This window comes from Magnetococcales bacterium (genome assembly GCA_015228935.1).
Lineage (GTDB): Bacteria > Pseudomonadota > Magnetococcia > Magnetococcales > DC0425bin3 > HA3dbin3.
The window spans coordinates 1-57671 of the sequence record JADGCO010000008.1; the positions used below are offsets into that span (position 1 = coordinate 1).

General features: G+C 55.1%; 52 protein-coding genes (1 of these 52 running past the window's edge). 31 read left to right on the plus strand and 21 right to left on the minus strand.

Annotated elements, in window-relative coordinates; all coding sequences use genetic code 11:
* The first annotated feature begins 311 nt into the window (after nucleotides 1-311).
* Nucleotides 312-1316, plus strand: coding sequence for an SPOR domain-containing protein (locus HQL65_03795; protein ID MBF0135337.1), 1005 nt, complete (start codon nucleotides 312-314; stop codon nucleotides 1314-1316).
* 151 nt (nucleotides 1317-1467) lie between these two features.
* Here HQL65_03795 and HQL65_03800 read toward each other — a convergent pair whose 3' ends face one another.
* From HQL65_03800 to HQL65_03835, 8 genes are all read right to left on the minus strand, one after another.
* Nucleotides 1468-2493: a flippase-like domain-containing protein gene (locus tag HQL65_03800; GenBank protein MBF0135338.1), complete on the minus strand. Its 1026-nt coding sequence runs from the start codon at nucleotides 2491-2493 to the stop codon at nucleotides 1468-1470.
* A gap of 24 nt (nucleotides 2494-2517) precedes the next feature.
* Nucleotides 2518-3981 (minus strand): radical SAM protein, encoded by a 1464-nt coding sequence (locus tag HQL65_03805; protein ID MBF0135339.1) that lies wholly within the window; start codon nucleotides 3979-3981, stop codon nucleotides 2518-2520.
* Between the two features lie 107 nt (nucleotides 3982-4088).
* Nucleotides 4089-4394: a type II toxin-antitoxin system RelE/ParE family toxin gene (locus HQL65_03810; protein ID MBF0135340.1), complete on the minus strand. Its 306-nt coding sequence runs from the start codon at nucleotides 4392-4394 to the stop codon at nucleotides 4089-4091.
* Nucleotides 4395-4402: 8 nt separating this feature from the next.
* Complete coding sequence (locus tag HQL65_03815; GenBank protein MBF0135341.1) at nucleotides 4403-4681, minus strand: type II toxin-antitoxin system ParD family antitoxin; 279 nt, start codon at nucleotides 4679-4681, stop codon at nucleotides 4403-4405.
* A gap of 223 nt (nucleotides 4682-4904) precedes the next feature.
* Complete coding sequence (locus tag HQL65_03820; GenBank protein MBF0135342.1) at nucleotides 4905-5240, minus strand: type II toxin-antitoxin system MqsA family antitoxin; 336 nt, start codon at nucleotides 5238-5240, stop codon at nucleotides 4905-4907.
* 142 nt (nucleotides 5241-5382) lie between these two features.
* Nucleotides 5383-5802 (minus strand): hypothetical protein, encoded by a 420-nt coding sequence (locus tag HQL65_03825; protein MBF0135343.1) that lies wholly within the window; start codon nucleotides 5800-5802, stop codon nucleotides 5383-5385.
* A 240-nt stretch (nucleotides 5803-6042) separates the two neighbouring features.
* A complete protein-coding gene (locus HQL65_03830) occupies nucleotides 6043-6486 on the minus strand; it encodes a hypothetical protein (protein MBF0135344.1) in 444 nt (147 codons plus the stop codon).
* 109 nt (nucleotides 6487-6595) lie between these two features.
* Nucleotides 6596-8428: a PilZ domain-containing protein gene (locus tag HQL65_03835; GenBank protein ID MBF0135345.1), complete on the minus strand. Its 1833-nt coding sequence runs from the start codon at nucleotides 8426-8428 to the stop codon at nucleotides 6596-6598.
* A gap of 151 nt (nucleotides 8429-8579) precedes the next feature.
* Between HQL65_03835 and HQL65_03840 the strand changes: the two genes are divergently transcribed.
* The 5 genes from HQL65_03840 to HQL65_03860 all read left to right on the plus strand — a co-directional run bounded on the left by HQL65_03840 (nucleotide 8580) and on the right by HQL65_03860 (nucleotide 13531).
* Nucleotides 8580-9644 (plus strand): DUF1924 domain-containing protein, encoded by a 1065-nt coding sequence (locus HQL65_03840; protein MBF0135346.1) that lies wholly within the window; start codon nucleotides 8580-8582, stop codon nucleotides 9642-9644.
* A gap of 78 nt (nucleotides 9645-9722) precedes the next feature.
* Nucleotides 9723-10475 carry a diheme cytochrome c gene (locus tag HQL65_03845; GenBank protein ID MBF0135347.1) on the plus strand — a complete coding sequence of 251 codons (753 nt, stop codon included), beginning with the start codon at nucleotides 9723-9725 and terminating at the stop codon, nucleotides 10473-10475.
* A 106-nt stretch (nucleotides 10476-10581) separates the two neighbouring features.
* On the plus strand, nucleotides 10582-10845 hold the full coding sequence (locus HQL65_03850) for a PepSY domain-containing protein (GenBank protein MBF0135348.1): 264 nt from the start codon (nucleotides 10582-10584) through the stop codon (nucleotides 10843-10845).
* Nucleotides 10846-10848: 3 nt separating this feature from the next.
* The gene (locus tag HQL65_03855) at nucleotides 10849-11514 is read left to right on the plus strand and encodes a response regulator transcription factor (protein MBF0135349.1); all 666 of its coding nucleotides are present in this window, start codon (nucleotides 10849-10851) and stop codon (nucleotides 11512-11514) included.
* Nucleotides 11515-11752: 238 nt separating this feature from the next.
* Nucleotides 11753-13531, plus strand: a complete 1779-nt coding sequence (locus HQL65_03860) for an ABC transporter ATP-binding protein (protein MBF0135350.1) — start codon at nucleotides 11753-11755, stop codon at nucleotides 13529-13531.
* A gap of 156 nt (nucleotides 13532-13687) precedes the next feature.
* On the opposite strand, the gene HQL65_03865 is transcribed toward HQL65_03860, so the two are convergent.
* Nucleotides 13688-14011 carry a nucleotidyltransferase domain-containing protein gene (locus tag HQL65_03865; protein ID MBF0135351.1) on the minus strand — a complete coding sequence of 108 codons (324 nt, stop codon included), beginning with the start codon at nucleotides 14009-14011 and terminating at the stop codon, nucleotides 13688-13690.
* Between the two features lie 52 nt (nucleotides 14012-14063).
* Entirely contained in the window at nucleotides 14064-14495 is a 432-nt protein-coding gene (locus HQL65_03870) for a hypothetical protein (GenBank protein ID MBF0135352.1), read from the minus strand.
* Between the two features lie 218 nt (nucleotides 14496-14713).
* Between HQL65_03870 and gmd the strand changes: the two genes are divergently transcribed.
* The 4 genes from gmd to HQL65_03890 all read left to right on the plus strand — a co-directional run bounded on the left by gmd (nucleotide 14714) and on the right by HQL65_03890 (nucleotide 20672).
* Nucleotides 14714-15748, plus strand: coding sequence for a GDP-mannose 4,6-dehydratase (gene gmd / locus HQL65_03875; GenBank protein MBF0135353.1), 1035 nt, complete (start codon nucleotides 14714-14716; stop codon nucleotides 15746-15748).
* Nucleotides 15749-15911: 163 nt separating this feature from the next.
* Entirely contained in the window at nucleotides 15912-17672 is a 1761-nt protein-coding gene (gene msbA / locus HQL65_03880) for a lipid A export permease/ATP-binding protein MsbA (protein MBF0135354.1), read from the plus strand.
* 18 nt (nucleotides 17673-17690) lie between these two features.
* Entirely contained in the window at nucleotides 17691-19523 is a 1833-nt protein-coding gene (gene typA / locus HQL65_03885; protein ID MBF0135355.1) for a translational GTPase TypA, read from the plus strand.
* Between the two features lie 168 nt (nucleotides 19524-19691).
* A complete protein-coding gene (locus tag HQL65_03890; protein MBF0135356.1) occupies nucleotides 19692-20672 on the plus strand; it encodes an Rpn family recombination-promoting nuclease/putative transposase in 981 nt (326 codons plus the stop codon).
* Between the two features lie 270 nt (nucleotides 20673-20942).
* Here the strand turns inward: HQL65_03890 and HQL65_03895 are convergent, their stop codons facing one another.
* The 5 genes from HQL65_03895 to HQL65_03915 are packed head-to-tail and all read right to left on the minus strand — an operon-like array spanning nucleotide 20943 to nucleotide 28595.
* Nucleotides 20943-21245 carry a hypothetical protein gene (locus HQL65_03895; GenBank protein ID MBF0135357.1) on the minus strand — a complete coding sequence of 101 codons (303 nt, stop codon included), beginning with the start codon at nucleotides 21243-21245 and terminating at the stop codon, nucleotides 20943-20945.
* Nucleotides 21246-21286: 41 nt separating this feature from the next.
* Nucleotides 21287-21469 (minus strand): hypothetical protein, encoded by a 183-nt coding sequence (locus tag HQL65_03900; protein MBF0135358.1) that lies wholly within the window; start codon nucleotides 21467-21469, stop codon nucleotides 21287-21289.
* 40 nt (nucleotides 21470-21509) lie between these two features.
* On the minus strand, nucleotides 21510-22586 hold the full coding sequence (locus HQL65_03905; protein MBF0135359.1) for a response regulator: 1077 nt from the start codon (nucleotides 22584-22586) through the stop codon (nucleotides 21510-21512).
* A 14-nt stretch (nucleotides 22587-22600) separates the two neighbouring features.
* Complete coding sequence (locus HQL65_03910) at nucleotides 22601-25903, minus strand: ABC transporter substrate-binding protein (GenBank protein ID MBF0135360.1); 3303 nt, start codon at nucleotides 25901-25903, stop codon at nucleotides 22601-22603.
* Nucleotides 25884-28595: a response regulator gene (locus HQL65_03915; GenBank protein MBF0135361.1), complete on the minus strand. Its 2712-nt coding sequence runs from the start codon at nucleotides 28593-28595 to the stop codon at nucleotides 25884-25886. Before HQL65_03915 ends, HQL65_03910 begins: the two co-directional genes overlap by 20 nt.
* 204 nt (nucleotides 28596-28799) lie before the next feature.
* Between HQL65_03915 and HQL65_03920 the strand changes: the two genes are divergently transcribed.
* From HQL65_03920 to rlmH, 4 genes are read left to right on the plus strand one after another with little or no spacing between them, the layout of a single operon-like run.
* Nucleotides 28800-30068 (plus strand): glutamate-5-semialdehyde dehydrogenase, encoded by a 1269-nt coding sequence (locus HQL65_03920; GenBank protein MBF0135362.1) that lies wholly within the window; start codon nucleotides 28800-28802, stop codon nucleotides 30066-30068.
* Between the two features lie 21 nt (nucleotides 30069-30089).
* Nucleotides 30090-30734: a nicotinate (nicotinamide) nucleotide adenylyltransferase gene (gene nadD, locus HQL65_03925; protein MBF0135363.1), complete on the plus strand. Its 645-nt coding sequence runs from the start codon at nucleotides 30090-30092 to the stop codon at nucleotides 30732-30734.
* A gap of 24 nt (nucleotides 30735-30758) precedes the next feature.
* Nucleotides 30759-31187, plus strand: coding sequence for a ribosome silencing factor (gene rsfS, locus HQL65_03930; GenBank protein MBF0135364.1), 429 nt, complete (start codon nucleotides 30759-30761; stop codon nucleotides 31185-31187).
* Complete coding sequence (rlmH, locus tag HQL65_03935) at nucleotides 31184-31657, plus strand: 23S rRNA (pseudouridine(1915)-N(3))-methyltransferase RlmH (GenBank protein ID MBF0135365.1); 474 nt, start codon at nucleotides 31184-31186, stop codon at nucleotides 31655-31657. Before rsfS ends, rlmH begins: the two co-directional genes overlap by 4 nt.
* Nucleotides 31658-31714: 57 nt before the next feature.
* Here the strand turns inward: rlmH and HQL65_03940 are convergent, their stop codons facing one another.
* Entirely contained in the window at nucleotides 31715-32104 is a 390-nt protein-coding gene (locus tag HQL65_03940; protein ID MBF0135366.1) for a c-type cytochrome, read from the minus strand.
* A 259-nt stretch (nucleotides 32105-32363) separates the two neighbouring features.
* Here HQL65_03940 and HQL65_03945 point away from each other — a divergent pair, with 259 nt between their 5' ends.
* The 3 genes from HQL65_03945 (at nucleotide 32364) to HQL65_03955 (ending at nucleotide 34449) form a co-directional block, all read left to right on the plus strand.
* On the plus strand, nucleotides 32364-32729 hold the full coding sequence (locus HQL65_03945; GenBank protein MBF0135367.1) for a hypothetical protein: 366 nt from the start codon (nucleotides 32364-32366) through the stop codon (nucleotides 32727-32729).
* Between the two features lie 160 nt (nucleotides 32730-32889).
* Nucleotides 32890-33465 carry an RNA polymerase sigma factor gene (locus HQL65_03950; protein MBF0135368.1) on the plus strand — a complete coding sequence of 192 codons (576 nt, stop codon included), beginning with the start codon at nucleotides 32890-32892 and terminating at the stop codon, nucleotides 33463-33465.
* A 183-nt stretch (nucleotides 33466-33648) separates the two neighbouring features.
* The gene (locus tag HQL65_03955; GenBank protein MBF0135369.1) at nucleotides 33649-34449 is read left to right on the plus strand and encodes a hypothetical protein; all 801 of its coding nucleotides are present in this window, start codon (nucleotides 33649-33651) and stop codon (nucleotides 34447-34449) included.
* Nucleotides 34450-34514: 65 nt separating this feature from the next.
* Here HQL65_03955 and HQL65_03960 read toward each other — a convergent pair whose 3' ends face one another.
* A complete protein-coding gene (locus HQL65_03960; GenBank protein ID MBF0135370.1) occupies nucleotides 34515-35075 on the minus strand; it encodes a helix-turn-helix domain-containing protein in 561 nt (186 codons plus the stop codon).
* 206 nt (nucleotides 35076-35281) lie between these two features.
* Here HQL65_03960 and HQL65_03965 point away from each other — a divergent pair, with 206 nt between their 5' ends.
* A complete protein-coding gene (locus tag HQL65_03965) occupies nucleotides 35282-35536 on the plus strand; it encodes a hypothetical protein (GenBank protein ID MBF0135371.1) in 255 nt (84 codons plus the stop codon).
* A 231-nt stretch (nucleotides 35537-35767) separates the two neighbouring features.
* On the opposite strand, the gene HQL65_03970 is transcribed toward HQL65_03965, so the two are convergent.
* The gene (locus tag HQL65_03970) at nucleotides 35768-39658 is read right to left on the minus strand and encodes a mechanosensitive ion channel (protein MBF0135372.1); all 3891 of its coding nucleotides are present in this window, start codon (nucleotides 39656-39658) and stop codon (nucleotides 35768-35770) included.
* Between the two features lie 94 nt (nucleotides 39659-39752).
* Here HQL65_03970 and HQL65_03975 point away from each other — a divergent pair, with 94 nt between their 5' ends.
* From HQL65_03975 to HQL65_04015, 9 genes are all read left to right on the plus strand, one after another.
* Nucleotides 39753-40361: a YqhA family protein gene (locus HQL65_03975; protein MBF0135373.1), complete on the plus strand. Its 609-nt coding sequence runs from the start codon at nucleotides 39753-39755 to the stop codon at nucleotides 40359-40361.
* A gap of 83 nt (nucleotides 40362-40444) precedes the next feature.
* Nucleotides 40445-41740, plus strand: coding sequence for a 23S rRNA (uracil(1939)-C(5))-methyltransferase RlmD (rlmD, locus tag HQL65_03980; protein ID MBF0135374.1), 1296 nt, complete (start codon nucleotides 40445-40447; stop codon nucleotides 41738-41740).
* Between the two features lie 115 nt (nucleotides 41741-41855).
* Nucleotides 41856-42848, plus strand: coding sequence for a DUF4351 domain-containing protein (locus HQL65_03985; protein ID MBF0135375.1), 993 nt, complete (start codon nucleotides 41856-41858; stop codon nucleotides 42846-42848).
* A 33-nt stretch (nucleotides 42849-42881) separates the two neighbouring features.
* Entirely contained in the window at nucleotides 42882-43433 is a 552-nt protein-coding gene (locus HQL65_03990; protein MBF0135376.1) for an SCP-like extracellular, read from the plus strand.
* A gap of 74 nt (nucleotides 43434-43507) precedes the next feature.
* On the plus strand, nucleotides 43508-44284 hold the full coding sequence (trpC, locus tag HQL65_03995) for an indole-3-glycerol phosphate synthase TrpC (GenBank protein MBF0135377.1): 777 nt from the start codon (nucleotides 43508-43510) through the stop codon (nucleotides 44282-44284).
* Nucleotides 44285-44288: 4 nt separating this feature from the next.
* A complete protein-coding gene (locus HQL65_04000; protein MBF0135378.1) occupies nucleotides 44289-44942 on the plus strand; it encodes a phosphoribosylanthranilate isomerase in 654 nt (217 codons plus the stop codon).
* A 12-nt stretch (nucleotides 44943-44954) separates the two neighbouring features.
* Entirely contained in the window at nucleotides 44955-45878 is a 924-nt protein-coding gene (locus tag HQL65_04005; protein ID MBF0135379.1) for an acetyl-CoA carboxylase carboxyltransferase subunit beta, read from the plus strand.
* Nucleotides 45879-47327 carry a bifunctional folylpolyglutamate synthase/dihydrofolate synthase gene (locus HQL65_04010; protein MBF0135380.1) on the plus strand — a complete coding sequence of 483 codons (1449 nt, stop codon included), beginning with the start codon at nucleotides 45879-45881 and terminating at the stop codon, nucleotides 47325-47327.
* An 84-nt stretch (nucleotides 47328-47411) separates the two neighbouring features.
* Nucleotides 47412-47795, plus strand: coding sequence for a clan AA aspartic protease (locus HQL65_04015; protein ID MBF0135381.1), 384 nt, complete (start codon nucleotides 47412-47414; stop codon nucleotides 47793-47795).
* 24 nt (nucleotides 47796-47819) lie between these two features.
* Here HQL65_04015 and HQL65_04020 read toward each other — a convergent pair whose 3' ends face one another.
* The 3 genes from HQL65_04020 to HQL65_04030 form a co-directional block, all read right to left on the minus strand.
* Nucleotides 47820-52295: a hypothetical protein gene (locus HQL65_04020; GenBank protein ID MBF0135382.1), complete on the minus strand. Its 4476-nt coding sequence runs from the start codon at nucleotides 52293-52295 to the stop codon at nucleotides 47820-47822.
* 66 nt (nucleotides 52296-52361) lie between these two features.
* Nucleotides 52362-53099, minus strand: a complete 738-nt coding sequence (gene kdsB, locus HQL65_04025; GenBank protein ID MBF0135383.1) for a 3-deoxy-manno-octulosonate cytidylyltransferase — start codon at nucleotides 53097-53099, stop codon at nucleotides 52362-52364.
* Nucleotides 53096-53992 (minus strand): DUF3108 domain-containing protein, encoded by an 897-nt coding sequence (locus HQL65_04030; GenBank protein MBF0135384.1) that lies wholly within the window; start codon nucleotides 53990-53992, stop codon nucleotides 53096-53098. The genes kdsB and HQL65_04030 overlap by 4 nt, the downstream gene beginning before the upstream one ends.
* Nucleotides 53993-54145: 153 nt before the next feature.
* Here HQL65_04030 and HQL65_04035 point away from each other — a divergent pair, with 153 nt between their 5' ends.
* The 4 genes from HQL65_04035 to rfaD all read left to right on the plus strand — a co-directional run.
* Nucleotides 54146-54709 carry an HAD-IIIA family hydrolase gene (locus HQL65_04035; GenBank protein MBF0135385.1) on the plus strand — a complete coding sequence of 188 codons (564 nt, stop codon included), beginning with the start codon at nucleotides 54146-54148 and terminating at the stop codon, nucleotides 54707-54709.
* Nucleotides 54710-54821: 112 nt separating this feature from the next.
* Nucleotides 54822-55346 carry a D-sedoheptulose 7-phosphate isomerase gene (locus HQL65_04040; GenBank protein MBF0135386.1) on the plus strand — a complete coding sequence of 175 codons (525 nt, stop codon included), beginning with the start codon at nucleotides 54822-54824 and terminating at the stop codon, nucleotides 55344-55346.
* Between the two features lie 27 nt (nucleotides 55347-55373).
* A complete protein-coding gene (rfaE1, locus tag HQL65_04045) occupies nucleotides 55374-56861 on the plus strand; it encodes a D-glycero-beta-D-manno-heptose-7-phosphate kinase (protein ID MBF0135387.1) in 1488 nt (495 codons plus the stop codon).
* A 3-nt stretch (nucleotides 56862-56864) separates the two neighbouring features.
* On the plus strand, nucleotides 56865-57671 hold the 5' portion of the coding sequence (gene rfaD, locus HQL65_04050; protein ID MBF0135388.1) for an ADP-glyceromanno-heptose 6-epimerase. 141 nt of this gene lie beyond the right edge of the window; 807 of the gene's 948 nt are visible here — the first part of the coding sequence; it begins with the start codon at nucleotides 56865-56867; its stop codon lies off the right edge, out of view.

Below are 57671 nucleotides of genomic sequence, written 5' to 3' on the forward strand. Positions count from 1 at the left end.
CAGGTCCGCATCACCATAACCATGACACGCCAAGATGGAGAACTTGTCCATCTGAGAAAAAGCAGCCGAGCAGAACCCCACCAGCAGGCCATTTACAATGCTCTCGGTCTTCCTCATCACCCTGGCAAAACGCTGAAAACATCTCCTCTCCCAAATTCAGTCAAGATGTAGTGCCATACTGAGACAAAAAACTTTAATAAACTATTGAAAGAAATCAGATTTTGCACTACATGTGACGAACATGGGTCAAGGAACTGAACAAACTGCAAAGTTCCCCAAACAGGCTCAACGGGAACAGGCTTTTTCCGCAATTGCCAGTGCGTTTCGCGCAAAAATATTCTCTGCGCCAGATCACGCACCTGGTTCTGCGTGGCATTGTGGTGGGAATTTTTCTGTCGGCCTTGTGGTTTGCCCTGGGATGGGAGAATCCGGTTTCGCAATTGAAATCCATGGCCAAGCTTCCGACAACCTTCCCTCCACCTGTCAGCAATACAACAGACCAGGAAAAGGGGCAATCTGTTCCGTCTGCAAACCTTGCCATTTTGTCGTCAAGACCGCCCGCTGCCGAAGCCCAACCGGGGCCGGTATCAGCAACCCGGGACTCCGGGCATGTCACCACCCTGGTCCCAGCCTCTCTCCCGGCTCCCAGGATCCAGCCCGAACCAACCTCGGCAACCGAAAATCCCGTCTCCAACCCCCAACCAACCCCAAGCCTCTCCGCCTCGGGTACACAGCCTGAGTCAACCTCGGCAACCGAAAATCCCGTCACCAACCCCAAACCAGCCCCAATCCTGCCCGCATCGGATACACAGCCCGAACCAACCTCGGCAACCGAAAATCCCGTCTCCAACCCCATTCCAACCTCAGGCCTCTCCGCCTCGGCTACACAGCCTGAGCCAACCTCGGCAACCGAAAATCCCGTCTCCAACCCCATTCCAACCCCAGGCCTGTCCGCCTCGGGTACACAACCAGAATCGCCGGTAACCATTGCGAATCGAAATCTTGGCGGGGCGACACAGACCATAACCAGACACATCAAGATACGCGGCATGCCCGATATTCAACCTGGACATTTTCTGGTCCTGATCGGAACCTATGCCAATCCTGAAACCCTGGAGTCCCGCCGCAAAAAAATTGTTGCCATCGGTATCCCGGTGCGCATCAGAAATGCAGAAATCCCTGGACAGACATTGACCCACCTCCAGGTAGGCCCCTTTTCAACCCGGCAGGACGCCCGGAAGGCAGCCGCGCTGATCCGGAAAAAAACCGGCCTGCCAGCCGAGGATCTCTATACCCGTTACTATCTGACCGAATAGATCCCGAGCTCCACTCCAACTGCAATGGCCGTACCGAACATGCCAACAAGATCGGGCACCACGGCATGATGGATCAAAATACACTTTTCCGTGTGCCGGACCCTGCTGATACAAAATCCCAGAGCATGTTCACTCAGGAAATCCCGTGCTTTCAGTCGTGGCCGGATTCCGGGCGCAGGCGGGAGATGGCGTTGCCCAGGCTCAGGCCGGGGAATTCCCGATTGAGGCAGTAGAATCCGGCCAACAATTCGGGCACCAGGGAGGTGATGTGATAGAGGAGACCAAATACGGCCACCCGGGCCGCCATTTCCGGTGACTCCAGGGCACCGGCGGGCAGGGTGATGCTCAGGGAGAGATAGGCGACAAATTCATAGATGCCCATGCCGCCGGGGGCCGTGGGGATGGCAATGCCGACCGCAGTCAGAAAAATCAGCACAAAAGCGGTATGCAGGGGCGGAGCCGGCTGGAAACCCATGGCATGCAGGAGGGGCATGAAGGCGGTGACCAGGCACCCCCACATGAGGAGGGTTCCCAGCAGGGCACGGCCTGAATAACGCCAGTGGCCCAGGGTCTGGAATCCCTGACTGATCCGCTCCAGCAATTCACCCACCTTGGCAGTCAGCGAACGCGGCAAGAGTGCCCCCAACAGGCGGTGCAAGAGCGAGCGGCTCCACAAAAACACCAGCAGGCCCACCACCAGGACCGCCAACATGCCACCACCCAGGATCAGGGATTTATCCAGCAGGTGGTGATGCAGACCCAGACCCAGAATGGCCACCGTCGAAATGGTCAACACCGAAAGAATGTCAAAGATGCGTTCCACCACGACGGTACCCAGAACGGTCACCCGACTGATGCCAATCTTGCGGCCCACCAGATGCGAGCGGATCAGCTCGCCCACCTTGCCGGGCAGCACCTGATCGACCAGGGTACCCAGGGAGATGCCGGAGAATACGGTCCACAAGGTGACCTCGCCGTGGACCGCCGTCAACAAGGCACGCCAGCGCCAGGCCTTGAAAAACAGGCTCAAACCCACCAGAACCGGCGTCAGCAACACCCATTCGAAGCGGGTCGATTGCAACACGCTCCAGAGCGAACCAATCTCCACATTGCGAAACACCCAGTAGAACAGCAACAGGCTGAGAACCACCGGCAAGGCCTTGCGCAACCAGGACATTCGAGTTTCCCTTTCCTGTTTCCGTTACCGAAAAAGTTTCAAAAAGCCGTTGAACTTGATCTTGAACTCATACCAGGAACGAATTCCCAACACACTGCGCACAATGTAGCTCGGGCGCATATAAAACCGTCGATAGGCCTGGCGTTGGAGGACGATCTGGCGTTGCACCGGGATATGTTCTTCCCAATGATCGACATGAAAGCCCGGTTTGGGATCCAGAACCCAGCGTTGCCAGCGGTCTCCGTCCACCAGACCTTTCTGGCGGGCCTCCTCGAAGAGGGCGGTATTGGGATAAAGGCTGAGAACGGAAACCTGGAAATAATCGGGGTTCAGGCGGTGGGCCAGGGCAAGATTGTGGCGAATATCGGCCTCGGTCCGCTCGAAAGGCAAGCCAATCATGAAATCGGCCACGGTCTTGATGCCCAGCTCGTGGCACCAGCGAAAAACCTGTTGGATCTGGGCAACGTTGGTCCCTTTTTTCAGGGCTTCCAGACCGGCGTCCGTGGAGGTTTCGACCCCGAAGGAGATCATGCGACATCCAGCCCGCCGGGCACGTTCCAGGGATTCCCGGGTGACGGTATTGACCCGCCCCCGAAAATCCCAGTGAAATTTCAGGCCCCGCCGTTCCACTTCGTCGCAAAACTCGATCACCTTGCGGGGTGATACATTGAACAGGTCATCGTAGAGGTGAATCTCTTCGTAGCCCATGCCCAGACACACTTCCACCTCGTCAATGACATTGGCCGTCGAGCGTCGGCGATAACGTTTGTAGGGCACGTCACAAAAGGTGCATTGATAGGGACACCCCCGGCTGCTGATCAGGGTGGCCAACCGGTCACTGACACCGAGAATGCTGTGATAATCGATGTGGCGGATGAAACGGCGATCCGGAAAAGGAAGGGTATCCAGGTCCTCGGTATATCCCGGCATCACGCCCAGACTTCCCAGAAAGCGTTTGTCGTGGAAAACCCGTTCGCGCCAGGGCTGGATGGACTCCCGGGTATAGACCCCCTGGATGGTGGTGATCTCTTTTCCCTCCTCCAGAGCCTTGACCAACTGCGTGAAGGCAACCTCACCCTCTCCCACGACGATGGAGTCAAACTCCGGCAATTGGGCCGCCTCGAAGGGAAAGGCAATGGGGTGATGCCCACCCAGGCAAATATGGGCCTTAGGGACCACAGAACGCACGGTACGCGCTGCCTGGATCACATCGAGCAGGGAGATGGTAAAGCTCGTGATGCCCACCACATCCGGCTGAATGGCCCGCACCACCTCTGGCAAGGTCGCCTGGGTGATGCGTTCCCCGATACAATCCTTGAAAAACAGCTCGTGGCCAGTGGAGTGTTCTTGCAGATAGGTCAGAACATAAAGCGCCCCAAGGGGTGGGAATGCGCCAAAATCATCGGCTTCAAGATACCCTTCCCCGGTTTCGTCGGGATATTCGACCACGGTGTTTTCATCGGGGGGATTGAGAATCAGGATTTTCATGGGGATTGCCGTCCTGCCGGAGTTCAGATGGCGAACATCCTAACCCAAACCCGGTTCCCTGACCAGTTTCCTGTTTCTCATGGCTGTAGCCAAAAAAATTGGCGTTCTCAATGCTGGTATTCTGTTTCAAACAAAACATCCATATTTCTTGCCCCATGTAAAATGCGAACAACCTGAACACCATCATGTGTTTCACGATAAAAAATAACGTAGTCTCCAACTGGAAAATAACGCAATCCAGGCGCGATGTCTGAACGTGATCGACCGAGACGTGGATTATCTGCCAATAGAATACATTTACTTTCGAAAGTCATGACCAGACGATCAGCCGCTTCTGGATTATCTTCGGCAACATATTGCCAGATCGACAACAGGTCATTTTCCGAAGCTTTTGTGCGAGTCAGTTTTGCCAAGATATTCCTTATTCCTGGTTGCGTTCAGCGGCAAACCGTCGCCGTGCTTCCTGCAAAAGGTCTTCCATGCCAACAAACTGACCCGGGCCGCTCTCGATACCCTCCTGCCATTGTCGGCGAATTTCTTCGAACTTCTGCTGACGAACAGACCTTTTATTCATCCACTCCTGCAAGGCTTCAAGAACAACTTCGTCGCTGGAAGCATATTCGCCATCGGCGATGGATTGGCGCACGACAGATGCCATCTCCTGGTTCAGAACAATGCTGATTGTTTCAACAGTTGTCACGATTGCACCTGAGCATGGGCCTCGGCCTCAAGATATCACTCCCCGGTTTCGTCAGGATATCCGATCACGGTGTTTCCATCGGGGGAGGTTGAGAATCAGGATTTTCATGGGGATTGCCGTCCTGCCGGAGTTCAGATGGCGAACATCCTAACCCAAACCCTGTTCCCTGACCATCCCCCGAGATCAACCCGAAAAAAGGATTATTCGTGCGCCTGAGTTAAAATCAGGCTTGCTTTTCCTGCAAAAGATTGGCGACCATTTCTGGATGGCTCTGAATTACCTGCAACAGGATTCGGGCAGGTCCTTCCGGTTTGCGTCTTCCCTGTTCCCAGTTTCTCACCGTTGCCAAAGAAAATTTGAACCGTTCGGCAAATTCCTGTTGGGTCAGGTGCAATTTTTGTCTGATGATCTGCACATTGATATCGACAACCGGAACCTTGGTAATACGAACCCGGCTTTCGTCCCCCTGGATATAGGACAAAACATCATCCAAACCAGAGAGAATCATTTTATCTTGCTCGGTAACAAAATTTTCAGGATTTTCAGATGACATAGACATGGCAGCCCCCTAAACTTAATAATTCTAAAAGCAGCATGGTTACAATACAGCAAGCTGCTTGGCTTTGTTTTTGTCTTCCAGGTTTGTCGCGTGATCTATACCACATAAATTTCTCCATTTTTCATTCAATATAGATAAAAAACTACTTTTGCATAAAATCTTTCAAAAATTCATAAACAGCCTTAGCAATAACTCCCTTCGTAATTATGCCGGCATGTTTTTTAAAAGCACCGTATAATTTTTCGATCTTTTCAAAATATTGTTTAATCCCCTCTTTCGCTTTATCACAAGATTCTACATTATTATCAGGCTTCAAAACAATTGAAAGCAAGAATATTTCGTCAAGAGTTTCTGAAACCATATAGCCAATGAGTAATGGCCGTTGTTTACCCCACTCCATTATCAGTATTCCTTTGTGTTCAGAAGATTGCCCTCGCATTGGTTCACTGCCAAGAAGCAAATACAGAGCTTCCTTTTCGTGGCCGCTCATCAGAATATCAACCTGTTTGGCGAATCCATCTGACTCGACAAACGTCACACTCTTGATTTCCTGGGTATTCATAAAGACTCCTCATTCTGTTGGATTGGAAAACATCATGCTTTTTTCTTGATTTTTCAGGTTACCAGGCAACCTGCCAAATTTTTGTACATTTTCCGGATACCATCAGGATGCAGGATAACGCCATTGGCTTACTAAGTCAATGGCGCACATGACCCAAAACAAAATAATTTCTACGCCCATAAATAAAAGACCCCATTCTCACGGGAGGATGGGGTCAGGTGGGTGGCGGCGGTGGGCGGATCAGACTTCGATGTTGACCGGTTCCACATTGGAAGCTGAGGTGGATGCTTGGCCATTGTGTTCGGAAGAGTCACCCCGTCGTCCATAGGTTGCCGAGTTGAGAAGAAACCGTTCGGTTGCCTGCCGGGTTTCCGCCATTTTTTTGCGGGATTCGGCTTCGAGTTTTTCCAGGTGCGAAGGTTCGGGTTTGGGTGCGCCGATATACTTTTCGCGACTCGATTTTTCCTCTGCCGATTGCTGCCCCTGGAGCTTTTCCCGCAAAGAGACCGTATCACCCGGAAAAGATCCCAGGGTACCTTGCGGAGCGGTCTGTTCTACATGGCGACTCTCCAATTCTTCGCCGTTGTTGGTGTTGATGTCACGGGTGGCGCGTTGCAGGGTGGCCTGTTCCTGCACGGTTCCCGCCGTCCCGAACCCGTTGACCCCTTGCATGAGCGTAAACATGGCACGCCTCCTGTTGATTGCCCCTTTCAACAGATTTATCGGCATCTGTTGGCAACGGGTTGAGAGAAAGGTCGTTTGATCCAGTACGAAGCTCTACAGGTATATCCCTCTACATTCCTGGCAGGCGATCCGATACGAGGTGCCACAAACGCTCCTGGTCCTCATTCTGGATCACGGTAATCCGGCACCAGATTGAATACCAGGTCCCTTCATCCGTATGTTCGGTCACGGCGGCCACCACACCAATACAGGCCAGCCAATGCCAGGGATCCTCGGGAATGGCGAAGCGCAAACGCAACACGTCATCGACCTCGGGTGGTGGTGCCGGAACCATGAAATGAATCACCGGCCCTTCTCCGGGTCCCATCTGGACGACCACCGGCGTCATGACATAGCCCAGCAATGTGATCATATCCTGCCGGATCACCCATTTGACCAGGGTATCCAGATTTTCTCCAAGATTTTGTATTTGTTTACGAAGATTTGACTTTTCCCTGCGCCGCTGCAAGGCCAGACAGGATGTCATCTCCTTGCGGATGCAACGCATCTGCTGTTCCACATCCCGAACCTTGGCCTGACGCCTTGCGGCCAATATTTGTTGCAAAATTTTCAGATAGCTCTGAAATACCTTGCCACAAGCGACCGTGGACTCCGCATCCTGGCCGACCAGGCTGACAACCAACACATCCAGACGGCGTATGACGGTCAGGAAAGGATCTTCCTCATCCGGGACGACGCCCCGGGCACTGACGGCATCCAGCAACAGACGCAAGGCGTTCATGAGTTGTGCCAGGCGCGCATGGGTCACACCCAACGTCTTGACATTGGACATGAAGGCCTCCCGAGCCCGCAGCCGCGAAGGCAACTGCCGGGCATCCGGAAATCTGCCCTCCTGGGCCAGACTCTCCCGAATCCACTCCAGAAGACCGGGAGAAATATTCTCCCAATAAAACGGCAACACCACTTCCACAGAGAGATCTTCCGCCGTGAACGATGCCTCGGACGGCTCCTCTTCTCCCCAGGCTGGTGTTGCCGGCAATTGGATTGAATCCTCATCGGCTTTTCCAGAATCGTGCCACCCGGTACCATGCCATTCGGGATACTCTCTTTCCTGACTGGCAATTGTCTCGTGCAACCGGGATTTTTGTTCCGGAAGAAGCTTGTTGGCCTGCATCATCCGTTGCACGACACCGGCTATTTTGCGGACCACCCGGGTGCCACCCCTTTTATTCCCGGAAAGTGACCCGGCGCGTGAGGCATGCTCTTTCTGTTCCGTATCCAGGATCACCTGGGTGTGGTCCTGGCTGATGGGGCGGGATGAACGGGTCAGATCCCCCCAGGAGATTCGTCTGGAATTTTGCGAACGGAGCCGGGCCTGTTGCGCCCGCGTGATGTAGGCGACCAGATCATCCTGATCCTGGACCGCCATCAGGATGAATTCACAAATCACCTGCCGACGGTCCTGATGCGAATGCCCCTGTTGGTGCCGGTCTGCTCCGGTCACTGCCCGCACCCGCACCACCCGTGCCATGCAGACCAGTTCCGGCAGGTTGGCCCCCATGACCGTGAACTGCAAAGCCAGAATGCTCTCATTCTGCAATTCGGTCCGACGGAGCAAAAACGACAGCCCACCCCCGCTGACATCTCCCTGCACGTCATCCGCAGATTCATAAATCACCCGGACACGTTCCCGCCCGGCATGTCCCGGAAAGGCAATCGGGTCGGGGAGACTCCTCTCCAGATCAATTTCCTGTCGGAATGGCAACACACCGGTTTTGGCAAAAAACAGGCGCGCCGCCTGTTGGGCCTGGGAATCCAGTTCCCGCCAACGCACGGAGAGCAGAGAGGAGAGGCGAAAAAAATTTCTTTGTTGGGTGACCATGGCACGGGAAATCATGACGGAGGCTCCAGAACAGTCAAACTGCGAATCCATCCGGTTCATACATTTTCCAGGCCAACGCCGAACATGGCACCCTTTTCCGGAAGAACAAAAAAAAATCTTTCGCCGGCCATTTTTTTTGATTTGTTCAGCTTGAATTCATGTTTCTCCCCTAGAGTGCCCCCAACAGCAACGCTTCTCAGGGAGAACATCCATGAATGCACACCATGCAAATGAGACCATCGGTACCTGGCAGGAGAGATTTTTTGGCCATGAAAATAACATGCGCACGGAACACGCCGCAAAACAGGATCAGGAGGCGGGCATCGTTGTGTGGGATCCTCTGGTCAGAATTTTTCACTGGGGTCTGGTGTTGATGGTGACTCTGGCCTTTTTGACGGAGGATGATTTCATGTTCCTCCATGTGTTGGCGGGATATCTGATTCTGGGCCTGGTGATATTCCGTCTCATCTGGGGTGTGATGGGTACATACCATGCCCGTTTTCAAACGTTTGTGCATGGTCCACGCCGTATTCTCGGATATCTGTCCACCATTTTGCGCGGTCAGCCGGAACACCATGTGGGACACAATCCGGCTGGTGGCGGCATGGTGGTTGCCATTCTTCTGGTCCTGCTTGTGACGGCTTTATTGGGCATGGCAACCTTTGCTGCCAAGGAGTTTCAGGGTCCTGTGTGGCTGCTGGCCGCCGGACTGGGCACGATGACCGTCAAAACCCTGGAAACTCTGCATGAACTCTTTGCCAATCTGCTGCTGATTCTGGTGGCCTTGCATGTAACCGGCGTGGTGGTGGCCATGGTGCAGCATCGGGAAAACCTGCTCAAAAGCATGTTCACCGGTCGCAAAAGGGCCGTGCCAGTACCAGCCATGATATTGATTCTTGGCCTGATGATCGGTTTCCCGACCCGGACGGTTCATGCCGCAACCCTGGATGACATCCTGGCAACCTATCGCACCCAAGGTGGTCAGGCTTTCTCGGCCCAAAAGGGCGAAGAACTCTTGAACCGGCCTGTCAAGGATCCGGAAGGGGGAGCGGATCGCACCTGCGCCACCTGCCATACCCGCAATCCAAAACAGCGCGGTCAACATCCGAAAACCGGCAAACCCATCGAGCCGCTGGCCCCTGCCGCCAATCCCGAACGACTGACCGATGCCGCCAAGGTGGAAAAATGGTTTGGCCGCAACTGCGAATGGACTCTGGGACGGGCCTGCACCCCCCAGGAAAAGGGTGACTTTCTGACCTACCTCAAGAGTTTATAAACCGAACCGAATGTTTGTTCGATCCGAAAACCATACTTCTGAACCAGTCGAAATAGTTGAAATACAGGAATAAGGAGCATGACCATGGAAAAAATGCGGCTTGCCATCGGTACCATCGTGTTGGCCGGATGTGTAGGGGGATCCCTGTTTTTTGGGTTGGAAACGGCCCTGGGCATGGAAAATCTCGACACATTCAATACGAATACCCTCCTCCAGTTGGCCAGTGCCAGGGAGGGTGGCAAGGATGAGGGCAAAGATGAGGGCAAGGATCAGGATGACAATGGGAAAGATTTCGGCTCCAGGGATGACCGGGGCCGGTCGGGTGCCAAAGGTGACCGCCAACAAGGCTCGAACCAGAACAGACCGAACAACAGGTCCGGTTCACAGCGCGGACTTGAACCGGTCACCCATGCGCAATATACAAAGGAGTGTGGATCGTGCCATTTTGCCTACCAGCCTGGATTGCTGCCGGCCCGCTCCTGGGAAAAAATGCTGGCCGGACTGGACAACCATTTTGGCGACAATGCCAGCCTGGAGGCTGCGATCCGGACTGATCTGGCCGGCTATCTGACAGCCAAGGCCGCCGACCGGTCCAACTACAGTCGGTCCATCAAGATCATGCGCTCGATCCGACCGGAAGAGACCCCCCTGCGGATCACGGAGACCCGATATTTTACCAATCAGCATCAGGAAATTCCCCGGCGTCTCTGGGCTGACAATCCGGAAGTCAAATCCCTGATCCGGTGCGAAACCTGCCACCCCGACGCGACCAAAGGTTCCTACAATGAACATGCCGTCCGCATTCCGGGCCATGGCCGTTGGCAAGATTAAGTAAATGAACACGCCGTCAGCATTCCGGACCATGGCCATTGGCAAGCTTAAGTACCGGTCATCGCTCCCCAGGGGCATGGGGTGGGTCGCTCTGACGCTCTGCTGCATGGTGTTTGCCGGCATTGTTGCCGCCGACGAGGATCATGAAACGGCCAGACGCCTCGTCCAGGCAGGGACCATCCTGCCCCTGGAAAAAATTCTTGCGCTGCACCAGAACATTCAACAAGGTCGCATCCTGGAGGTGGAATTGGAGCGGCACCACGGGAGATTCATCTACGAGGTGGAATGGGTCAATCGACAGGGAATTGTTTGGGAAACGGAGTTGGACGCCACCAACGGTGCCCTGCTCAAACAGAAAAGGGAGAATTGAAGCGTGCGTCTCCTGCTCGTGGAAGACGATGCCGAGTTGGCAGCCAGCATCCGGGCGGATTTGCAGCGGGCCGGATTTGCCGTGGATCTGGCTGGCGATGGTGTGGAAGCGGAATTTCTGGGTGACTCCGAACCCTATGACCTGGTGGTCCTGGATCTGGGACTGCCAGGTCGGCATGGTCTGGAAGTCTTGAAAAACTGGCGCAAGAACGGCAACTCCATGCCGGTGTTGATCCTGACTGCCTGGGACGCCTGGCACGAACGGGTGGACGGCTTCAAGGCCGGCGCGGATGATTATCTGGGCAAACCGTTTCATATCCAGGAACTCGTGGCACGCATCAACGCCCTGTTGCGTCGCAGTCACGCCACTCTCCAGGGAACCTTGTCCGCCGGCAACATGACCCTTGACGAAGAGACCCAGACAGTCCACCTTCCCTCGGGCGAAACCCGCTCCCTGACCGGAACCGAATTCCGCCTGTTGCGATATTTCATGCTGCACGCCGACAAGCTCCTGTCCAAAACCCGGCTGACGGAACACATCTATGAATATGATGCCGACAAGGACAGCAACGTGCTGGAAGTCTATATCAAACGGCTGCGGCGTCTCATTGGTCCGGAACGCATTGAAACCCGCCGGGGCCAGGGATATCTCTTTCGAAAAAACCCCTGAGCCGGATACATTTTTCCCTGAACTCCGAACCTTCATTTCAGTTTTTCTGCGGCTGCTTTCCAAGAAGGGTATCTATTCAGATCCCTTGCAAAAAAAGGATTTGTCATGAAAGACTTTGTTGGGGCTCCGCCCCAAACCCCGCCAGGAGGAAGGGCACAGCCCTTCCTCCTGGACCTCCATCCCAGTTTTTCAAACGTTTTTTAATGGGGGGGACTGAACAGTTTCCAAGAAGGAATCCATGAATCTGAAAATCCATGCCACGCTCATCTATTTTTTTCGGCCTTTTTTCAGGGAACTTTTGACCCTTTTGGCCATTGTCGTCACCTTCACGTTCCTGGAAATCATCTCCCTGGCCGTGGCCTTTCCCTTGTTGTCGATGCTCTTGGGGGCGGATTCCATGGGTACCGGAGGCCGGTTTTTGAAACTGGTCGCCGATTGGGTCACCCATTTCCACCCGCATGATCCCCTCGGATTCACCATCCTTTTTTTCTTTTTTGTCATGAGCCTGGCCGGACTGTTTCATTATCTCCGGGAGTATTATTCGTACACCCTGGCACAAAAAATCCGGACACATTACAGCAAAATTGTTTTTGAAAAATTCATCCGATCCGACTTTGAGTTCATGGTCGAACAAAAACAGGGAAAAATGTTGCACAATATCATGACCGCTCCGTCCATGATGTCCACCCTCTTTTTCCGTGCCCCGGTCCTGGCTGGTAATATATTGAAGCTGGCGGCTATTTTCATTGTTCTCATGACCATCTCCATCCCAGTCACCATCAGCATGGCCATCATCGGTGCGCTGTTTCAATGGGGCATCCAGGTCATTTCCCAGAAAGTCACGCTCCGCCACGCCCGGGAGATCGTCAAGGCCGAGGAAGATGCCAACATTGTGGTCAACGAAGCCCTGACCGGATTTCAGCAGGTCAAAATATTCCAGGCGGAAGCACACTGGGGAAACCGTCTGGCAAACCAGATGGAAATTTTTGAAAGATCAAACAACACAAGCCTGTTTTATCAGGAGATGGGTGCCTTTGCCGCCAAGTTTGGTGTCCTGGCCATGGGGTGCGGGGTGTTTCTGGTCATGCATGGGTGGTTTCCCCATAAAATGACGGATCTGCTGCCTGTTTTCGGTATTTTTTTTCTGGCCACGGTACGGGTTCTTCCGGCCCTGCAGATCATTGCCGTTGACTGGTTGACGATTCATGGGCGGTTGCCGTTTGCCGAGAGCGTCTACCAGGTTCTCAACGAACCATCCCGTCACACAAGCCAGGGAAATGCCCCGGTACCCACACCGGGACAAATTCGCCTGCACAACGTTTCCTACCGGTATCGTTCCCGCAAAAAACCGGCAGTCACCGACGTGAACATGGTCGTCGAACCTTTGCGCATGACAGCCCTGGTGGGTGAATCGGGGTGTGGCAAGAGTACGCTGGCCAATCTGATACTCGGTTTGCTGCATCCCACTGCCGGGGAAATTCTCGTGGATGATGTGCCCCTTGCCCGGATCGAGCCAGGTGCCTGGTTGCAGCATGTCGGTCTGGTCAGTCAGGACACTTTCCTGTTTCACGGCACGATCCGCGACAACATTCAATTCGGTTATTCCTGTTCCGATGCCCAGTTGGAGAGTGCCGCCCGGCAGGCCCATGCCCACGATTTCATCATGGGATTTCCCCAGGGATATGCCACCGTGGTGGGAGATCGGGGTGTCAAATTGTCGGGAGGCCAGAGACAGCGTCTGGCCATTGCGCGTGCCATCGTGCGGCAACCCCGCCTGCTCATCATGGATGAAGCCACCAGCGCCCTGGATGGTGTCTCCGAAACCGCTGTCTGGGAGGCCATTCGCAATCTGACCCGCCACTATACCGTGGTGGTGATTGCCCATCGTCTGGCCACCATCCGGGAGGCGGACGCCATCATTGTCCTGAAAGAGGGGCGGATTGTGGAAGCGGGCCAACACGACCAGCTCCTTGCCAGCCGGGGCGAATATGCCCGTCTGTACCAGAATCCGCAGTGATCCTACCCTCGGATCACCGTAAAAATCGGGGTCATCAATGACCGGATCAGCCAACGACCAGTTTCTCAGCCCAATCCCGCACCGCAAATACCAGTCTGGTCAATTCATCCCGACTGGGCAGAGTGGTGATTTTGTCTGAGCGATCGCAGTGCCTCGTCAACGCTGGGAGGATTCATACATCACGCGACCTTCCTTGAAGGCCCAATAGACAATGGTTCCCGGTACCTGGCTGCGCCGCCGGGCATCTTCCTCGGTACAGACGATAATATCCACACCAACGCCCACATCACCAACCGCATCCCGAAAAAGCACACGACTGTGCAGTGTATTCTCCATGGATGGTCCGATGACCATGAAATCCAGGTCGGAATCTTCCGTGGCCTTGCCAGTCGCATAAGAACCGAACAGGATCACCTTGACCGGTTTGGCAACCTCAACCAGCCGCTGTACAGCCTCGGCCAGGCTTTGTTCGCTGACCATGTTTCCACCCTTTGATACATGAAACAGAAAATATCCGTTTGTCAGCACTCGGTCAGGGTCGCGATCCCTGTCCCTGGCTGCCCGGGTTGACACAACCACTCCCCGGCACAGGCGTATTCATGCCACCGGGTTGATATTCGGGATAGAGATACCCTGGACCTCTCTGTTCCAGGTAGCGAAGTGTCAGGACATTCTGGATGGTGGCGCAGGCAATCCCTTTGACAACATTGCCTTCACGACCCGAATCGGCCTGTTCCGCAGCCGGTGTTGTGGAAAAATTCAATTGCGCTGGCCTGGGAAGCGATTGACTGAGAGTATCTTGGGAAACACTCTCTTCAGGCATTAGGCGAAAGACCGGCATCGGAACGGAACCAGGTGTTGCGGGCAGCACCTCGCCGGTCCGGATCTGGTCGGAGGAGTCCGCCCAGGCTGCCGTGGCCAATAACATGCAACCGGTCAACCCATACAATCGGGTCCTGTTCATGACATTTTGTTCCCGCTCATCGAAAGAAAGCCTCCCCACTCCGGTCGAAAGGAACTCTCTCCCTTCCAGACCCCATGGCAGGCCATTTTCGCACCATTTCCGCAAAACTCCAACCACGAAACATTGTGTGGCCAAGGATTTTGGCTTACGTTATGCGTCGCACTGGAGAAGGCGGCGATACCCCGGGATCGACGCCCGTCGCCTGAGGAGAATGGATTGTGAGCAAGGTCGCATTGATCACCGGCATTACCGGACAGGACGGAGCCTACCTGGCAAAACTCCTCCTGGAAAAAAATTATAGCGTTTTTGGTGCCTGTCGGCGCAGCTCGTCGCTCAACCTGTGGCGACTGGAAGAGCTGGGCATCAAGGACCAGGTCCACTATGTTCCGCTGGAATTGACGGAATTTACGAATATTCTGCGCGTGATCGAAAAAGTCAAACCGGACGAAATCTACAATCTCGCCGCCCAGAGCTTTGTCCACGTCTCGTTCGAACAGCCGCTCTACACCTCCATGGTCAGCGGCATGGCCGTGCTGCACTTTCTGGAAATCATCCGCGAAGTCAATCCGAAAATCCGCTTCTATCAAGCCTCGACCTCGGAATTGTACGGCAAGGTGGTGGAAATTCCACAATCCGAAACAACACCCTTCTACCCGCGCAGTCCCTATGCCGTGGCCAAGCTGTTTGCCCACTGGATGGTGGTCAATTATCGGGAGTCCTACAATCTGCACGCCTCGGCGGGAATCCTGTTCAATCATGAATCACCGCTGCGCGGCATGGAGTTTGTCACCCGTAAAATCACCGCCGGCTTGGCCCGCATCCGCCATGGCCAGCAGGATCACCTGGAACTGGGCAACCTTGATGCCCTGCGTGACTGGGGATTCGCGGGGGATTATGTGGAAGGGATGTGGCGCATGCTGCAACAGCCCCAACCCCAGGATTATGTCCTCGCCATGGGTAAAAACAATTCGGTGCGGGAATTTGTGGAGATTGCCAGTCGGGCCGCAGGATTCGATCTGGTCTGGGAAGGCTCCGAAGTCAATACCCTGGGCCGGGACAGAAAAAGTGGCCGCGTACTCGTGCGCGTCAACCCGGAATTTTATCGCCCGGCGGAAGTCGATCAGCTCTGCGGCAATCCAGAACGGGCCAGGACCCAAATGGGTTGGCACCCCCAGGTAAACCTGACCCAACTGGTGGAAATGATGGTCCGGGCTGACATCGACCGGGCTGCCCAGAGTCGCATCATGTTTTGAAAATCGTGTGACGCCGCGACTCTCTTTTTCCAGTCTTACCGGCAATCCCGGCCCAATTTTGTCATCAACACGCTCCGGGAAGGGGTTTTCCCTGTGGTTGCTGATCAACACTTGACATGGACTTTGGCTTGATCCCTACCGGATCCAAGCCGCTGACAGACACATGCAATGGACTTTGGATCAGACCCGTCTGGATCTGCTCCGGCGCTTCTGGAAACTGGTTTGGCCCTTCCGCTGGTATTTGATACCGGCCTTTTTTGCCATGGTCCTTCTGGCGGCCACCGATGGGGCCATCGCCTTTTCCGTGCAGCCCATCCTGGACCACGTATTCATCAATCAGGATGCGACCACCCTCTACACCCTGCCGTTTTTGCTGCTGGGAATCTTTGCCATCCGGGGTTTTGCCTATTTCATTCAACGCTACTGCATGGAACTCGTGGGAAATCGTGTCGTCCGGCAGCTCCAGGTGGATCTGTACCGGCACCTGCTCACCATGGACATGAGCTACCTGTTGTCACAAAGCACCGGGAGCCTTATTTCACGGGTGATCAATGACACCAACCTGCTGAAAGGAGCGGCATCGTCCACCATTGCCAATCTGCTGGGCGAGGGGTTGTCGGTCTTTTTTCTGGTGGGTGTCCTGTTTTACCGCGATGCCAAACTTGCCATGATGGCCATGATCGGCATGCCCCTGGCCGGCTATCTGATCGTGCAGTTTGGCCGGCGCATGCGCCGCCTGAGCCATTCGCGCCTGGAACTGATGGAAGGGGTGGTGGCCCATCTGGAAGAGACCATCTCCGGTCTGCGTATCGTCAAGGCGTTTTGCATGGAGCCTTTTGAACGGGCCGCCTTTCGCAAGGAAACCAAGGCGGTGTTGAAAAATCAAATGCGCTCTGCCGTGATCCAGTCCGTCTCCAATCCCTCCATGGATCTGGTGGCCGGCTTTGCCATCGGGGGCGTCGTCTTTTACGGCGGACAGTCCGTCATCGACCATACCACGACAACGGGCAACTTTTTTTCGTTCATCACTGCCCTGCTGATGGCCTATACCCCCATCAAGCGACTGTCGAACATCAACAACTCCTTGCAGGAGAGTTTTGCGGCTGTCCAGCGCATTTTTGCCTTTCTGGATATCAAACCCCGCATCGTCAATGCGCCCCAGTCGGTGCCCCTCCCGCCGATCCGGCATGCACTCCATTTTGACAATGTGACGTTTGCCTATGCTCCGGAGCTGGATCCGGTTCTGAAAGAGATCAATCTGGAAATCCGGGCCGGCGAAAGGGTGGCCCTGGTGGGAGCCAGTGGCAGTGGCAAAAGTACCCTGGTCAATCTTGTTCCCCGTTTTTTTGATGTCACCTCGGGGAGCATCCGCATTGATGGGCACGATATTCGAGGGGTTACCCTGAACTCTCTGCGGGCACAGATTTCCATGGTGACCCAGGAGATCATTCTGTTCAACGACACCATCCACCGCAACATTGCCTATGGCGACAAAAACCGCGCCGATGCCGAGGTTCATGCGGCGGCGGCGGCGGCCAATGCCCTCGAATTCATTCAAGGATTTCCCGAGGGATTCAACTCCCGCATCGGGGATCGCGGCATCATGCTGTCGGGCGGGCAGCGGCAACGGGTCTCCATTGCCCGTTCCCTGCTCAAGAATGCCCCGATCCTGATCCTGGACGAAGCCACGAGTGCCCTGGACACGGAAAGCGAACGTGCCGTCCAGGAGGCCTTGGACCTTCTCATGCAGGGTCGCACCACCCTGGTGATTGCGCACCGTCTCTCCACCATCCGCAATTGTGACCGGATCGTGGTGCTGGAGGCGGGACGCATCATCGAAATGGGCACACACGAGGAACTGCTGACCAGAAACGGCGAATATGCCCGTTTCCACCGGTTGCAGTTTGAATATGACACCCCTTGACAAATGAGATGACACCCGATGGATTCCGTAGACCATCTGCGCAATATCGCCATCATCGCCCACGTCGATCATGGCAAAACCACCCTGGTGGACAAACTCCTGCAACAATCAGGAACCCTGGAATCACGCGGTCCCGCCCGGGAACGGGTCATGGACTCCAACGATCTGGAACGGGAACGCGGGATTACCATCCTCTCCAAAAACACGGCCATTCGCTGGGGCGAATACCGGATCAACATTGTCGATACCCCGGGACATGCCGATTTTGGCGGCGAGGTGGAGCGGGTTCTCTCCATGGTGGATTCGGTGTTGTTGCTGGTGGATGCCGTTGATGGTCCCATGCCGCAGACCCGCTTCGTCACCCGCAAGGCCTTTGACATGGGTATCACGCCCATCGTGGTGATCAACAAGGTGGATCGCGACGGTGCCCGTCCAGACTGGGTGGTGGATCGCACCTTCGACCTGTTCGACCGTCTGGGAGCCACCGAACACCAGTTGGATTTTCCCATCGTCTATGCCTCGGCGCTCCAGGGATGGGCCATCCTCCATCTGGATGACCCACGCCAGGATTTAGGCCCTCTGTTCCAGACCGTCATTGACCGTGTCTCTCCCCCCAAGGTGGATCCGGAAGGGAGCTTCCAGATGCAGGTTTCGGCCATGGATTACGACAACTATGTCGGTGTGGTCGGCATTGGTCGCATTCAGAGGGGCCGGATCCGGACCAACAATCCGGTGGTCGTTGCCACCCCGGCCAATACCCGGCGTCAGGGCAGAATATTGCAGATTTTTTCCTACATGGGACTGGGACGTACCGAAGTCCCGGAGGCCTCGGCGGGTGACATCATCGGCTTTTCAGGCATTGGCGGTCTGGGCATCTCCGATACCCTCTGCCATCCGGATTGCGTGGAACCCCTGCCGCCCCTGGTCGTCGATGAACCCACCATCAGCATGACCTTCCAGGTCAATGACTCCCCCCTGGCCGGACGCGAAGGCAAATTTGTCACGAGCCGGCAACTCCGCGACCGTCTTTTCCGGGAACTGGAACACAACGTCGCCCTCAGGGTTGAAGAGACCTCGGATGCCGACAAGTTCAAGGTATTTGGTCGTGGAGAGTTGCATCTGGGCATCCTGATCGAAAACATGCGCCGGGAAGGATACGAGCTGGGGGTTTCCCGCCCCGAGGTGATCATCCGCACTGTGGATGGCAAACCCACCGAACCCTATGAACAATTGACCGTGGATGTGGAAGATCAGCATCAGGGAGCCATCATGGAAGCCCTGGGCAATCGCCGGGGTGATCTTGCCGACATGGTCCCGGATGGACGGGGCCGGGTGCGCCTGGATTACATGATTCCGGCCCGCGGCCTGATCGGATTTTTGACCGAATTCCGGACGCTGACCTCCGGCAGTGGCCTCATGTATCATGTCTTCGACCATTACGGACCCCTCATCCAGGCCACCATCGGCCAGCGCAACAATGGGGTCCTCGTGGCCAAGGAAGATGGCAAGGCCGTCGCCTACGCCCTGTTCAATCTCCAGGAGCGGGGACGCCATTTCATCTCGCCAGGTGAGATTGTCTACGAAGGGATGGTCATCGGCATTCACATCCGCCGGGGCGATCTCGTGGTCAATCCCATGAAGGGCAAGCAGTTGACCAACATGCGGGCCTCCGGCAGCGACGAAAACGTCATCCTGACCCCGCCCTTGCGCCTCAGCCTGGAAGAGGCCCTGGAATTCATCGATGACGATGAACTGGTCGAAGTGACGCCACGCAATATCCGGCTTCGCAAAAAACAGCTCAAGGAAACCGACCGCAAAAAAACCAGTCGTTCCCGTGCCCCTGCTGCCTGATTCAAATGGAGCGTGCCAAGGAAAGAACAATCCAGCCCGTTTGTTGGATGCAACGGGCGGATTCTACCAGATCCGGGGTACGGCTCAGAAAAATGCCACTTTGCACCCGGTTTCGTATTGATGGGATTGCCCTTTGCGTGTTCCCGGCAATGAGGTACGATGCCAAGCATGATCGACGACGATGATTCCATCTACCATCGCCTTTTTTCCCATCCGGAAATGGTGTCCGACCTGCTGCGGAATTTTCTGGAGCCTGACCTCCTGACGGAGCTTGACCTGTCGCACATGCGGCGGATGAACACCAAGTTTACGTCCCGGAGTGGTCAACGGCGGCGGGGAGACGTGGTATGGGAAATTCCCACCTGCGCTGGCAGCAGTGTGTTCTTGATCCTGATTTTAGAATTTCAGTCCGATATTGACGAGTGGATGGTGTTGCGTCTCGATGTCTATGTCGGATTGCTCTACCAGCAGTTGGTCGATGAGCGCAAATTGAAGCCTGCGGATGGTCTGCCGCCGGTACTTCCCATCGTTCTTTACAATGGCGAGAAACCGCGCTGGAATGCGGCCACGAGTTTGCGGGATCTGATCCGACTACCGGCAGGCTCACCGTTGTGGCAATATCAGCCCGAGATGCGGTACCATGTGATTGACGAAGGGAAATTTCCGGATCAGGATTTGAAGGGCCGTTGGTCCCTGACCGCCGTTTTTTTCCGAATACAGCATCCGGTCAGCCCTGCATCGGTCCTGGATGCCAGTCGCGACCTGGTTGTCTGGTTTGACAAACACCCAGATGGTCCACCCCTGAAGTATTTGTTCCGGGAACTGTTGGTTGTGGCCCTGGAACGGGTCAAGCAAAAAGATCCTGGCCCACCTGTTCCTGTGGAACTTGAGGAGGTTGTCATCATGCTGACAAATTATATCGATAAATGGGAAAAGGATATTGAACACCGAGTTCGTCAAGAAGTTCGTCAAGAAGAAGCGGCGGCCATCCTTGCCCGACAACTTCAGAGACGTTTTGGTCCACTACCACAAAATATTCTTGACGTGATGAAATCCGCTGACCTTGCATCTTTGGAGCAGTGGAGCGATATCATTATCGAAGCCAAATCGATTGATGATATTTTCGGTAGCGGTCACCATTTTGCATGATCTGATCGCCGACCGATCCGAATTGTTCTCTTGCATGTTTCCGGCAACAAGGTACGAGATGCCAAATATGATCGACGACGATGATTCCGTCTGCCATCGCATCTTTGGCCACGATCATCCATTCGGCTCCGCCCCCTACCCCGCCAGGACTCTGTCCTGGACCTGTCCGGTCGCCAGCCCCCTGGACCCCGTTATCAGAATGGCCGAAACATTGATCAAGGGCTGGACAGAAAATATTTCAGGTGTCCGGAAAAAAGATCGGGCATTCCATTATAGATATTGTTTGATCTGTTCGTAGTATTCCGGAAAATTATGGGAGATGAGGGTCAAATCGAAACGATTCAGGATGGCCTCCTTGGGTTCCCGCTCCAGGAGAAACCGGAACGACGCTTCGATGATTTTGACTGGTTGACACTCTGTGCCGACAATCCGGGAGATTTTGTCAAAGGTCATCTGGTCAACGGTCACGGTGTGTTCGGTGCGCACGGACTCCTCTTCCACAGCAACCCGGAAACGAAACGGACAGGAATCGGTTTGCACCTGTTGAACCACAATGCGACGGTCTGTGGCCATGTTCACCCCCAATCAATGTCAAATTTTTTTATGCGACCTGTCTACCCATGAGTCCACGATGTCGGTCCCTGGCGTTCCTCGCAAGAATCCCGATCCGTACCATCAATACCATGTCGGCTTCCGAAAATCCATTCCCGGCTGACCTCGCCGCAGAGCAAAAATATGGCTGAAAAAGTGGAATGCTTGCGCATCAGCAACAGCATACCGAGGGCAGAACTGTCCATGCTGACCACATCCTGAAAATCAATTTTGTAGAACACTCCATCATGCCTTTGGAGAAAAAGGACGGTGTGAAACTTCCATCTGTTTCGACTCCAAATGGGCGTAGGTACGATGGATTTTTACAATTTCCGGCAAAGCATCCACGAATATATGCACCAGGTTGGGATCAAAAGCGGTTCCGGCACAACGTTGAATTTCATCCACGGCTTGATCCAGGCTCCAGGCTTTTTTGTAGGGACGGGCGGAGGTCAGTGCATCAAACACATCGGCCAGGCTGCAAATACGACCCATGAGCGGAATCGCCTCACCGACCAGGCCAAAGGGATAACCTGCCCCATCCCACCGTTCATGGTGCGTCAGGGCAATCATATGGGCGGTACGCAAGAGCAAGGAAGGTTCCTGGTCGAGCAGTTCCCCCCCCAGAGTGGTGTGGGTTTTCATAATTTCAAACTCTTCGGCAGTCAACTTGCCTGGTTTCAGGAGAATTTTGTCCGGTATGCCAATCTTGCCCACATCATGCATGGGAGCCGCATTGAGCAGCAGCTCCTGATCATGAGAAGAGAGTCCCATGGCACGTCCCAGCAAGGCAGAATACTGGCTCATGCGCTGGATGTGATAACCGGTTTCATTGTCCCGATATTCAGCCGCCTGCCCCAGACGGCGGATGATCTCCATGCGGGTGCGCAGCAAATCCAACTCGCGTTCGGACAGGGCCTGAGCATTACGGGCACCCCGTAAGATATAACGTATCCGATGACCCAACAGACCCCAGTTGATGGGTTTGGTGATAAAATCCGTGGCCCCTGCATGATAGGCATACTCAATGGATGTCACATCATCCAGGGAGGTGGCCAAGACGACAGGCAGGTAGGCCATGTCATCGTGTTTGCGGATGGTCTGACACAGGCCAAAACCATCCATCACGGGCATGATCACATCGGATATCACCAGATCCGGACGCTCCATGTGCAACAACTCCCAGGCCTGTTGCCCGTTTTCGGCCTCCACGACCCGGTAGCCAAACTGTTCCAACGCCTCCCGCATCGGCAATCGTTGCAAAAATTCGTCGTCCACAATCAATACCAGGGGGGGTGTCAATATCTCAATCTCATCACGCATGGTATGGTCCAACTTCAATCCGAAGCACACAAATCACGCAAAGCCTGTTTGACTTCAACATACAGGGGACCGCTCAATCGGAAATATTCCCGCACCTTCACCAGATCGACATGCCCTGCCTCCATGGTCCGCCCCAGCTCCGCCAACCGGGCGGCACCCATGGTCAGGCTGGAAGATTTCAGGGTATGGGCAGCGATACGCACCGCATCGGAATCGTTTTTTTCCAGGGCATTGGCCAATTCTTCCAACAATTTTGGGGTTCGCACCAGGTAGTGTTCCACCATCCTGCCCAACAAGCCAGTTCCCCCTTTCCGGGCCAATTCCAGGATGCGGTCCACCGCAATCCTGTCCAGCACCGGCACGAGTGACAAAACATGTTCACTTGCAGGATTTTGCACCGGTGATGCGGGAGAAAAAGAGGCAGGAACAGGATTGTAACCCGGATCCGGAGACAAGGGGGAACTTTTTGGCGGGGTCGAAGGAAGGGCAGCCTGGACAGGATTGTGACCCGGATCCGGGGACAAGGGGGCACGCGCCGGTCTGGGCAGCCAGCGTTGCAGTATGGTTTCCATATCCGCCTGACTGAAAGGCTTTTGCAGATAGTCATCCATTCCCGCATCCCTGCATCGCTGCTGACTTTCGGGCAAAACGTGGGCAGTCAGAGCGATAACGGGCGTATGCAGACTCCCCGTCTGTTTTTCCCATGCACGCAGGCGTCTGGTCGTCTCGAATCCGTCCAGAATGGGCATTTCGCAATCCATGAAAACGGCATCGAAAGACAACACGGCATCACGAATCAGGGTCAGCGCCTGCTGGCCATGGCCGGCGACGGTTACCTGACAACCGAGCAACTTCAACGTTTCCAGTGCCACATCCTGATTGACCAGGTTGTCTTCCACCAGCAGGATATGTCCCTCGAAGCGGGTGAGATTCGATGCGTCCGGTTTCTTCTGACTCCAGGTAAAAAATTCCCGTTGATCCCCCGGTTGCTGCTTGCCAAACCGCACCGTAAACCGGAACGTCGATCCCTGCCCGGGAACACTTTCCATCCACAAATTTCCGTCCAGAAGGCGGACCAGTTTCCGGGTTATGGCCAATCCCAACCCGGTGCCGCCAAACCGGCGGGTGATGGAGGAGTCTTCCTGGGAAAATGTCTGAAACAGGTGCTGTTGATATTCGGGAGAAATACCAATGCCGGTGTCGGCTATCTGAAAACGCAACAAAACATCCACATCCCGCTCTTCCATGCTGTCTACCGCCAGGGTGACAGAGCCTTTTTCGGTAAACTTGACGGCATTACCCACCAGATTATAGAGAATTTGATTGAGACGATGAGGATCTCCCAGAAGGTGCAGAGGTATACCATCCGCCATTTTACACTGAAAATCCAGTTTGCCGAGTCTGGTCCGTGACAAAAACATGGCGCACAGGTCCTGAATCACCACATCCAGATCAAACCTCAATATATCCGGAGAAAACCGCCCATCCTGGATTTTGGAAAAATCGAGAATGTCGTTGATGATCCGGAGCAGTGTGTGTCCTGAACGGTGGATGGTTTCGGCATAATGGCGTTGCTGTTCCGTCAAGGAGGTTTTCAGGATCAGATCGGCCATGCCCAGCACCCCGTTCATGGGGGTGCGAATTTCATGGCTCATGGTGACGAGGAAATTTTCCTTGGCTCTTGCACCCGCCTCGGCGGCATGGCATGCCAGATCCAACTCCTCTGTTCTTTTGCGCACGGTCTCTTCCAGGTTGTCCCGATACTGACTTAGTTTTTCCTCAGCCAATTTGCGGGCGGAAATATCCTGATGCAGGCTGATCCATATTTCGCCATGTTCCGCATGGGTCATGGTGGAGATGGAAACATGCCCCCAAAATGGAGTACCGTCTTTTCTGACATGCAGCACATCCCCTTCCCAGACCCCTTTTTTGAATAAATGGGCCATGATTTCATCAGCAATTTGCCTGGGCGTTCTGTCGGTGGCAGCGTAGATCAGGGAAATGGGCTTGCCCATGATCTCCCCCTTCTCACAGGCAAGCATTTTTTCGAAGCCTCGATTCACAAAGACAATGATGCCATCTTCTGCCCGGACCAGACATACTCCTTCTGTCATATGTTCAATAATCCTGGCCTGCAACCTGACATCTTCTTCCCGCACGGCCCGGGCATTGATTGGCAGGTGACTGTAACGCTCGGGTATTTTTGGATCAATACTGCCAAAACTTTTCACGATGGAGAATTCACCTGCCGCATTGCAACGCGACAAAAAGGTGTTGACTTTGGCGTGATGGGTTTCCGGGTCCATGGAAACCACCCCCTGCGGACCGCTGATGGAAAGCGTCTCCAGGGCATCGACCAGCGCCTCTGGATCGAGGCTTCCGGCCTTGTTTGCCGCCTGTGCAAACGCTTTCACGCACAGGTAGGTTCCTTCGCCAAAGTTGGTGAGTATGCCATTTCCCTGCGGCCAGAGGCCGGTGATTCCCGGCATGGTTGCCAACCTGGCCAGAAATTCCTGATTTTTTTCAGTAGCCACCGTCATAAAATAGGTATTACTGGAATAGTGACCATCCCGAACATCGGATGGCAATTGACTCGCCATCATTTCGTCATAATGCCCCATCACGACGGCCATCCGGCTTTTCAGGCCCATCTCGGCAAAACGGGTCAGGAGCAACACCTGGTCAGCCCCGGCAAAATAGGGAACGAACACATCGGCTCCAGATTGTGCCACTTGTTGCAGTAATGAATCGATCTGTTCCCGGGCAACGCCGATGGAAAAGTACTCTTCGCCAACGACCTTGCCCTTGGCATGCAGCAACACCTGTTGTGCCGCACCAATCGAGCCACGCGGCCATTCATAATTATTGCCCGCAAAATACATGCATGGACCGTATTTTTCTTTCATATACGGGATCATTTTTTCAATTTGTTGATTGGGCAGAGCGGCAAAATGGAAAAAATAACGGCTGAGAATGCTTCCTTCATAAAAAGAAAAATTCAGCAGGGGTATTTTTCTGGGTTCGGCCACCCGATAGGTCACGGCAATGCGCGAGTTGGAGAGCAGATTGCCGATCAGGGCCACACAACCATGTTGGTCGAGCAATTTTTCAGCCGCCCCCACGGCACTGTGCGGCATACTGCCATCGTCCTCGATGACCAGGTGCAACGGCCTTCCCAATACACCGCCGGATTCGTTCACCTCCATGGCGGCCACCTGTCCCGCCAGGGTAATCTCCGGGCCATAAATCCGCACCACCCCCGTCAAAGGTGGCATGAGGCCCAGGCGCACAGGATGGTTAAAAATTAAATTCTTCATCACGCAAGGCCTGGGCAACCTCGGCAAAGAGAGATCTACACAACTGGAAATGTTGACGGACCATGCTCAGATTGGTGGCATTCTCCTCCATGGTCCGTGCCAGTTTGGCCAGACGTGCGGCACCCATGGTCAGGCTGGATGATTTCAGGGTATGAGCGGCAACCCGGACACCTTCAAGATTGTCCTGTGCCAAAGCCTGTTCCAGTTCAGCCAATAACTCCGGTGTCTGCACGAGAAAGTGATCAATCATTTTATCCAGAATGCCGTTGCCACCTTTACGGGATAATTCCTGGAGGCGTTTCAAGGCAACCTGGTCCAATACGGGATCAGATGGGAACAATTCTTTGTCGAAAGTGGCATGGTTCAATACGGAATCAGACGGCAATGTCTCTTCGCCAGCCGCAGCATCCGTTGCCGATACGACATCTGGCCTGTCCCGGGAAGGTTTCTGACACCGCTTCTGAGGCAACCATTGTTCCAACAAGGTTCCCAGGTCAGCCTGGCTGAACGGTTTTTGCAGATAATCATCCATCCCTGAATCACGGCATTTTTGCCGGGTTTCCTGCAACACGTGCGCCGTCAGGGCAATGACGGGAATATGCGCCTTTCCTGCCTGTATCTCCCATTGCCGAATCTGTCGGGTTGTTTCATAGCCATCCAGGATCGGCATTTCGCAATCCATGAAGATGATATCAAGGAGACCATCGCTTGCCCGTACCTCAGCCAGGGCCTGCTGGCCATTACTGGCAACCGTGACCTGGCAACCAAACAGTTTCAGGATTTCCACAGCCACTTCCTGGTTGACGAGATTGTCCTCGACCAGGAGGATTCGCGCATCAAAATGACAGTTTTCCGGTATGGTTGGTTGATGTCCAGCCTGCCATGCGGAAATTTCACTTTGATCTCCTGGCTGTTGCAGGCCAAAACGAATCGTGAACCGGAAAGTGGATCCCTGACCGGGAACACTTTCCACCGCCAACTCACCCTCCATGATGGCAATCAGCCGCAAGGTAATTGCCAATCCCAGCCCGGTTCCGCCAAACCGGCGCGAAAACGAAGGATCCTCCTGGGAAAATGCCTGGAACAGTTGGCCCTGAAATTCCGGGGAAATACCTATGCCCGTATCCGTGACCTGGAAACGCAACCGCACATCCACATCCCGCTTTTCCATGACCTCGACCAGCACGGCAACAGATCCCTTGTTGGTAAATTTGACCGCATTGCCCACGAGGTTGAGGAGGATCTGGTTCAGGCGATACGGATCCCCCAGGAGATAGTGTGGCACCCCTTCGGCAATTTGAAAACTCAGTTGCAACCCTTTGGAACTGGCTTGTTCGGCCAAAATGCTGTTGATATCCTGGAAAATCTCATTCAAATCGAACCGAACGATATCCATGATCAACCTGCCAGCCTGTATCTTGGAAAGATCCAGAATATCGTTGATGATGCGCAACAGGGTGCGCCCGGAACGGTGAATGGTTTCAATGAAATGACGCTGCCGTTTGCTCAGACGGGTGGTCAATACCAGGTCCGCCATTCCCAGGACCCCATTCATGGGCGTGCGGATTTCGTGGCTCATGGTGGCCAAAAAAGCCGTTTTGGCCTGGTTGGCAACTTCGGCAGCCTCCTTTGCCTGCTGTAATTCCAGCGTCCGACTCTGCACGGTCTGTTCGAGTTGTTCCATCATGGCTGCATGGGCAAGCAATTTTTCCCGCTGAGCATGCACCATTTGCCGCCAGAACATCCCAATGCTGGCAGAAATGATGACCACCGCAATGAGGGTCAACAGGCTGACCCAATAGATCAACTGATCAAGAGGTGCCATGATTTCATCCCGATCAATCTTGGCTATCAGAAACCAGGGAGTACCCGCAACAGGCCTGGTACTCGCAAACACGGAGACATCGCGATAATCCATACCCTCAATGATCTGCACCTTGTTACTGAGAACGGCAGATACAGCCGGTATATTGGTCTTGTCGAGAGGATAACGCAGGACAAACGCAGCATTGCGACGATGCCGCAGTTCATTGAGAAACAAAACCGTGTCATGATCACGTTTTACCAATAAAGTTTCGGCACTGGCACTAAGCGTCGGCCAGGTCTGGATCATGGAAAATAAAAAGGGGTCCGTTGGTATGGACAAAACCACGATCGCCACCCGTTGCTTTCCATCTGGCCCCATCAACGGCAAGGCATAATCCATGTCAATATTTCCAGCAGCATCCTTATACAAATCACTGCGCTCAATTCGACCATTCTTCAAACTGTCCAACGCGGTCTGTTGCGAGACAGACGTGAGATTGTCAACATGTTCCCCAATACCAATCACCTCCTGCCCGGAGGAATTCAAAACATGTGCTGAATGATAATATTTGGAGTTGGTAAACTGGGTCAATTTTTTGGCAACAACCTGCTTCGAATCCGTATTGTCGGACAATACCAAACGTCTGGCATGCAGGGAAAACTCTTCATCGGAAGCCAAAAATTCAGCATCGGTTTGGCGCTCTGCAAGCCAGTTTTCAATCTGCACGGCTTTCAGCAAGGCAATTGCACTCAAGCCGTCGAAGGCTTTTTGCCGAATTTCAGGTCCATTGATGCGCACAATGGTATAGGCAACCAGAGGCACAATCAGCAGCAGACCCAGGAATAAACCAATAAATTTGAAACGATCCTGCAATGCGATCATCATGGAGTCCCTGGGAAAATCCCAGTCTGTACTGTCAGCCATACTGCGGATTGACCATTTTTCCTTTCTGGAAAAGACGATATTATGCCCTACGGTGGCATAATCAAGTCTTGAACGCAAATTAAACTATTTTATGTATGGGTAAACCATGGATCAGGACTCCACCTCGAATCCCACCTGGGATAAAGAGAGGAGCAGAGAGGAAACATGAACGAGATCATGGAGCTTGTCGAAAAAACCTGCCAGCAGGCACGCCATGGTGCCCGGCTGTTGGTGCGGAGTTCCGGTGCGGCCCGCAATCGGGCGCTGGAAATGATGGCCGATACGCTGGTGGCCCAAAGCACGGAATTGCAGACCCGGAATCGCCTGGATCTGGACAATGCCGAAAAAAACGGCCTGAGTCCGGCCATGATCGACCGGTTGCGGCTGACCGGACCCCGCATCCGCGACATGGCGGAAGGTTTGCGGCAGGTGGCGGCCCTTCCCGATCCGGTGGGCGAAATCACCGAAATTCGCACCCGGCCCAACGGCATGCGGGTAGGACGCATGCGCATGCCCCTGGGCGTCATCGGCATCATCTATGAGTCCCGCCCCAATGTCACCGCCGATGCCGCCGGCTTGTGCGTCAAATCCGGCAATGCCGTCATTTTGCGTGGCGGCTCGGAGGCTTTCCACTCCAACCGGGCCATTGCCTCCTGCCTGGCCCAGGGCCTGGAAGGGGCCGGGCTGCCGGGCGAAGCGATCCGCTTCATCGACACCGTGGATCGTGCTGCCGTCGGTGCCCTGCTGCAAAGCGACCGGTATGTGGACGTGATCATTCCCCGAGGTGGCAAAGGGTTGATTTCACGCATCATGGCCGAGTCACGCATCCCGATCATCAAACATTTGGACGGCATTTGTCATGTCTTTGTGGACGCCTCCGCCGATCTGGCCATGGCCGAAGAGGTGGTCTTCAACAGCAAGATGCAACGCACCGGCGTCTGCAATGCCGCCGAAACCCTGTTGATTCATGCCGCCGTGGCGGAAACCTTTCTGCCTGTCATGGCCCGGCGTCTGACTGCCGCCGGTTGTGAGCTGCGCGGCTGTCCGGCAACCCAAAAAATATTGACGGGTGTGACGCCGGTCACCCCGGCCACGGCCCAGGATTGGGATACCGAACATTTGGCCGCCATTCTGTCGGTGCGGGTGGTCCCCGACCTGGATGCGGCCCTGGAACATATCGATCTGCACTCCTCCCGCCATACCGAGGTGATTCTGACCCGCGATCACCCCCGGGCCATGCGTTTTTTGCAGGAAGTGGACTCTTCAGCGGTCATGGTCAATGCCTCCAGCCGGTTCAATGACGGCTTTCAATTCGGACTCGGAGCGGAAATGGGCATCTCGACCGATAAACTGCATGTCCGGGGTCCCGTGGGTCTGGAGGGTCTGACCAGCCTGAAATATATCGTCCTGGGCGATGGTCAACTCCGTCAATAATCCTCTCGACCGGTCTGAATCATGACCTCGCGTATCGGCATTCTGGGTGGTACATTCAATCCGCCCCATTTCGGTCACCTGCGCTCGGCCCTGGAAGCCCGGGAAATTCTGGGACTGGAGCAGGTGTTGTTTCTCCCTTCCGGTCGGCACCCCTTCAAAAGGGACCCGCGCCTGGTGGCAACCCACCACCGCCTGGCCATGACCCGCCTGGCCATTGCCGCAGAACCGGAATTTGCCTTGTGTTCCCTGGAGGCCGATCAGGAACAGACCGCCTTTACCTGTGATACCCTGACCACACTCGGCCACTCCTATCCGGAGAAAGAGTTGGTGTTTTTGTTCGGTGCCGATCTGTTGGCGGAAATGCACCTCTGGAAAGGATGGCAACAGCTCATCCAGTTGGCACATTTGTGTGTCCTGGTCCGCCCCGGATTTCAGGGTGCCTTGACCCAAACCCAGGCTGGGCAGCACTTTGCATCGGCCCGGGTCCAGACCGCCGCAGACATGCGCCGGCAGGCGACCGGGCATTGCTTTCTGGTGTTGCCGGTGACCATGCTGGAGATCAGCTCGACGGATTTGCGGCAACGCCAGCAAACAGGACGTTCCCTGCGCTATCTGACCCCCCAGGCCGTGGTGGACTATATCGCCAGGCAGGGACTTTATGAATAATTTTTTGGAGGAATCGTGATCACTATGGACAGTCCGGACATGGCAGCAACCCTCGAACACCTTCTGGATGAAAAAAAAGCCCAGGAGATCACCCGGATCGATCTGCGCGGACGGTCACCGTTCACGGATTTTTTTCTCATTGCCACCGGCACTTCCGAAACCCATGTGCGCTCCATGGCCATGGAAGTGGATCGTTTTGCCAGTCAGGCCAAAATCCAGGGGTTGGGCATGGCCGGCATGGAGGCCGGACAGTGGGTTTTGATCGATCTGGGCGATGTGGTGATCCACCTGTTCCAGCGCGAAACACGGGCCTTTTACAATCTGGAAAAACTCTGGAGTCCGGAAAGCCTGGCCATCGATGACCAATTGGCCAACGCTCTTCCAGATCAGGATGGCCCCCGCAAGGCCTCTTTCCAGGAACGTTTGACCTCGTTTCAGGGTGGTGCCGCTTGAAATTTCATATCCTGGCCGTGGGTCGCGGCATGCCCGCACCGGTCCGGGATCTGGTGCTGGATTATAAAAATCGCCTGGAACGGTTTGCGCCGGTTGCATTGCATGAGGTTGCCGAAGCCAAACGCAATCCGGCCCAAAAAGGCGACCCGCAAGCCATGGCCATGGAGGCCGAACGCATCCGCCGCCTGCTGCCGAAAGCGGCGCTGATGGTGCCCCTGGACAGCCAGGGCCGCACCCTGACCTCACTGGAACTTGCGCAGACGTTGCGCCATTTACAGGAAGATGCCGTCAGGGAAATCTTTTTTTTGATCGGTGGACCCGATGGACTCGATCCGGATTTGTTGACACAAGGTTCCTGGCGGCTGTCGTTCGGTCCCATGACCTTTCCGCACATGTTGATGCGCGTTCTGCTCCTGGAACAGTTGTTCCGGGCCATGACCATTTTGCAAGGCGTTCCCTACCACCGGTAAACCGTGCGTTCGGGGGAGGTGCCCAGGACACCTCCCCCGTTCTTCCTCTGGGGAAGATTACTTCATGGTGTTGAGGTAGGCGATCACGTTATCGCGCTCAGCGGCATCTTTCAGACCGGGGAAGGTCATCTTGGTCTTGGGAACAACTTTCTTCGGATCTTCGAGGTATTTGCCAAGGGTGGCATCATCCCAGGTCAGGCCGGCTTTCACCATGTCTTCGGTGTATTTGCCGGTGTAGGAGGCACTCTTGCCAGCGCCAGCTCCGGAAATCGCAAACAGGTTGGGTCCGACTTTGGCGGGACCACCTTTTTCGGCGGTATGGCAGACGAAGCATTTGGTCTTGAACACCTGGGCTCCAGCGGCAGCATCACCGGCGGCCTGGGCGGACTGTCCGGCCATGACAAATGCAGCCGCGGCACCGAGAACCAACAAAGATTTGATTTTCATTTTAACTCCTCTGCTGAACGTGAATATAATGAAACCGTCTCTCCATCTCTGGTGGAGTTCAAACTGCCCATTGAGTGGGCAGGGGTGGGAAAAAGTTCATTCCCAACCATTCCAAAACGCTCTGCCGTCACTCCCCGGGAACAGGGCAGAAAGCAAAGACCGCATCCTCTGGTGAACCATTCTGAAACGCCTGGTACTCAAGGGTGTAGGCCGAGGCCGATCTTGAGCGGACAGGAGTCAAGCGAGGAAAATTCCGACGATGAAACCCTTGAAACCGATGCATCATACATTCATTTCATCACTTTTTCTGGCCTGCTGGATGCCGGTTCTGGCCGGGGCCTATTGCATCGAGAACACCACGTCCGTGCCCCTGCACATTCAGTCACTGGACTCAGGGGTGTTCACAGCGGACGCGGCCCCGGGAGGCCAGACATGTTGCCAGGAAGCAGAATGTATTGGCAACAAACGCCCCGACACTCTCGTCCTGATAGTAACCGGTTACGTGCCTGTCGGTCAAGTCAAGCCGGGTTGGCATGCCGAATGCCGGATCCGTCTCCAGTCCGGCAGCCGGGTTCAGGTGCGCGGCAACAAGGAACGTATTGAATGTGAACGTCAAGAACCTTGAAAATTTTCACGGTGTTTGTTAACATCGTGGCCGATACCTTTTGGGGGGGGAGCGTCTCTTCGGATTGCACGGAGAGCAACGTCACCATGGTCTGGTCAATGACGGAATATTTTGCTTCCGGATTCAAAAAGGTGCAGTGGATGACGTGTGAGGCAGGTCGGTGAACACGGATCCCGATGCAGAGCTGGTCCGACGGGCGGCAGGTGGTGATTTGCAGGCCTATACCAGTCTGGTGCAACGTTTGCAACCACGGGTGCTGCGGTTTATTTTTCGCCATATCGGCGGAACCCAGGACTCCGAGGACCTGACCCAGGAAACCTTCATCGAGGTCTTCCGGAAACTGAAGACTTTCCAGGGGAATTCAAGATTTTCCACCTGGGTCCTCGGCATTGCCCGCAACATTTCCCTCAACCACATGCATCGCTCGCCCGATTTTCGGGTCCAAACCACCACCGAAGAGGCCCTGATGGATCTTCCCTGTCTGGAGCCAGGTCCGGATGAACGTCTTGCCATGCAAACCCGTATCAAAGTCCTGCGCCAGGGATTCGATACGTACCTGACCCCGGAACTGCGCGAAGCCATGGTCATGGTCTCCCTGGAGGGTTTGAGTTACCAGGACGCGGCCGCCATCTGCAACATACCGGTCGGCACCATGAAAACCCGGGTCTTCCGGGCCAGAAAACTGCTACGGGATGGCCTGGAACAGGAAGGCAAACTCGATCTGTTTCTCTCCTGACGATCACCTGATGATCACCTGACGATTACTCCGTCGGATCATGTGCCGATTGTGCGGAAATTTTTTGGACAATTTGCACGACTTCCGAGTGAACCAAAGATGGAACATGGGTTACCAAACAGGTAGGGCAGTGCAGAACGCCCGATTTCAATACGCTGTGAATGCCGGGAGCTTTGGCAAAAGATGAAAGACCTTGATGCAATCCGGGAAATGATGAGCCGTGGTCTGGATGCCGATCTGGACCGAACGGAAATCCGTCGTCTCTTTCTCATGGTGGCCCGTGATGAAACCGTCCGCAAAGAGATGGAAGAGATGGCTGTCCTGGAAGAAGCCCTGGCAGGAATGGCCCGGGAGTCCGCCCAGCCGGTTGCGCTTCCCGATATTTCCGGACGTGTGCGTGCCGCATTGCAAGCCCCTGCGACCCGTCCCCTGTCAATCTTCCCTGCCTGGCTGGAGCCGTTGCGTTCCTTCGCCGGGACGGCCTTTTCCAGACTGAAAGAGATGAACCGGTGGCAGCTTTCCATTGGCACCGGATTGGCCGTGGCTGCCCTGGCCATGTTTGTCATCGTGCCACTCTGGAGTCGTCCGAGCCAGGGCGATGGTCCCCGACTGGTCGTCCACGATCTTCAGTTCATCGATGCCCAGCCCCGCGTTGCCTGGACCAATCAATTCATTGTCCCCCCCGGCGGCGACACGCACCTTGTCCTGAAACTGGCCGATGAAAAGCTCATCCGCATCCAGTTTCAGTCCGTCGAATCGACCACGGTGCGGGTCATCCACGATACACCGGGATCCATGCGGGGTTCGACCAGTGAGTTTACGGTTGATGGCATTGGTTATGCCACCCTGCGCCGTCCGCGGACCGGTGACGGTGTGGTGGTCCAGAATCAGGGTGCGGTCCCTCTGGTGGTCTATCTGCAAGTGACAGGTTCCGATGGAACCATTTTCAGTCACACCCCGAAGGATCGCCGTCACGCCCTCTGATTATTTCCTGTTACACCCCGCAGGATCGCCGCCACGCCCTCTGACCGTCTCCTCCCGCTTGCGGTTCAGCCGCCCTCCCCTTTGCGAAACCGCTTCAGGCGCAGCTTGACATTCGGGGCGATCTCGCCGCCTGCCAGATGCCCGGCCCCGTTCAATCGGGTCAGTTCTTCATGGACAATTTTCTGGATTTTGCGCCGCAGATCGGGTTCTGGGGAGGGAATAGGGTTTGTGTCGGCGGCAGGTTGAACCCTCTCAGAACCGGCAGGCAGGGTTGTGGGGAAATGTGCCTCGTCCCGGCATGCAGACCTGGAACGCAGCCGATAGCGGGTTGCAGATTTTCCGGAACCGGATTGTTTTTCCAGCCAACCCAGGGTGGCCAGACGGGTCGTGATCGTGGAAATCCGGCTGGTCGGCAGACCAGTGACCGTCGCGAGGGTATCGCGTGTCGGCTGGCTCGTGCCGCTTGAATCCGCAAAGGCGTAAAGGGCCAGCAACACCCGCAGATCGTTCAAATTGATCTGTCGATCCGTCAACAGCGCCAACGGAATGCACACCGGATCCTGCATTCCCTCCCGCACCACATCCGGACCGGTCCCTTGCGGGTTTTCTTCCCTGCTTGCAGTCAAATCACCCCTCCCCCGCGATCCAGAGCGGCACCTTGCCTGGCTCTCCCGGTCGCGGTCAGATCCCCTCTCGCCAACACCCTCACCACCCTTGCCACAACCCCTTTGCCAGGATGAGCCGTTTGCTGTTTACATCCAACCCATTCTCTGACATATAAACTGTTTCGGAGTGGCTGGGGCAAGGTGTTTTGCATCGAGGAGGGTCAACAATGTCTGGCAAACCCCACCAGGTCGTCCAAAAGCACCAGATACTGGTCGAGATGACCCTGGATCATCAAAGATTGTTGAAAGGGACCCTCTTCCTGGCCATGGATGAACGATTGCTCGATTTCATGAATCGTCCTGAGCGGTTCATTGTCCTTGTTGACAAGAAAAAATCAAACCTGACCACCATCGTCAACAAATCCCATGTGGTCACGATCCGGGAACTGGACCGACTGGAGGTTGATTTTCCATTTGCCTGACCGGGATTTGCGCCAAAGCCACCAACAAGAATTTTTTTAAAATTGGAAAGAAAGATTTTATTGGGGCTCCGCCCCAAACCCCGCCAAGAGGAAGGGCAGAGCCGCTTCCTCCTGGACCATCCCAGTTTTTCATTCGTTTTTCTTTAAAATTAAGAGGTTGCAAAAAATTTTTTATTGGAAATACACGGCTTATTTAAAATTCTGGTTTTTATTCAAGATTTCTGGTTCTGGTCAAGAACCCTTGCCGGGTGTTCCCGGAACCACCGGGGCCACCGGGCGCTCGACCGGTTTGATGTCGTTGGCTGCGAGAACTTTCCAGATTTCCAGCCAGAGTTGCCGGGTCAGGCGGTTGCGGGTGCTGTAATCGTGCCCAAGGCAGGAAATTTTATAATCGGCTCCCGTGTCGGAAAAACCGATGAAATCTGCCGCAGGTTTGATGCTGTTTGGAATTTTTTGCAAGGCTTCGAGCAGGAGCTTTTCGGTACTCAAGGGTTCCAGGTCTTGGGGAAGATGCAGGATTCCCCCCACCTTGAACAGATCACTGGGTGCGTGAAAATTGAGAACCTTCGACTGGGCAATGACATGGTTGGGAATGGTATAAGATCTTTCCCAACTGGGATCAAACAGGTGCGTGGAACGCCAGGTCATGTTGGTCACCTTGCCCACAATATTGTCCACCTGAATCCAGTCGCCAACCTTGAAAGGCTGTTCCAGATTGATCGCCAAACCGGAAAATATGTTGGAAATATTGATCTGAACGGCCAGACCAATGACCATGGCCAGGATACCGGATGTGGCAAGCAGACCGGTCAGGGTCTGCCCGAACACAAACGCCACAATCATGAAAAAAGCGCTCGTGTATATCAAAAAAGCAACCATGCCCCGAATCAGATTGGGAATGGGACGCCCGGCCTTTTCCTGCATCGGCACCCAAACCATGACCTGGATGAGGCGCACCAGAAAAAATGCCGTCATGTAGATGCCGGCAAATTTGAGCAATGCCCAAATGGCGGCCATCTCCTGCTCCTGCAAGCGGTCGGCCTGGATTTTGCCGATCTTGCCAAGTTGCAGCTCCCGGATTTCCGACTCCGTCAGCGTGGTCCCTTCCATGGTTTGCAACTGGTTGATCTGCTTGAGAGGCTGGCCGGTATACCGATAGAGTTCCTGCTGGGCATTCTGGCTCAGGGCCTTCAGCTTGCCGTTCTCCTCCTGATACACGGCCAGTTCGTTCTGAATGCCAAACCGACCCCGGCGATTGTCAAACAGGACGATCCGTTTTTGCGAAGCAATCAGGTTGACACTGATTTCAAACAGGGTCTCCACCCCCTGGTCAAGGAGAGACTGCCTGAGTTTGTCATCCACGGCCTGGGGCAGGGGAAGCTGAATGCCCAGATTTTTTTCCAACTGCTTTTGAATCTCGCCGGCCTTTTTGGGAGCCAACTGCATGTGCAGGGTGGCCTGCTGCACGGCCAGTTGTTGTTCCAGCTCCTGCACGGCCAGTTTCAGCAACGGCTGCAACTGAAGCAGCAGGGGATTTTCCTTTTCCGTCAAACGCAACAGACGCTCCATGTCCTCCTGCTGGGTGCCCAGGTTTTTCAACTGACCTTTCAGGTTCAACACCTTTTCGTGAAAACCCAGAAGAATTTCCGTCAGGGATTGTCCCCGTTCCGAGGCAAAGGCCCCGAACAGTTTTTCCTGCAAGGTTTCTGAATCCTTCAAATGGCGAATGGCCTCCTGGTGGAGATTTTTCTTTTCGGTTTCCGACCAGCTTTCCAGGGACTGGTTGAATTTTTCCCGATATTTTTCCCGGTCGCTGATGATCCGCAATTTCGAGCCGATGATCGACATGATGCCGGACAGTTGCTGTTGCAAATCATCCGGGGCAGGCTCGGCTTTTTCGGCTGGGGTGGCGGATTTTTCCTGGGGTTTGCCTGGGGAGTCGGTCCCGGGAGAGGGTTCCCTGGCCTGGATCCCGGCCCGGATCTGCTCGACAGCGGACTTGCGGCTGGTCACCTGGGAAAGACTCTTCTGCAATTTGGCCGGAAGGGAACGATCCATGAGCAGGGAGAGATTTTCCGGCAGCTGCTCGGGCTTGATCTCGCCCCGACCCAGGCGACGTTGAATTTCCATCGCCCCGTAAAGGGATTGCTGGGCATAGAGCAGGGCCGCATTGAGCTTGTCAATGTGGTCCGCCAGAATGACCAGCTCCTGCTGCGCCGCCTCCGCCAACTCTCCCTGGCGCTGCTTGTTGACCTCCAGATATTGAATATGACTGGCAATCAAATTGTGGTAGGTGGACAACTCCTCCGGCAGACCATGGAGCTGTTGCGTTTCCCGATCCCCCCATTTGGCCAACAATTCTGTCGGATCCATGGTGGTGGTGGCGGCTGTCGTGGTGGCCGGAAGGGCTTCTTTTTTGGCTTCGGCTGGCGCGGGCAGTTCCGCCATGCCATAGAGTTGCTCACGAATCTCCTGGCGTCTGCCCTCCATTTTTTCCCGCACCAGAACAAACAGGGGATCCTTGGTAGATTGCAGTTTGAATTGAATACCGGTAACCCTGGCCTGGGTCTGTTTCAAAACCTCCTGGCCTTCCTCGATTTTTTTTTGGGTGTCGGCCAGCGAGCGGATCGACTTTTGCACGAGATCCAAAAGAATTTTCGCATCCATCTCCTGGAAACGCTCCTCCTGACCTTTGCGCTGACTGGCCAGTTGCATGGCCTTGCCGAGATCATTTTTTTTATTCTGGATCACCTGCAAGGCTTCCCTGGATTTCTGGAGCTGTCTGGACAGTTTGGCCTGCTGCTGACGCACATTTTCCGTTGCGGTGAGGGCTTCACTCACCAGCCTGGTCATTTCCTCGGCAGACTTTCGAATTTGTTGCGTATTTTTCTGTACTTTAAAATCAGGCATTTTTTTTTGGATTTCCGGATTTTCCAGCAACCCGGCCAAGGTGGACAAACGGGAAAATTGACTGTTTAAATTCGTGTTTTGCGTCCCCAGGGCGTCGCCGATCTGCAACAGCCTGTTTTGTTGCTGTTGCTGGGCTTCCAGGAGCTGAATCTCCTCCTGATAGGCCTGGATGCGAACGTTCATCTGCTCGGCATGAGACTGCGCCCGGGCCTCATCGAACAGCAGAGAGTCCTGGCTGACATCTTCAAGCTCAGCCGGGCCTGGTTTGTCCAGTACCTCCTGTTTTTCTCGGATCTGTTCCAACAAGCGGTTGAACTGGTTTGATTTTATATAAAAAGACCCAACCTCCTGCTCGTTTTCCGCATGGAGACTCCGATAGTTCGCGACCCATTGCTCAGGAGACTGGCGCTGCAAGGTTTCCTTGTATTGGGTGGTTTTCTGGGTTTGCTGTAACTGTTTGTTGAGCAGGTCCAAATGGACTTCGGTATCGGAACGATCCTTGTTCAAAGCAGCCAGGTTGTTTCTGAGTCTGGTCTGGAAACCCTGGATCTGCTCAATCTCTTTTTGCCATGTTTGCCGTAAATTTTGATACTGTTGGCGACGTTTATGGATAAAATCGGCTTGCAGACGTTGGGAGACGGGACTTTTCGTCAGGGTTCCATCCTGGATGCGCCATTGAATTTCCAGAATCAACAGGTTAATCTGGTCCAGATTGTTTTCCCAGGAGTGGATGGCGGTCTGGATGGTTTCAATCAGTTTCAGGCGCTGGTTCCAGAGGGCCAATTCCACCTCGGCCTGGGCCAGATTGAGCCTGATGGCTTCCATGCGGCTGTTGTGCAGGGTAACCTGCTTCTGGATCTCCCCCGGGGTCGAAACGTCGCCGGAACCGGTAGGTGTCGATTCCGGAAGGGGTTTTTCCTGTTGCCTTTGCACCTTCTGGATCTGAATCTGGTTGGCGGACAGGGCGCGCTTCTGGTTCTTGATGACCGCTTCCGCCGCATCAAGCAGAGATGAGGTCTTTTCCAGCAGCACATTGTTTTCCATCTCGTGCAAGGGCGGAGCCGGAGTGTCAGCCAGGGCCGGTACCGGAGTCATGCCAGCCAGGCCCAGAATGCCCCACCATGCCAACCAGACAAACAGCAAGCAGGATTGGTTCGGGGTCTGATGCAGGCGCACACCGGGCACATTCCCTGCTGAGTATCGGCCAATCATGAAGGGGTTCCTGTTTTTTCAGTCGATTTTTTTTGGAAAATGTTCCAACACCGGGTAGAACCCATAAATACCACGGAACCATGGGAGGGACCAGATGGAAGAAAACAAGGATGGCAACAAATTTCTGGACTTTGTTGAAAGTGCGATCGAGGATGTGATCTTTCGCAGTCGCTGGCTGTTGGCACCTCTGTATCTGTGCCTGATTTTCGGACTCATGGCGCTGCTGGCGCATACGCCGCACATGTTGATGAACATTGTCCATGCGGTGATGGAAGGCAATTCCAAAAAGGTGTCAATTGACCTGTTGGAACTCGTGGACATGGTCCTCATGTCCAATCTGATCCTGATCATTCTGATGAGCGGCTACACCAATTTTGTGTCAATTCTCAACGTCGCCGAGGCGAGCGAAGATCGTCCGGTTTGGCTGGATCATGTCGATTTCGGTACGCTGAAACTCAAGCTGATCGGCTCCATCGTCGCCATTTCCGCCATTGCCCTGCTCGGGGATTTCATGGAGATTGAGAAGGTTGACAAGAATGATCTGGCCTGGAAGTTCGGACTGCACATGTTGTTCACCTTTTCCGGTCTCTTTTTTGCCGTCACGGAATGGGTGATGAAGAACGGCGAAATCATGGTTCACAAAGGCATGCCCCATGCCGGCAAGCATGATGCCAATCACAAGGCCACACCTGAAGGACATTGAACGAACCACAACGCAACCAACAACGCCACACCTGAATCTCATTGAACGAACAACAACGGACCCGTGCTGACCAGAAGCCCGGCATGGCCGAGATTGACCTCACCGTCGAACGTCTGGTTGCGGGAGGTGATGGTCTGGGTTTTCATGCCGGGCGGGCTGTTTTCATTCCCTTTACGGCTCCCGGGGATCATGTACGGGCGCGGCTGACCCGCATGGGAAAACACTTTCACCGGGCCGAGGTGGCAACCCTTCTTGCCCCCGGCCCGGAGCGGATTGCGCCGCTCTGTTCCCTGTATGGCCATTGCGGCGGCTGTCAGTTGCAACACCTGCAACCTCAGAGTTGCCAAATGGCCAAACAGGGATTTGTGGTGGATGCCCTGCACCGCATCGGCCATATCGCAGATGCCGCAGCCCTGACCAGGCCATTGCTGGCCGCCCCGGTCACAACGGGTTATCGGCGGCGGGCCAGTTTCAAGGTCCGAGAAATCCAGGGTCGCATTCTGGTGGGTTTTTTTGCCCCCGGGTCGCACCATCTGCTGGACCTTGCCCACTGTCCCGTTTTACATCCCGCCCTGGCAAGCCTGCTGCATCCATTGCGCCATCTGCTGGGCACGCTCACCATGCGGGCACGCCTGCCCCAGGTGGATGTCGTCCAGGGTGACAATGGTACCGCCCTGATCTGCCATCTATTGGACCCCCTGTCCGGAAAAGATCGGGAACGCCTGATACAATTTGCCCGCGACCTCGGTCTGCTGCAACTCTGGCTCCAGGGCGGACGCAAACACAACCTTCTCCCCCTGGTGACCGAAACGGAACCTCTGTATCACCTCGACGGGCTGGAACTCCGCTTTCGTCCCGGCGATTTTACCCAGGCCAATTTTGAACAGAATCAACACCTTGTTCGGCAGGCCATGGCATGGGCCGGTTCCGGAAGCAGAGCCGTGGACCTCTTTTGTGGGGTTGGCAACCTGACCCTGCCGCTTGGGCAACGCTTTACCGAGGTCCTGGGCCTGGAAGGGTATGGACCGGCTGTGGAACGCGGCCTGGCCAATGCCCAGGCCAATCGTCTGGGCCATATTGCCTTCAGGCAGATGGAGTTGCACGGCAAGCCCCCGTTGCCCATTCCGGAGCTGACTGAGGCGGATATCTGCCTGGTCAATCCCCCCCGGACCGGTGCTTTGTCGGTCATGAAATCCCTGGTCGCCGCCCAGGTGCCGCGCGTGGTTTACGTTGCGTGCGATCCGGCCACCTTTGCCCGCGATGCCGCCCACCTCGTGCATCATGGCTACCGTCTGGAACAGATCCAGCCCCTGGATATGCTGCCCCTGACTCACCACGTTGAAACAATCGCGCTGTTTGTCTGGGATGGCTCTTCCTGAACAATGCGGTGGTGTCCTATACTGGCAAGGGTCCTTGTGTGCCTGTTGCAACGCCATTTTGGTAATTTACGTGGCATCTTTTCCTTGAAAGTGGCTCACGAAGGAATAAAAATTTTTGGATAATCGAGCAACAAAAATTTACTGGCATCGTCTGGTCGGCGAAACGCTGAAAATACAGATGCAATCTGTCAGTATCGAAGTGCGTTCAGAAGTCGAGGTCATCTCCATTCCACCCAAAGCAGACCTGATCCTGATTCAGCGCAATGAAGGTGGGTGGACAAAAGAGCAGCGTTTGCTCCTGGCGGACGGACTGCGGGACCTCGATGCGGACCAGATTTTGATCGAATTGAAAATCACCGAAAGTCTGAATGAGGATGCACTGTCCCAAATCACGGTGTACGATACCCTGTATCTGGAAACTGCCTGTCTGCAACGCCAGCAATTGCGGAGCGTTGTCATCAGTTCCATAACGCCGCAGTCGAATTTTCTCGAACGGTTTTCCTTCCAACCTGTTGGACCTGCCGGAGTTTATGAAAGCAAACCCCTCTGGGGCGGCATGCTGCGGTTGATTCTCTTGAACGAACTGGCCAATGAACCTCAAAATGCCCCCCTGAAATGTTTTTCCAGCCGCCAGGATGAGCGAAAAAAAGCCTTCGAAACAATCAAGCACACGGGTTTGCTTAATCTCTCTGAGGCATTTGGTCGGAACATGGCCGGTTTATGGAGGTTGCTCATGAAAGGTTCACTGAATAGTCCAGAAATCGAAGAAATCACCCCCGAGTATGTTTCCAGGCTTGGGCAGGAATTGTTCGATGCTATCATCAACTCTGCACCTGATGAGAAGCTTTTTTCTTTGCCAAGATTTGAGCATCGCCTACTGCAAGAACGTCGGGATGGCGAAAAAAATGGCGAAAAAAATGGCGAAAAAAATGGCGAAAAAAATGGCAAAGCTAAAATCCTTGCGCAACTGTTGCAACGCCGTTTTGGCAATTTACCTGTTTGGGTGGATGAAAAAATCGCCCAAGCCGAGACATCGACACTGGAAGAGTGGAGTCTCCGGATTTTGGATGCCCAGTCACTGGACAGCGTGTTCGAAGACCCGCAGTGACGGTGAGTTTCACCTGATATATTTGGAGAAGTCATGACCAGGAAAAGGATCAAGATCGCCTGGCTGGGTTGGCTGGCGTTGTGGGCCTCATCCGTGCAGGCCGAGGTGGTGCAGAAAGGGGATATCTCCCCGGCGGACATGGCCAAGGCGATGGTCAAACGGCACAATCACCATCGCAGTCAGGTGGGCGTGGGTGGACTTGCCTGGTCGGCAAAACTGGCGAATCATGCCCTGGAGTGGGCCAAAATTCTGGCCGCCGATGGCTGCAAAATGCGCCATCGCACCGATGGCCTGTATGGGGAAAATATTTTCTGGCAAAGCCCCATCATGTGGTCCGATGGTCGCCGGGAAGTGGCCAAAGTCAATCCAGACACGGTGGTGGACTCCTGGGCCAGCGAACAGAAAGATTACAATTACGCCCAGAACACATGCACGCCCGGGCAGGTTTGCGGCCACTATACCCAGGTGGTATGGCGGGCAACGGAAGAGGTGGGATGTGCCATGCACATCTGCCCGGATCGCGGACAAATCTGGGTCTGCAATTATCATCCGCATGGCAACATGGTCGGGGAAAAGCCCTACTGAACTCCTGTCAGATAACCCATTGTCACGTTGAGGAAATTTCCTTGCAAGAAAAAATCCCCATTCTGGACCGCATCATGGCCCGCAAGCGGGAAGAGGTGGCGGAACGGCGGCGGCGTTCACCGGAATCCCGGCTGGTGGAACAGGCACGGACCCTGCCGCCAACCCGGGATTTTACGCAGACCTTGACCGGCAAAATCCAGAACGCGAAGCTGGCGATCATTGCCGAGGTCAAGAAAGCCTCCCCATCCAAGGGGGTGATCCATCCGGACCATCCCCCCTTCGATCCGATACGCATTGCAGCGGGTTATGCCCAACACGGTGCGACGTGCATCTCCTGTCTGACGGATCGGGATTTTTTTCAGGGGAGCGAGGAATATTTGACCCGCATCCGCGCCGAAGTGGACCTGCCCTTGTTGCGCAAGGATTTTTTGTTTGATCCCTACCAGGTGATCGAATCCCGGGCCATCGGTGCCGATGCCATCCTGCTCATCATGGCGGTCTTGTCTGTCGGGCAGGCCCGGGAGTTGGAGGCCGCCGCCCGGGAAATGCACCTGCACGTCCTGGTCGAAGTCCACGATGAAGCCGAACTCGATGCCGCCCATGAATTGCAAACCCCCCTGCTCGGCATCAACAATCGCGATCTGCGCACCTTTGTCACCTCCCTGGAGACCACTCTGCGTCTTGCGGTGCGGGCCGATGCGGGGCGTTGCATCGTCTCGGAAAGCGGCATCCGCACTCCGGCGGATATCGCGCACCTGCAGCAACACGGAATCCATGCCTTTCTGGTGGGGGAATCCCTGATGCGGGAGAGTGATCCGGGTGCCGCATTGGCACGTCTCATGGGATCCTGACGCGATGGTCAAAATCAAGATTTGTGGCATGACCCGCGTTGCGGATGCCCTGGCGGCGGTGCGTTGCGGGGCGGATGCCATTGGCCTGGTTTTCTATCCAAAATCGCCGCGTTATATCGATCCCGACCAGGCCGCCAGGCTGGTTGCCGCCTTGCCCCCTTTTGTGGCGGTGGCGGGTTTGTTCGTCAACCAGCCGCCCGAATGGATCCATGAGATCACCCGCCAGTGCCGTCTGACCGACATTCAACTGCATGGCGATGAACCCCCTGCCGCCTGCCTTGGTCTCCCTGCCCGGGTCATCAAGGCCATCCGGGTTGCCACCCCCGCCGATCTGCAAAATATTGACCAGTACCCGGTTGCCGGTATTCTCCTGGATGCCAAGGTTTCCCATGCCTATGGCGGCACCGGGCAGGCATTTGACTGGACCATGCTGGATGGTTTTCAATGCCGAACCCCCCTGATTCTGGCCGGGGGTTTGAATCCCGATAATGTGCAACAGGCCATCCGGATGGTCAAACCCTACGGGGTGGATCTTTCCAGTGGTGTGGAGGTCGCGCCGGGCATCAAGGACCATGACAAAATGTGCCGGTTCATGGATCGTGTACGCCAAACGGTTTTGTCTCCCCCCACCCCACATGCAAAACCCTCTCCTGGTTGACGGGTACGCCGCATGAACTGGTTTGAACGCATCATTCGCCCGAAAATCAAGGTCAGTGCCAAACGCACTCAGGCACCGGAAGGGTTGTGGATCAAGTGTCCTGAATGCAGCCAGACCCTTTTCCAGAAGGAGTTGGAACGCAATCTGGATGTCTGCCGGCATTGTCAATACCACTTTCGCATTTCCGGCAAGCGCCGCATCGACATCACCCTGGATCCCGACGGGCGGCAGGAACTCTTTCCGGCGCTTTATCCAGCGGATCCCCTTAAATTCAAGGATCTCAAGCGGTATCGGGATCGCATCAAGGATGCCCAGAAAAAAACGGGCGTCAATGATGCCGTGCGGGTCTATAAGGGGTATATCGAAAAGGTGCCGGTGGTCGTGGCGGCCCTGGATTTTGATTTCATGGCTGGTTCGATGGGATCCGTGGTCGGGGCCAAGATTGCCCATGCCGCCCTGGCTGCGGAACGGGCCAAATGCGGTTTTGTGGTTTTTCCGGCCTCGGGAGGTGCCCGCATGCAGGAGGGGATTCTCTCTCTCATGCAGATGGCCAAGACCACGGCGGCCATCACCCGCCTTGAAGAGGCGGCCCTGCCCTACATTGTCGTCCTGACCGATCCCACCACCGGGGGTGTCACGGCCTCTTTTGCCATGCAGGGTGACATTATCCTGGCCGAACCCAATGCCCTGATCTGTTTTGCCGGTCCACGGGTGATCGAACAAACCATTCGCGAGGCCTTGCCGGAAGGGTTTCAGCGCAGTGAATATCTGCTGGAACACGGTTTTCTGGATCGTATCTGCCAACGTCATGAAATCCGCCCCCTGCTCGCTTTGCTGCTTTCCCGTCTGACCGGGCGGAGCGTGACCCGGAATGGGGTATACTCCTTTGTGCCTGAACCGGAACAACCCTCGCTCTTTGATCCGGATGCGCCTTGAATGACGACCGCCTGGGGTCAAACCGCTCATGAACGTCTTCTTTCGCAGGCAGCACAATTTTCCGCGCAGCGCATCCGTCTGGGTCTGGGCCGGATGCGGCGTCTTATGAATGTCCTGGGCAATCCGGAAAGGGGTTTGCACGCCATTCATGTGGCCGGCACCAACGGCAAGGGATCCACGGTCGCTTTCCTGGAGGCCATTCTGCACGAGGCCGGCCATGAACCCGCTGTCTATACCTCTCCGCACCTGCAACGCTTCCATGAACGGATTCGCAGTCAGGGTCGGGACATCGATGATGCCACCCTGGAGTCCCTGCTGACGACGGTATTGCGAGCCAATGCCGGGGAACCGGCCACTTTTTTTGAGCTGACGACAGCGGTTGCCCTGCTCCATTTTTCCCACCTGCAACCTCGATCCCCTCCTCCATCCGACACGCGCTCCCGTCCGCATGCCGACAGCCAGTCCAATACCCGTTTCGACCACCACGCCCATGCCTGTGCCGATGCCCATTCCGACAATCGAGCCGGCACCCGATCCCCTGTGCATGCCCGTCCGTCCATCCCCCCCCCGGCAGTGATCCTGGAAACCGGTCTTGGTGGCCGTTTGGACGCCACCAATGTGATCCATCCCCATCTGACCTTGATCACGCCCATTGGTCTGGATCACCAGGAGTATCTGGGAGAGACCCTCAGCCGGATTGCCCGGGAAAAGGCCGGCATTTTGAAACCCGGGGTTCCGGCAGCGGCGGATCCCGGTTCGGAAACAGCCTCTGCAAGCATTGCACGCCGGGCAGAACACTTGGGCATCACCCTCTGGTTGCACCAGCGGGATTACCGGTTTACCCAGCCGGATGACTCTGGAATGTGGCGCTATCAGGACGCTTTGGGAACCCTGGACCTGCCACCCCTGCGCCTGCCGGGACACCATCAATATGGCAATGCCGCCCTGGCCCTGGCCGGTTTGCGTCTGCTCTCGACCGTGGCCTCCTGCCCCTGGTCTGTCCCGCTGGCAGCGTGCCAAAAGGGCATTTCCCAGGCTTGGCTGCCGGGACGTCTGGAACTTGTTCCGGGGACTCCGCCTGTCTGGCTGGATGGGGCACACAACTGTGCGGGAACCCGGGTGTTGGCCGCCGCCCTGGCCGATATGGAACCTCTTCCCACCCATCTGGTCTTTACGGCCTTGCAGGACAAGGACATACCCGGCATGGCCGACCTGTTGGCCCCCTGGGTGCGGCAGGTCTGGATCGCCCCTCTGTCGGAACCTCGCGCCGCCAACCCCGAAGCCATGGCCCATATCTGGCGGCAACAAGGAATTGCCACCTCCATTTGCCCGGATCCGGCAACGGCCTTGCGGTCGGCACAAAAAAGCTGCCCACACCCTGGCCGGGTCCTGGTCACCGGGTCGCTGCATCTGGTCGGCATCGTTCGTTCCCTGCTGTTTGCCAGATAATCAACAGCGTCATGGTTTATGGAATGGATGCCTCGTGGAAAAGGCGGTACACTTTGTGTTCAATTCTCACGAGGAGTCATCATCATGGGTCTGATTCACGCTGACCTGGTCTTGAAAAATCCCCTGCTGGACTCGACCATGGTCATTCGCGCCATGGTTGACAGTGGCGCTCTCCTGATGTGCATACCGCAACATGTTGCCATGCAGCTCCAACTGAAAGAGCTGGAGAAACGCGAAGTCACCCTGGCCGATGGCCATCGACATCTGGTTCCCTACGTTGGTCCGCTGGAGATTCATTTTGCCAATCGCCGCTGTTTTGCCGGCGCGTTGGTGCTGGGCCATGAACCCTTGCTGGGTGCTGTCCCCATGGAAGATATGGATATCGTGATCAATATGGCACAACAAAAACTGGTGGTGAATCCGGAGAATCCACATATCGCCATGGCACCCGTGAAAACCACTGCCTGACACGCATGATCAATTGACGAACGGTCAGATGATTTGAATCTTGTTTTGGGAAAGAATTTCCTGCATGACCACCAGGCCAAACCGGGCGGTATCGGAGTGGATGGTCAACATGACATCACTGCCGGAAACCCGCACCACGCGGCAGGAAAAGCCTGCATCCCTGGTCAAACGCACAAAGCGAAAAGTCCCCTGCATGCCCTCTCTCAGACCATCTCCGGCCCGTTCCAGTTTCATGCGGACGCCAACGACGCTGACATCTTCTGTAACACCCCGATGGGCAACCCCATCCGGCATTACAATTTCGACTTTGGTTTTCAAGACAGACCTTTCCACCTCCCGACGGGATCCGACTTCCTCTGTCTGACTCCGGAAAGGAGATTGTGGTGGTCCAGGTCTTGTGGAAAGCCTGGATGCCAAGCGACCCGGATTGGTCACGGGACTTTTTTGACCCCGAATGGCAATCGCCCAGTCACCCTTGGAACTCTTTTGGATCTCCTCCTGGGCTGGGAACAAATCGCGAATATCTTCTTTTGCGTAGATCGGCGTTTCCTGCTGGATCGCCGGACCAGCCAGGTGATCCAACTCCACAAATTGTTCCTGACGGGCCGGAGAAAAAGCCGGCTGTTCCTGACGGGACGGAATAACAGCCGTCTGTTCCTGACGAGCCGGAAAAACGGCCGGCTGTTCCTGACGGGCCGAAAAAACGGCCGGCTGTTCCTGACGGGCCGGAAAAACAGCCGGCTGTTCCTGACGGGTTGCAAGTGCAAACAGTTGATCCTGCCGGGTTGGTATGGAGGTCTGTTGTTCCTGCCAGATCGGAATAGCGGAAGTTTGCTCCTGCCGGGTTGGCAGAGGAGCCTGGTGTTCCTCCTGCCAGGTTGGCGTGGTGGTGGCCTGCTGTGATTCCTGCCGGGTCGGATCTGCGGTTGACTCCGTTACAGGTTCAAAGTACGCCGCGTTTCCCTTTGATGACAGATCATGATGACGCGCCAGTGGTTGACTCATGACCTCTTTGGCACTCAACAATTGCTCATGCAATTGTTTGGAGCGATTGCGCAACTGAGTCAGTTTGGAAATAACTTCTTCACCCTGTTCGACCACATCCTGTTGATGGTGTTCCTGGGAAGCTTCCAGAATTTTTTGAATTTCCTCTGTAACCTGTTGGTAGACCTTGTCACCGCCCAACAGCTTCCAACCCTGATAATCCATCTCGCCACTGACCAGGCCCATCTTGATGTTGGTCAGCAATCGACTGATATCGGAGCAGGTATCCTCGATTTCCTTGATAAACTGAACTTTTTGTTGATACAGGGAATCAACTTCACTGATCCGTTCTATGGCATCCTCGATTTGCAATTCAATCGTCTTGAATTGTTCCAGCAAAGAAAAATTGTGCGGGCTTTCATAATACAACAGGTTGCCCAATCCAATCCCTTTATTGTAAAGCAACATTTCATCGGCAACGTCGCTGGCATTCTTTCCAAGCCCGCGAATCATTCTTGCTTCTTCTTCGATACCCTGGAGAATATTATCATAATGAAGTATCGATAACTTCCATGTTTTGGCCCAATCCGTAGAGAATCCATCAAGCTTGTCAAATATTTCCTTTATTTTATTGATTTTTAATTTTGGGATTCTTTTCAAAATATCTTCAATATCAATTATTTTGTTTTTTTCCACAGAGGTTATTTTTACTCTTTCAAGGCGTCCTCTATTGGATACGCAAAAATTGTAAAGCCATCTTTTCCGTGACCATGGATAATCAATTTTTTCATTAATAAATGAAACCGTGAAAATCCAATATTTTGCCTGCCAAATCGGGCAATAAACATAATAGATCAAAAAGAATGCAATTTTTTTGTACAAGGTAACCCAGTAAACCGGATCTTCATCATGAGCAGAACACCCTTCGCGCATGGAGACCATGACACAGCGCCAGATTTGCAGCATACCTTTTGGGGCACAGCGGGTACAGGTTGCAGAATTTTTCGTGATCTTGCCGGTTGCAGGGGAACGGTTGCCAGTTCCAGCTTCCTGGCGTTGCCGTCTGGCTTGCGGATCCAGTTCCTTGTAGGCCTTGTCGAGGGTCAACTCAAAATCGCGTTGCATTTTGGATTTTGTTTCTTCGCGGAGCGTTCCTCCCCGGACGATGGATTTGCACAGGGGCACACCACTGGTTTGTTTCAGGCTCAGCTCGAATTTTTCCTGTCCCTGCTGCATGCCTGCCGAGATTTTGGCACCCAATTGCACGAACAGCATTTTTTCCAGCTTTCCGTCCCATTGCAGACCTGGGTACAAGACTCCCAGGAACCGGCATTCATTTCGGTTCAAGGCTTTCTGGACACGATCCAGGGCACGATCCCAGGCTTGCAGGCCATAGCAGATTTCCTTGCGCACCGTGGCCCTGAAGAGACGGACCAGCCAGATTCTCCATCTGAGCCAGGGAGTGACATGGCCTCCGGTATATTTCAACTCCCCATCCATATCGAACAGCCACATGACGAGGGCATCCCGCATCAGGATTTCGGAGGGGCGTGGCAGCCAGCTCAGGAGGGAAAACCATACCTCTTTTTTTTCAAAAAAAGTCCTGACTTTACTCACGAATTCGTCATTCCACATCGTGATGGCCGTGCTTTTATGGTCCAGAATTTTTTCATCTTTTTTGGCAATTTTAACCGTGAAACGAGTGAACAGCAGGAGTTCACCGAGATCAAGCGAAATGGAAAAGAGCAGGATGGCCATCAGAAGAAATCTGGCCATGGTTGCGCCATATTCATCGATGAGAAACCGGTTCAGGGCGGCGAGGTCTTTATGGATGGCAGCCGGAATGACCCCTTTTTTCAACGCATCGATTCCCTCGATATCCGGGGCATCGACAGCGGCTGAAATATGATACTCGACCTGTTGTGTACTGCCGTACTTATCGACTTGGCGCAAAACGGAAACATGCAATTTCAGAAGTTTGTTGAGTTCGGTAGCCACTTCATCATAGACACGCTTATTGTCTTCGAAAGATGCTGTTATTTTTTGCACCAGGGTATTGATGTCATAGTGTTCCAGGGTCATGAAACGACGCAACTCGGCCACCGAGCGTCCACTGGGTCGCATGATATGGTCCAATTTATCCAGGTCCTCACGGATTGACCTGTGAGTTGCCTCAAAATTCTGGAAATAACGGGTGGTCAACTCCCGAATTTTTTCATCGATGCTTTTGCTGAAATTCAATCCGGAGCCAAGCAGGATGGCATTGATGGCCCGCGAGGTTTCCGAATTCGTATGGACCTTGGGCAAATCGACCAGTCCTTCGGTGAAGCCGCCAAACACCACAAAATGTTTGGCCCAATAGCGGGGTCCCTTGCGGGGATCCTGGCTGGAGGCAATGCCGGAGAGTTCATCTTCGGGCAATTTTTCAAAAGTCACGACCGACTGTTTGACGGTCAGTTCCAGGGCTTTTTTCAGGCCATGCAATGTTTGTGGATGGTCTGGATTGGCGGTGTCGGGATCGCCGAGAACGAGTTCGACCCGCCCCTTGATATCCAACCACTGTTTTTGCAGCTCACCCTGCTTGGAAACCAGGGAGACAATGCCATCATAATTGGTGTAGACCGAAAAGAAAGTCAGCAACGTCGCCAGGACAATCCAGCGTGGATTGATCCCGAACGCATGGACCAGCCCTTTCCAAAACCGCCCTTTTTCGGCAAAGCCCTGGAACAGGCGACCCTTGAAGTCAAGAATGGCCAGCGAAAGAGAAATTCCGACGGCCAGGCCAACGACGTAACGGGCTGTTTCCCCGGCACCGCCTGCAAACAGGGTCCCAAAAATTTTATGGGATATGGGAAGCTGAAGCAGTTCGTTGATGCCACGAAACGTGGTGACTGTTGACAGAATGAAAAGCAATACAGAAATGAATGGTTTCAGGCCAATGATCAACCACCGCAAAGAATCGGCCATATTCCGGATGAACGACCGTTTTCCACTTGAACCCCACCAGATTTCCCGGATGGGAGGAACCGCTTGCAGGTTCATGCGTTCCCGTTCGGCCAGCGCTTCGGCCACGGCCACCTTCAAGGCACCCCGGGCAGCTTCCATATTGAGCTGGAAAATCATCCGGGTCAGTTTGAGAAACGGATTATCCTCAAGGGCCTCTTCGTCCCACTGCCGGATGGCTCCCTGGAAAGCGATAAACCGGTCGAGAATGGGGGTTTTGACCTCACTGACCTGAGAGGGATCGACGGCCTCGGCCTGTCGTCTCTCCTCGACCAGGTTTTTTTGCAGCAGGGAGATGGCCCGCAGGGTATCCGACCATTTATCCTGGGCGCGGGAAAAAAATTCCTGATAACTCTCTTGGAAAAGAACCTGGTCTCGATTGTAAATCGGCAGAAGGCAGACTTGTGATCCCGGTTCGGTCTCTTGCGTAAACAGATTGATGACCGTCTGGCCATAAACTGCCAAAGGACGCAGGTCCGGTCTTTCTTTGACTTCGCTCTCAAGTAGATCCATTGTGCCAAAATCCCGGGGAATCCGGAAAGTGAAGAATATTAAGAATGTTATTGTTGTCCTGGATCGTCATACGTGACCGGCTGCGAATAATTTTCTGACCTTGTCGAGGTCAGTAGCCGTATCCACCCCAGTGGCAGAAAAAGTCGTCACCACAACGCGCAATGGAAAACCGTTTTCCAGGGCGCGTAATTGTTCGAGTTTTTCCATTTGTTCCAGCGGAGTGGGATTCATCCTGGCAAAGTGCTGCAAAAAATCGGCACGGTAAACGTATAAGCCTATATGACGCAGCACACCCGATGCAACACCTTTTTGGTCCCTGGCAAAAGGAATGGGGGCACGGGAAAAATAGAGCGCAAATCCTTCCCGGTTACAGACCACCTTGACCACATCAGCCGAAAAAAAATCGATCGGATCGGTCAGGGGATGGGCCAGGGTCCCCATGGGGATTGTCGAATCGGTACGCATCGGTTCCAGAAGCTGGTCCAGCATGTGGGGATGGAGCAGGGGTTCATCACCCTGGACGTTGACGATCAGGTCTGCCTCCAGAGTTCTGGCGGCTTCGGCCACCCGGTCCGTTCCTGACGGATGGTCGGGGGAGGTCATGATCACATCGCCACCGAAGGCCAGCACGGCCTGTTGAATACGTTCATCGTCGGTGGCCACCAGAACCCGGTCCAATCTGGCCTGGGCCGCACGTTCATAGACATGCTGGATCATGGGTTTGCCGGCAATGTCCGCCAGCGGCTTGCCGGGCAGGCGCGTGGAGGCGTAACGCGCTGGAATGATGGCCACGATCCTGGTCATGGTGTCCCCCCGGGTCGGGCATTTTCCGGCACGGCAGGTTGATCATGCAAGGCCTGGGAATGTCCCCGACCATCCACAAAACCAATCAACTCCGCCGTCACCTGGCCAATACGAACCTTGGTTGCAACCCGCAGCGGCAAACGCCGTTCATCATGGGTGACCCAGATGGTCAAATCACCCTGCTGCCGAAACAGTTCCGATGCCTGCAACAAGGGATGGATCGGAAATACCTGAAACCAGCCGAGTGGCGTGAAAAGATCTTCCGCCGGACCTGTCGTCACTTCAGCCATGTACCAACGGTCGCTGTCCAGGACCGGCAGGTGGATCTTGCCGGCACCCGGTTTCAAATCCGTCTGACTCCGCAGTTGGTAGAAAACGGTCATGGGATCGCTGATGTTATCGGAAATATTGTCCAGAATTTTGGGTGGATCGTCGTTTTTACGCAAGACGACCTGATCCTTGTCGCGCTGAAAATCGTAATCGACACGTCGTTGCCGGCGTCCCTGATTTTGCAGCTTGAGATAATTCAGGGTGGTCAACCCCCAGGCATTGCGAACCCCTCTGGCAGTGATGACATCATTGACCCCATAGATCCAATCGACAGGCCCGATGGAAACCAGATTGGCCTTGATGGTATACTGAAAATCTCCCTTGGCAGGATCACCAGTGGTATCGTAGGCCAGGGAAGCCCGGCCAGCCGGGACCCCTTTCCAATGCACGTTGAAATCCAGCCGTTCGCCGGTCACGGCCCCCGTGGATGCCGGTTCTGCGCGGGCAATGCCAGGATCCCGGATCAATGACTGTGTCCAGACCAGAAGCTGAATCAGGCAAACGCGCACCAGGAATAACCTTGGCCCGGATGGTTTGTTTGCTGCCGTCGTTGCCATGTGCATGGTAAAAACCGTTTTCCTGCATGCAGGGGGATTGTCCGCACGATCACCAGATCGTAGTATTAACCCTGTTTACGCATCGGAAAGCAAGGAGCCGCTCTTCGTCATCAACTGCTCATGAGGATCTCAAAGAGGATTGGAAAGGGAACTGGCGGGATGCAACGTAATTCGCGCATACTTCTTCTGGATCGGGATGGGGTGCTGAACCAGGATCGGCCCGACTACATTCAAACCGTGGCCCAGATGCAGGTTTTGCCGGGTATTCCCCAGGCCATGCGCCGCCTGCGGGATGCCGGAGTCTCCTGTCTGGTGATCACCAACCAGGCCTGTGTCGGCAAAGGCCTGGTCACCCCGGAAACCTTGCAGGCAATTCATGCCCGCCTGGCTGCGGAGATTTCTGCGGTCGGTGGTGACATTGCGCAATATTATTTTTGCACCCATCGCAATGAAGACCGGTGCGGTTGCCGCAAGCCCGCTCCAGGAATGATCCTCCAGGCACAGAAGGAGTGGGGCTTCGATCCCGCCCGAACCTGGATGGTGGGCGATGCCGAACGCGATATCCAGGCCGCAGAAGCCGCCGGTTGCCGTCCGGCAGTGGTCCGAACCGGCAAGGGGGAAATGACGGCCCTGAAACGTCCCGATGTACCGGCCTTTGCCGACTTGTCGGCCTTTGTTGACATGTTTCTTGCGTCCGACGTGTTCATGGAAGATGCCAAATGAATGAACACCATCGTGCCCTCGATGGCCGTCTGGTTCTGGTGCGACATGTGTTCACGGAGGGAGGGGAAGTGACTTGATCGATTTCAATCATGCCTTTGACGACCATCTGGCCATGGTTCACGCCGTGCGCGGGCTGATACCCGATCTGACCCGGGCCGCCGCCGAAATGACCCGCGCCATTCGCAGTGGCGGCAAGATACTCTGGATGGGCAACGGCGGCAGCGCCGCCGACAGTCAGCATCTGGCCGCCGAACTGGTCGGTCGTTTCAGTCGCGAACGACGCGCCCTGGCCGCCCTGGCCCTGACCACGGATACCTCGATTCTCACCGCCCTGGGCAATGATTATGGCTTCGACACCATTTTTGCCCGGCAGGTGGAAGCCCTGTTGCGCCCGGAAGATGTCGTGGTGGGCATCTCCACCTCCGGCAACAGCCCCAATGTCCTGGCTGGCATGCAGACCGCCCGGCGTCTGGGTGGTTTTACCATCGGCTTTTCCGGTCACGCCGGGGGCCTCCTGCGGGAAGCGGTCGATCTCTGCCTGACCGTTCCCTCCCAGGTCACCGCCCGCATCCAGGAAGGCCATATCTTGATCGGCCATCTCCTGTGCGATTGGGTGGAAGCCTCGATCATGGAGTAAGCGGCCTTGTTCCAGAATCGCGACCAGATTTTGCACACCCTGACCACGGGTTTTGGTCAACTCCCCATTCTTGTGGTGGGTGACCTGATGCTGGACCGCTACCTCTGGGGCCAGGTCCAGCGCATCTCGCCCGAAGCACCCGTGCCGGTGGTCCGCCTGACCCGCGAAAGCGAAGGGGCCGGCGGTGCCGCCAATGTCGCCATGAATCTCGCCCGTCTGGGCGTCCGCCCCCGCATGGCCGGCCTCGTGGGCCACGACAAAAACGGTCTGCGGGTCCGCCAAACCCTGGAACAGGCCGGCGTCGATTCCTCCCTGATTCAGGTCGTGGAAGGGTGGCCGACCATCACCAAAACCCGCATCCTCGGTGGCCACCAGCAGATGCTGCGCCTGGACCGGGAAGAACCCCTCACCGCCGCCGAACCGGTCCAGGAGCAATTGCTGTCCGCCATCCGGCAGCAACTGACAGGCGATTCCCCTCCGGCGGCGATCATTCTTTCGGATTATGCCAAGGGCCTGCTGACGGAACCCTTCTGTCGGGCGATCATCGACCAGGCCAAAGCGAGGGGCATTCCCATCCTGGTGGATCCCAAGGGGGTGGCCTACGCCAAGTATGCGGGGGTCACGGCGCTCTCCCCCAACCGCTCCGAACTGGGTGCCGCCGTGGGGCTGGATACCAGCAACCTCGAACCCCTTCTGGCAGCCGGGGAACAACTCCGGCAGCGTCTGGCGGTTGATTTTCTGGCCGTCACCCTGAGCGAAAGCGGTATTGCCCTGCTCGAACCGGGTCTGCCCCCGCGACGCATCCCCGCCACGGCCCGGGAAGTATTCGATGTCTCCGGGGCTGGCGATACGGTCATTGCCACCCTGACCGCTGGTTTGGCGTCTGGACTCTCTCGGCTGGATGCCCTGCATCTGGCCAATCTGGCGGCGGGTATTGTCGTCGGCAAGGTGGGCACCACCCCCATCACCCTTGAAGAGTTGCGCGCCATCGTCGCCGATGGCCACGGCAGGGAACAGGCCGAAAAACTCCTCTCCCTGGAACAGGCCGTAAAGCTGGCCGCCGTTTGGCGCTCCCGGGGAGAGCGCCTCGTTTTTACGAACGGATGTTTCGATCTGCTCCATGCCGGGCATGTCACCTACCTGGAACGGGCACGGCAACTCGGCAATCATCTCATCATCGGACTCAATACGGATCGCTCCGTGCGCGCCCTGAAAGGCCCGCAACGCCCCCTGATCCATGAACAAGACCGGGCACGGGTTCTGGCAGCCCTGGCCTCTGTCGATGCCGTGGTGCTTTTCGACGCCGAGACCCCCCTCCATCTGATCCAGGCCTTGCAACCGGATTTCCTGGCCAAGGGGGCTGATTACACCGAAGAGACCGTCGTTGGTGCCCGTGAAGTCCGTGCCTGGGGGGGCCGTGTGGCCCTGGTGCCCCTCGTCGAAGGGGTCAGCACGAGTCGCATCGTGGCCGGAATTCGTACCGGCGCAGAAAATACCGCTGCATCAGGAGGCTAGTCCATGTATATCGTCACCGGCGGGGCCGGTTTCATCGGTGCCAACATTGTCGAAGGGTTGAACCTCCGGGGAGAAAACGACATCCTGGTCGTGGACAACCTGGAAAAGAGTACCAAATTTCGCAACCTGGTCGATCTGGAATTTTCCGATTTCCTGGACAAGCGCGATTTTCGGGATGCCATCGAAAAAGGCCGTTTCGATCATGCCCGTATCCGGGGAATCTTCCATCAGGGAGCCTGCTCCGATACCATGGAGTATGATGGCCGGTACATGATGGACAACAATTTTTCCTATTCCAAGCTCCTGTTTCACTTTGCCGTGGAGCGGGAAATTCCTTTTGTCTACGCCTCCAGTGCCGCCACCTATGGCAACGGCATCCGCTTTACCGAGGAACGGTCCAGCGAAGAACCCCTGAACATCTATGGTTATTCCAAGCTGCTGTTCGACCGCTATGTCGAACGGCATCTGGCCGACGTGGAGAGTACCGTGGCCGGGTTGCGTTATTTCAATGTCTACGGTCCCCGCGAAGAACACAAGGGGCGCATGGCCTCCATGGTCTACCAAAGTTATCGGCAGCTCCGCGACGATGGCGTCACCTGGCTGTTTCAGGGCACCGGCGGTTATGGCGATGGCGAACAGCGGCGTGATTTCGTCTATGTGCGCGATATCGTCGATGTCAATCTCTTTCTGGCCGATGGGGTCCCGGTACAGGGGGTCTTCAACGTCGGCACCGGCAAGAGCCGCAGTTTCAACGAAATCGTCCATACCCTGATCGTCCTCATGGGACGGGGTGAACTCAAATACAAACCC

Coding starts and splice junctions, on each gene's coding strand:
- HQL65_03800 (MBF0135338.1), bottom strand. CDS start 2,493: ATGTCCTGGTTGCGCAAGGCCTTGCCGGTGGTTCTCAGCCTGTTGCTG.
- HQL65_03805 (MBF0135339.1), bottom strand. CDS start 3,981: ATGAAAATCCTGATTCTCAATCCCCCCGATGAAAACACCGTGGTCGAA.
- HQL65_03820 (MBF0135342.1), bottom strand. CDS start 5,240: ATGTCTATGTCATCTGAAAATCCTGAAAATTTTGTTACCGAGCAAGAT.
- HQL65_03825 (MBF0135343.1), bottom strand. CDS start 5,802: ATGAATACCCAGGAAATCAAGAGTGTGACGTTTGTCGAGTCAGATGGA.
- HQL65_03830 (MBF0135344.1), bottom strand. CDS start 6,486: ATGTTTACGCTCATGCAAGGGGTCAACGGGTTCGGGACGGCGGGAACC.
- HQL65_03835 (MBF0135345.1), bottom strand. CDS start 8,428: ATGAACCGGATGGATTCGCAGTTTGACTGTTCTGGAGCCTCCGTCATG.
- HQL65_03840 (MBF0135346.1), top strand. CDS start 8,580: ATGAATGCACACCATGCAAATGAGACCATCGGTACCTGGCAGGAGAGA.
- HQL65_03845 (MBF0135347.1), top strand. CDS start 9,723: ATGACCATGGAAAAAATGCGGCTTGCCATCGGTACCATCGTGTTGGCC.
- HQL65_03850 (MBF0135348.1), top strand. CDS start 10,582: ATGGTGTTTGCCGGCATTGTTGCCGCCGACGAGGATCATGAAACGGCC.
- HQL65_03860 (MBF0135350.1), top strand. CDS start 11,753: ATGAATCTGAAAATCCATGCCACGCTCATCTATTTTTTTCGGCCTTTT.
- HQL65_03865 (MBF0135351.1), bottom strand. CDS start 14,011: ATGGTCAGCGAACAAAGCCTGGCCGAGGCTGTACAGCGGCTGGTTGAG.
- HQL65_03870 (MBF0135352.1), bottom strand. CDS start 14,495: ATGAACAGGACCCGATTGTATGGGTTGACCGGTTGCATGTTATTGGCC.
- msbA (MBF0135354.1), top strand. CDS start 15,912: ATGCAATGGACTTTGGATCAGACCCGTCTGGATCTGCTCCGGCGCTTC.
- typA (MBF0135355.1), top strand. CDS start 17,691: ATGGATTCCGTAGACCATCTGCGCAATATCGCCATCATCGCCCACGTC.
- HQL65_03890 (MBF0135356.1), top strand. CDS start 19,692: ATGATCGACGACGATGATTCCATCTACCATCGCCTTTTTTCCCATCCG.
- HQL65_03895 (MBF0135357.1), bottom strand. CDS start 21,245: ATGGCCACAGACCGTCGCATTGTGGTTCAACAGGTGCAAACCGATTCC.
- HQL65_03900 (MBF0135358.1), bottom strand. CDS start 21,469: ATGGACAGTTCTGCCCTCGGTATGCTGTTGCTGATGCGCAAGCATTCC.
- HQL65_03905 (MBF0135359.1), bottom strand. CDS start 22,586: ATGCGTGATGAGATTGAGATATTGACACCCCCCCTGGTATTGATTGTG.
- HQL65_03910 (MBF0135360.1), bottom strand. CDS start 25,903: ATGAAGAATTTAATTTTTAACCATCCTGTGCGCCTGGGCCTCATGCCA.
- HQL65_03915 (MBF0135361.1), bottom strand. CDS start 28,595: ATGATGATCGCATTGCAGGATCGTTTCAAATTTATTGGTTTATTCCTG.
- HQL65_03920 (MBF0135362.1), top strand. CDS start 28,800: ATGAACGAGATCATGGAGCTTGTCGAAAAAACCTGCCAGCAGGCACGC.
- nadD (MBF0135363.1), top strand. CDS start 30,090: ATGACCTCGCGTATCGGCATTCTGGGTGGTACATTCAATCCGCCCCAT.
- rsfS (MBF0135364.1), top strand. CDS start 30,759: ATGGACAGTCCGGACATGGCAGCAACCCTCGAACACCTTCTGGATGAA.
- HQL65_03940 (MBF0135366.1), bottom strand. CDS start 32,104: ATGAAAATCAAATCTTTGTTGGTTCTCGGTGCCGCGGCTGCATTTGTC.
- HQL65_03945 (MBF0135367.1), top strand. CDS start 32,364: ATGAAACCCTTGAAACCGATGCATCATACATTCATTTCATCACTTTTT.
- HQL65_03955 (MBF0135369.1), top strand. CDS start 33,649: ATGAAAGACCTTGATGCAATCCGGGAAATGATGAGCCGTGGTCTGGAT.
- HQL65_03965 (MBF0135371.1), top strand. CDS start 35,282: ATGTCTGGCAAACCCCACCAGGTCGTCCAAAAGCACCAGATACTGGTC.
- HQL65_03970 (MBF0135372.1), bottom strand. CDS start 39,658: ATGATTGGCCGATACTCAGCAGGGAATGTGCCCGGTGTGCGCCTGCAT.
- HQL65_03975 (MBF0135373.1), top strand. CDS start 39,753: ATGGAAGAAAACAAGGATGGCAACAAATTTCTGGACTTTGTTGAAAGT.
- rlmD (MBF0135374.1), top strand. CDS start 40,445: ATGGCCGAGATTGACCTCACCGTCGAACGTCTGGTTGCGGGAGGTGAT.
- HQL65_03990 (MBF0135376.1), top strand. CDS start 42,882: ATGACCAGGAAAAGGATCAAGATCGCCTGGCTGGGTTGGCTGGCGTTG.
- trpC (MBF0135377.1), top strand. CDS start 43,508: ATGGCCCGCAAGCGGGAAGAGGTGGCGGAACGGCGGCGGCGTTCACCG.
- HQL65_04000 (MBF0135378.1), top strand. CDS start 44,289: ATGGTCAAAATCAAGATTTGTGGCATGACCCGCGTTGCGGATGCCCTG.
- HQL65_04005 (MBF0135379.1), top strand. CDS start 44,955: ATGAACTGGTTTGAACGCATCATTCGCCCGAAAATCAAGGTCAGTGCC.
- HQL65_04010 (MBF0135380.1), top strand. CDS start 45,879: ATGACGACCGCCTGGGGTCAAACCGCTCATGAACGTCTTCTTTCGCAG.
- HQL65_04015 (MBF0135381.1), top strand. CDS start 47,412: ATGGGTCTGATTCACGCTGACCTGGTCTTGAAAAATCCCCTGCTGGAC.
- HQL65_04020 (MBF0135382.1), bottom strand. CDS start 52,295: ATGGATCTACTTGAGAGCGAAGTCAAAGAAAGACCGGACCTGCGTCCT.
- kdsB (MBF0135383.1), bottom strand. CDS start 53,099: ATGACCAGGATCGTGGCCATCATTCCAGCGCGTTACGCCTCCACGCGC.
- HQL65_04030 (MBF0135384.1), bottom strand. CDS start 53,992: ATGCACATGGCAACGACGGCAGCAAACAAACCATCCGGGCCAAGGTTA.
- HQL65_04035 (MBF0135385.1), top strand. CDS start 54,146: ATGCAACGTAATTCGCGCATACTTCTTCTGGATCGGGATGGGGTGCTG.
- HQL65_04040 (MBF0135386.1), top strand. CDS start 54,822: ATGGTTCACGCCGTGCGCGGGCTGATACCCGATCTGACCCGGGCCGCC.